Below are 47,107 nucleotides of genomic sequence, written 5' to 3' on the forward strand. Positions count from 1 at the left end.
GCTTTGATAGTGGGGTTCCTTGCTGCCACAGTTGCTTGCCTTCTGCTATAAGTTGTTGTCCCTGCTTATATGCAGTGCTATTGTTACTTTGGGCAATAGGTGATAAGAGTAGCGGTTTGGCATTCTTAGGGTTAGCCACTACTAACGATTCCGACAATAGCAAAATACCAAAGGTTGCAGCTAAGGCGCGACGAGCAAAATTAGGGAGCGTCATTATTTGGCTAATCTAGACAATTCTGCCTCAGAATATCATCATTATTACGCAGATTAGCTAATGGAAATGCGATCGCTTTATTCAATTATTTAGTGGTTTTATCCGAATGCGATCTTTTTCAACTACTGTAAAGTTTCCTGCAAAATCATCGCGGGAAGCTAAGACTGCAACTACTACCTCGGCTATACGTTCCGGCGACGATGGAGTAATGCGAAATAAAATAATGCCACTAAGAGCAGGTAAACCAAAACGGAAAGCTAGTTCGCCAAAATCTTTATCAAAAGTGACAATAATACGATTTTCGACTTGTGCGCGTGCTAATATTACGCGATCGCTACTACCAGGTGCATCAGTTCTTATCCAAATTACATCATGACCTTGTTGCTGCAAAGCCTCTACAGCAACAAGGGGAAAATTCTCATCTGCTAAAATTCGCATTATTATTTAAACATTTAGCGGATATACTTTTTCTGTCTTTAAAGCATTACTCGCGTAGCTAAGACAAGCTTTTATATCTTCTTGTGTTATTCCTGGATAATTTTTTAAAATATCTGCTTCTAACCATCCTTGAGCTAAAAGATCGATAATAAGTTCTACAGACAAACGAGTATTTTTAATTACTGGCTTTCCCGCCAATACTTCTGAATTAATAGTAATTCGGTTTTGCCAATCCATGTTGCTTACCTTATAATTTTTGTTTATTGATATTATCTGATAAAGACGATCGCTTGTTTTGAGGTAAAAGAGCGATCGCACTGCCGTTTTTATCCTAAAGTATTGTCAGAATCACTTACTTATTCTAAAAAATCAGTAAATTCAATAACAGTTGTTTTCAAAGTCATATTTTGGCAATTCAGTTTCAAATTCTGATATTTGTTCTTGCTGTATAGATAACCATTCAAGTGCTAGATCAGTTTTGACTTGCAATTCTATAGTAGCACCCTCAAAAGAGTTTTTTACTATTTTCATTCGCTCCTGTATATTTTTTAGATCGTATGATTCTTGTTCTGGTAATGTTAAATCACCTTTCTTCTTTATAGGATAGCGAAATGTTATACTTTCAGGATCTAACTTATGAATATCTAGTATGGTTTCGCATATACTTTCTTCAAAGCCAACTTCACCTATTAAGAGTAATCTTTCAGTTAAGTGATTTAATAGTGGTTTCAAATGGTGGTTAAGATTATTTTTAAATCTGCTCTTAAGACTTCCGTAGTTTGAACCTGTTTGTTCAAGTGCATCGTAACAATCTTCTGACTTTTCTATTAAATTCTTCAAACTTAACTCTATATAATGTCTATAATTAAAAACTATTGGGAAAAACAGCATATCTCTATCTCTGTTTATATGGCTATCTAAAGCCGAATTAACTAAGATATCAGCAGCTTTGTAATAACCATGAATGTGATTGTTTGAGTCTAGCAAGTATTTCCCACCTGCCATTGCTTCATTTTGCCAGTTTCTCTGTTTTGATGAACTGAAAGTTTTGTTTATCATAAAGTTGTAATAATGACAGAACTACCCTATTTTAGTTGATTTAAATATTTTGTATAAATTTACTTAGGCAATAAATCTTTGAAGTTTGCTTAAATTATCTTCTATGATTATTCTAAAAGGCTTGTATTTTCTTCATCTGTAAAACCAAATTGTCTAAAAACCCTTAATACGTATGCAAGAGACATTTCTCCTGCACCTATGTCTATAGGAACAACTTTTCGCACTGCATTAATTTCACGAGTATATAAGGAGTGGTCTCCTTTTCCTTCTCTATAAAATCTACAGCCTGCTTTTTCCAATAGCTTAATCAACTCCCTGGGTTTAAGAGAAGGTATATTTTTAGGCATAAACCTTTCTCAGTTCATATACTTCTGAATTGTTTTGCCGCTCTTCTATCCTTAAAAACTCATGCAGTTCTTCTATAGAAATAGGAGCAGTATAAATGTTACTTTCATTTGCCTGAACTAATTGAAAAGATTCAATTACTTCTTTTAATTTGTTAACTGATTCTTGTTGAGTCTTCCCTTGTCATACAATTCCGTTTTCTAGACATAAGCTAATTCAATAGCCTGCACTTTTCCTGATTACTACTGTATAAAAGTCCATGAATATTACTTATTTTTGTAGAAAGTAGTAGAGCAATTTACTAAAATACTCTACTACCTATTATCAACTAGCTCAACGTACCTGCGGGAATCCCCAAAATGTCCTCAATCCGAGGCATTTCTTCTAGCGGAATTACTCGCCCTTCGTCTTCAAAATTAGCAATTTGATCGAAGTTGAGATAGCGGTACAAATTGCCAGCAAAAGGATTAATCTTGTTCGCCACAATCTCCATATACTCCTGTACTGTGGGAATCCGCCCTAACATTGCACAAACAGCCGCTAATTCCGCCGAACCTAGATAAACTTGCGCTCCTTTGCCCATGCGATTATTGAAGTTGCGCGTTGAGGTGGAAAATACTGTCGTACCATCTTCTACCCGCGCCTGATTGCCCATACACAAGCTGCATCCAGGCATTTCTGTCCTCGCACCCGCCGCGCCAAAAGTGCTGTAAACTCCTTCTTCCTTTAACTGATGTTCGTCCATCCGCGTTGGGGGACAAATCCACAGCCGAGTTTTGACGGGTGGTTCGCCTTCTAATACTTTAGCTGTAGCGCGGTAATGACCGATATTTGTCATGCAAGAACCAATAAATACTTCTTGCACCGCATCGCCTGCTACTTCTGATAGTAGTTTGACATTATCTGGATCGTTGGGTGCAGCAACAATAGGTTCAGTAATTTCGTTCAAGTCAATCTCAATAATCTCTGCATACTCAGCGTCAGCATCAGCTTCCATTAGTACCGGATTTGCTAACCATTGTTCCATCTTGGCGACGCGCCGCATAATAGTACGGGCATCTTGATAGCCCCGCGCTACCATGTTTTTCATTAACGCAATATTAGAACGCAGATACTCCGATACTGTCTCTACACCCAACTTAATCGTACATCCAGAACACGATCGCTCGGCTGTAGCATCAGTTAGTTCAAAGGCTTGTTCTACCTTCAAATCGGGCAATCCTTCTATCTCCATAATCCGCCCAGAGAAGATATTTTTCTTGTTCTCTTTAGCGACGGTTAATAAGCCTTTTTGGATTGCTACATAGGGAATTGCATTGACAATATCCCGCAGCGTTACTCCAGGCTGCAACTTACCTTTAAACCGGACTAAAACCGATTCTGGCATATCTAAAGGCATCAACCCCAACGCCCCAGCAAAGGCTACTAAACCCGAACCTGCAGGGAAAGAAATCCCCAAGGGGAAACGAGTATGCGAGTCGCCGCCAGTACCTACGGTATCGGGTAATAACATCCGATTTAGCCAAGAGTGAATAATCCCATCACCAGGGCGCAAAGCCACGCCGCCACGTTGGGCAATAAAGTCAGGTAATTCGTGGTGCGTCTTGATATCTACAGGCTTGGGATAAGCTGCGGTATGACAAAAACTTTGCATAACTAAGTCTGCACTAAAACCCAAACAAGCAAGTTCTTTGAGTTCGTCGCGGGTCATAGGTCCTGTGGTATCTTGAGAACCTACAGTCGTCATAATTGGTTCGCACGATGTACCAGGGCGCACTCCTGTTAAGCCGCAAGCTTTACCTACCATTTTCTGGGCTAGCGTGTAGCCTTTGCCTGTATCTATAGGTGGGCGAGGGCGAATGAATATAGGGCTTGGTTCGATGCCTAATGCTGTCCTAATTTTGTCTGTTAGGCTACGCCCAATTAATAGCGGAATGCGTCCGCCTGCACGCACTTCATCAGCAATTGTATCTGGTTGGAGGTTGAAAGTGGAAATTACTTCGCCTGCTTCGTTAGTTACTTCGCCTTTGTAGGGATGAATAGTAATAATCATCCCAGTTTCCATTTTGCTAACGTCGCACTGGATAGGTAAAGCGCCTGAATCTTCTGCCGTATTGAAGAAAATAGGAGCGATCGCACTTCCCAATATATACCCACCCGATCGCTTATTCGGCACGTAGGGGATATCTTGCCCGATATGCCACAATACTGAATTTATTGCCGATTTGCGCGACGAACCCGTACCAACTACATCGCCTACATACGCTACTGGATGCCCTTTTTGCTTCAATTGCTCTATAGTTTCTAACGCCCCTGGCATTTTCGATTCCAGCATTACCAAGGCGTGCATCGGAATATCTGGGCGGGTGGTAGCGTGAGGTGCTGGAGAAAGATCGTCTGTATTCGTCTCTCCTGGTACTTTAAATACAGTTACAGTAATTGCTTGCGGTAATGGGGGGCGATTAGTAAACCACTTAGCTTCTGCCCAAGCATCTACTACTTGTTTGGCATAAGAATTATTTTCTGCTAATTCAACGACATCGTGAAAGGCATCATATACCAATACCGTATGACTAAGCGCATCAACCGCAGCTTGGGCTATTTCATCGTTAGCAGATGATAGAAATTCTACTAAACTGCGGACGTTATAACCGCCAATCATTGTCCCCAACAACTCTACAGCGTAGGTAGGGGAAATTAACGGGTTAGTAATTTCACCTTTAGCAATGCCTGTGAGAAATCCAGCTTTGACATAAGCTGCTGGATCTACACCAGGCGAAACGCGATCGCGCAATAAATGTAATAATGTCTCTTCTTCCTCTAATAGTGGGGCTTTTAATAGTTCGCATAGTTTAGATGTCTGCTGGGCATCTAATGGCAGTGGGGGAATTCCTAATGCTGCCCTTTCGGCGGCGTGTTGGCGATATTCTTCAAGCATTCTTGTTTGACTCTCTTTTAAAGATTTTGTGTTCTACTGCCAGATTAGCGTTGCTGCGAGCATTATTACGGTTTGTAATGATACGCCTTTTAGGTTGCTTCAAGATTAGGTTGTTTCTAGATCGAGATAGCGATCGCGGTACAATTACTTTTTAATAGTGACCAATTACTATGTTTTGGATGGGGATCGAAAGTAGCACTGTTTACTAAAATAGTTTAGCGATCTGTTCGGTACTGTCAGACAATTAAGTCCTTTATGGAATATTTACTTGTCACTGTTTAACTGGTCACTGGTCACTGGTTACTGGTCACTGTCTACTCTATGCCGCAAACTTACACTGTTCAAATTCACCACGAAGGCAAAACTCACACTCTCCAAGTTCCTGAAGACCAAATCGTTCTCAAAGCTGCTGATGCTGCGGGTTTAGATTTACCCAGTTCTTGTAATGCTGGCGTTTGTACTACTTGCGCCGCCCAAATTTTAGAAGGTAATGTCGAACAAGGCGATGGTATGGGTATTAGTCCCGAACTGCAAAAACAAGGATACGCTTTACTTTGCGTTTCTTATCCGCGTTCGGACTTAAAGATTGAAACTAATAAAGAAGACGAAGTTTACCATTTACAATTTGGTCAGTTCCAACAATAACTAAAATAATGACTACTCACTTTATCACCGCCGAAATCGAATTAGAATCAACACCCGCTCAATTGCACAAAGCAATTGAGGAGAAATTGCAACAGCATGGCGAACCTTTGCGCTGGGCAGTTACATCTGTAGATGTAGAACAACAAAAAGCTACTGTGGAAGCTGTTGTTACTGTAGAATCAACCGCCTTAGCGTGAACCATCACCCCTACACTGCTGTCTTAATTATACCAACTGGAGTCGGCGCAGCGATTGGCGGCTATGCTGGGGATGCCTTGCCTGTTGCCCGCGCGATCGCTTCTGTTTGCGATCGCCTCATCACCCACCCCAATGTCCTCAATGGCGCTCAATTATACTGGTCTATACCTAATTCTTACTACGTGGAGGGCTATGGACTTGACAAATTTGCTTCTTCATGCTGGGGCTTGCGTCCGGTACGGCAAAATCGCATCGGCTTAATTATTGACGCTGGTATCGAACCAGATTTAAGAATCAGGCAACTGCAAGCAGCAGATGCCGCTAGGGCAACATTAGGCTTAACTCTAACTGACTACGTAATTACCGATGCGCCCTTGTCAGTAGAATTACGTAGTTCGGCATCGGGGGCGAGTTGGGGAACTATTGAAAACCCAGACAGTTTATTACGGGCAGCAGAGGTATTAATAGATAAAGCAGAAGCAGAAGCGATCGCTGTTATTGCCAGATTTCCCGACGATATAGATAGCATTGCCTTACAACAGTACCGTTACGGGCAAGGAGTAGACCCTTTAGCGGGTGCAGAAGCTGTAATTAGTCATTTAATAGTTAGAACCTTTAAAGTCCCTTGCGCCCACTCTCCGGCACTGCTACCGCTACCAATAGACCCTAATATATCTCCCCGCTCGGCAGCCGAAGAAATAGGATATACATTCTTACCTAGCGTGCTTGTTGGTTTAAGCCGCGCCCCCCATTTTGCCCTTGAAGCGCGTAATGGAGATATTTGGGCAAATGAAGTTGATGCGGCAATTGTCCCTGCAACAGCTTGTGGCAGTAGTGCTATTTTGAGTTTGAGCCATAGTACACAAATTATCGCCGTAGGAGAAAATCAAACTAGAATGCAAGTTCCCCCAGAACCATTAGGAATTAAAGCCATCCAAGTAAACTCATATTTAGAGGCTATAGGCGTGTTGGTAACTCACAAAGCAGGTATTAATCTTGCTAGTTTTCATCCACACATTTCAGCCTTACACTGCTTGCAAGCAAATTAAAAAATTTACCCTAAGTTGTACCTTTCCCGCCCTCAATCTTCGATACTAAAGCTTAAGCCCAGTTTGCCAAACATAACGGCAATTTAAAAAATGTCCTCTATCACCTTCGAGATTCTACTCATTCTCCTTTTGATCTTCGCCAACGGCGTATTTGCTATGTCTGAAATGGCAATTGTCTCTTCACGCAAAGTCCGCCTGCAAAACATGGCAAATCAAGGAGACAAAAAAGCACGAGTAGCCTTGGAATTGGCAGATGCACCCAATCGCTTTTTATCTACCGTCCAAGTTGGCATTACCCTGATTGGTATTTTAGCTGGTGCTTTTGGCGGAGCAACTATTTCTGCAAGATTGGCAAACAATTTAGATCGAGTCTCCTGGCTAGCACCTTACAGTCAAGCACTATCCTTTGGAGTTGTCGTCGCCACCATCACCTACTTATCGTTAATTGTCGGTGAATTAGTCCCCAAACGCCTCGCTTTAAATAGCCCCGAAACCATTGCTGCTAACGTAGCAAAGCCCATGCGAACGATCGCCGCGATCGCTTCTCCAGTAGTACACTTATTAAGCGCCTCTACAGACTTAGTATTGCGAATTTTAGGTATCAGTGCTTCTACTGAACCGCAAGTAACTGAAGAAGAAATCAAGGTCTTGATCGAACAAGGTACGGAAGCTGGAATGTTCGAGGAAGCCGAACAAGACATGGTAGAGAGGGTTTTTCGTTTAGGCGATCGCCCAGTTAGTGCTTTAATGACACCACGCCCAGATATTGTCTGGCTAGATTTGGAAGACTCGGCAGAAGAAAATCGCAAAAAAATGATCGATAGCGCTAATTCGCGCTTTCCTGTCTGTCAAGCTGGATTAGATAACGTGTTGGGAATTATGCCCGTTACTGACTTACTCGCCCGTAGTTTATCTGGCGAAGCTTTGGACTTAACAGTTTCTTTACGTCAGCCTGTATTTGTACCAGAAAGCACGCGCGGTTTGAAGGTGTTGGAATTATTCAAACAAACCGGAACTCACATGGCGCTAGTAGTCGATGAATACGGCGTAATTCAAGGTTTGGTGACATTAAACGATATTTTAGTAGAAATTGTTGGCGATGTGCCTTCTGCTGATGAATTAGAAGATCCGCAAGCAGTGCAAAGAGATGATGGTTCTTGGCTGCTAGATGGAATGTTAGCTGTAGATGAATTTTTTGAACTATTTGGAGTTCACGAACCCCAAGGCGAACATCGCGGTAGCTATCAAACTTTGGGTGGTTTTGTGATTACCCATTTGGGACGCATACCCAACGCCGCCGATAGCTTTGAATGGGATGGAATGCGCTTTGAAGTGATGGATATGGATGGCAATCGCGTTGACAAAGTCTTAGTAGTACCAGCGCAACAAATTACTGACGAGCGATCGCCACAAGACTAAAGATATATAAAGATAACTTTATATTTTTTTCAGTAAAGTTACTGTTTTGCTGCAATTGTTTACGCTGTTATAAATTGTATATAAGCAATCGAGTCCTACTTGAGCGAAATCAGAACGGTAAACATCAAGTTCTTATCTCACTTTAAGCGTGCAACTCCAGTAAAAGCTTACTCAGTTTAAATCAGTTATCTAGCTAGTAATTGGCGCTCGTCAATTGCAGCCAACTTTACACTTGTCCATTTTTGAAAGTTAATTACAGTTACCTAGCCATGATCGATACAGCAGTTTCTAACATCACCACCACTGAATCTGAGAATGTTTGGTTTGCAAAAGGTAATGAATTAGCTAATATCGGTAACTACACCGAAGCGCTAGAGCAACTTAACCAAGCTGTAGCTTTTCAACCAGATAATAATGCTGCTTGGGTAATGCGCTCAGTTGTGTTAATTCACCTCCAACGTTATGCTGAAGCTCTATCGTGCTGCGATCGCGCTCTAGAAATTGACAATAGCGATCGTCAAGCATGGCTGTTCCGAGGTGCTGCGTTAAATCACTTAGGTCGTTACAAAGATTGTTACGCTAGCTATGACAGAGTGTTAGGAGTAGAGCGCCGTACAATTGGGCAAAGAATCGGTCAATTTGTCACTAGCTTTTTTAAAGCCGATAATTCTGCTTGCCAGACCAATAATGCTGTGTCGGTTTCTTCCCAGGCTTAGAGTTGAAATACTCCGTAGATGCACTGATGCTTTACATTTTTTAATATTTTTTGATTCAAACCAAATTTAAATTTTCCCATAATAATTATCCCTCTCCTTTTCAGGGGAGGGATTTTACCTATTTAGAAAAAAATCTGCTCAATAAATGTTCTTAAGTTGTATCTTTTCGTTTCAAATTGGGAACACTATGAGCAACCTCTTGAAAAATACCTAAAGTGCAGTGTCAGAGAGCCAAAGCAAACAACTTGACCATCTACTGGTAATTGAAGACAAGCAAGGCAAACGTATCATTACCCTAGAAGCGGCTACTTGTTCAATTGGGCGCGATTCTAGCAACTCAATTGTACTTTACTCTCACTTAGTTTCCAGACAGCACGCGATCTTACTGCGGGTGACTATGCCAGGATGCGATCGGCACTTATTTCGGATTGTTGATGGCAACTTACAAGGTAAACGCAGTACCAATGGTTTAATTATCAACGGAGAACGCTGCTTTGCCCACGATCTCAAACATGGCGATGAAATTGCTTTTAGCAGCGATGTGCAAGCAAAGTATTATGTCGCTAGCGATCTTGATGCGCCAACAGAATCGCCCAATGCTCAAACCATAATTGGAGTAGATCGAGAAGATGCTAGCGAAGCTATGCTAGTAAGATTAGCTTCTTTTCCCGAACTAAACTCCAATCCAATTATTGAAATCGATTTAGCTGGCAATATTACTTATTTAAATCCTGCTGCCCTAGCACAATTTCCAGATATTCGCGAAAACCCTTGCCCATTACTGGTAGGAGTATTAGAGAGCGTTAAGCGGGAGGGAGCAAGATTTTCTATCCGCGAGGTAGAAATAGATACTACAGTCTACGAACAATCTATTCATTACATCGCCGAGAGCGATTTAATTAGAAGTTACTTTGTCGATATTACCCAACGCAAGCAAACAGAAATAGCATTACGCGAAAGTGAAGCTAGAAATCGAGCTTTACTTAGTGCTGTCCCAGATTTAATGCTACGCATCAACTCTGACGGCACTTATCTCGACTACATACCTGCCAAAATAGACAATCAGCAACCTACAGACAGCCATTTATTAGGCAAAAACGAGTACGAAGTATTGCCAAAAGAAGTAGCAAGCCAGCGGATGCATTACGTAGAAAAAGCGCTAGCAACAGGCGAGGCGCAAATTTTTGAATATCAACTACCAGTAGACGGTAGCCTTCGCAGCCAAGAAGCGCGGATTGTCGCTAGTGGTGAAGATGAGGTATTAGCTATTGTCCGCGATATTAGCGATCGCAAGCTGGTAGAAGCAGAAATAAAACAAGCCCGCGACGAATTAGAACAAAAAGTTCGAGAACGCACAGCAGAACTAATTAAGGCTAATGAATTATTGCGGAACGAGATCGCTACGCGTCAAAGAGTAGAAGAGGAAGTTCGTTTTCTGCAAACTATGACTCAAGCAATTACTGAATCTGCCAATTTTCACTCAGCATTAGAAGTGACTTTGCAACAGGTATGCGACTTTACAGGTTGGAAATTTGGCGAAGCGTGGATTCCCAATAGCGATCGCACAATGCTGGAGTGTAGCCCTGCATGGTATGGTGCTAGCCCAAATTTAGAGAAATTTAGGCAATTGAGCCATAGCTATACCTTTGCCCCTGGCGCGGGCTTACCAGGGCGCGTATGGTTGTCCAAAAATCCTGAGTGGATTCAAGATGTTTCTTGCGAACCGGAAACATTTTTCCTGAGAAAAGGTTTGGCGATTGACGTAGGCTTTAAAGGCGGGCTAGGTATTCCGATTATTGATGGCGATCGCGTTTTAGCCGTTCTCGTATTTTTCATGTTTGAAGCATCAAGCGAAAATAAACGCCTGGTAGAAATTGTTGTGACTGCAGCGACTCAATTAGGCTCCTTAATCCAGCGCAAGCGGGCGGAAGAAGCGCTTAAAGATAGCGAGGAGCGTTTTCGCCTCTTAGTAGAAGGTGGGAAGGACTTTGCTACATTTATGCTCGACCCTAATGGGTATATTGTAAGTTGGAATAGTGGCGCAGAGAGAATTAAGGGCTATGAAACTTCAGAAATTATCGGCAAGCATTTTTCTTGTTTCTACATCAAAGAAGACAACTATATAAATGTTCCCGCGCAAATATTGCAGGTAGCTAAAGTAGACGGACAAATTGAAACTGAAGGTTGGCGCATCGGCAAAGATGGGGCGCGGATTTGGGTCAATGAGATAGTTACAGCATTGCGCGATCGCAATGGCAAACTACGCGGTTTTTCTTTAGTAGTGCGCGATATCACTGAACGCAGGCAATCTCAAGAAGCTTTGCGCGAGAGCGAACAGCGTTTGCAGGCAATTTTGGATAACTCTACAGCCTTGATTTATGTCAAAGACCTCCAAGGCAGATATCTGATGATCAATGCTTGGGCGGGAATTTTATTGAATATCGATCGCGAATATATCAAAGGTAAAACTGACTACGAGTTATTTCCCAAGGAAATAGCAGATAGCTATCGCACTAACGATCTTAAGGTGCTAGAAGCTAGAAGCCCTTTAGATTGGGAAGAGACTGTTTTGCAAAGTGATGGATCTCATACTTATGTTGCAATCAAGTTTCCCCTGTTTGATGCTGCAGGAGAGCCTTATGCTGTCTGCGGCATTTCTACAGATATTAGCGATCGCAAACGCGCTGAAGATGCATTGCGATCGAGTGTAGCTACTAATAGAGCGCTGCTCAATGCTATTCCTGACTGTATGTTCCGTATTAATCATGAAGGCGTTTTTGTCAACTCCAAAGCAGCCAAAGATAATTATCTACCCCTTCCTACTGCTGAATTTTTAGGCAAAAATTTGTCTGATGTATTTCCGCAAGATGTTGCTATGCCTCTAATGGACTGCGTGCAACTAGCTCTAGCTACTGGCAACGTGCAAATTTTTGAGTATCAATTGCTATTAAACGGCAATTTACTCGACTTTGAAGCGCGGATTGCTGTTAGTGCTGAAAATGAAGTCATGGCAATTATCCGCGATATTACAGAACGCAAGCGAGTAGAAACAGACATCCGCACTGCTTTGGAAAAGGAGAAAGAATTGAGCGAACTTAAATCGCGGTTTGTAACTATGGCATCTCACGAGTTTCGCACTCCTTTAGCCACAATTTTATCTTCAACTGAATTACTCGAATACTATAGCCATAAATGGAGTGAAGAAAAAAAAGCGACTCACCTGCAACGCATTCAATCTAGCGTCAAACACATGACTCACTTGTTGGATGATGTGCTGCTAATTGGCAAAGCTGAAGCTGGAAAATTAGATTTCAAACCAATGCTCTTAAATGTAGAAGAGTTTTGTCGGGATTTAGTAGAGGAAGTCCAACTTACTACTAGCTCTCATACGATTAATTTTCAGCTTTCTGCACAATGTACTAATGTTTGCATGGATGAAAAGTTGTTGCGTCATATTCTCAGCAATTTACTTACAAATGCGATCAAATATTCGCCTCAAGGTGGTGATATCTGCTTTGATTTTGATTGCAATTATACTAATGCAATCTTTCGCATTCAAGATGATGGAATTGGTATTCCTACAACAGATTTAGATAATTTATTCAATTCTTTCCATAGGGCAAGTAATGTAGGTACTATCTCCGGTACTGGCTTAGGTTTAGCAATTGTTAAAAAATCTGTAGATTTACACGGCGGCACAATTGCAGTTCAAAGCGAACTGGGTTTTGGTACTGCTTTCACTGTATCTATTCCAATTAGTAGCAGTACAAATTCAGCAATAAACTAATAATTTTATATTTTGCTTTGTGTACGTAATATCTATGCTCTAAGCTATAAATATGCTGTTAAATTCAGAGCGAAAGTTACCCGGTACTATGCAATTTTTGCAATACTATGTTATGAATTAACAAGACAATTATAAATAGCAGACAAAGATTACTAAGAAACATTTACTTAATAAGAACTGCGAATTATATTGAATGCAATAAAAAACGATCGCAGGCAAAATTTTTCTGAATAAATTAAGGATGAAAACATGAAAAAGATTCTTGTAATTGAAGACGAACCACCCGTAAGAGCCAACATATTAGAACTACTTGAAGCTGAAGAGTTCGAGGCTGTGGGCGCAGAAAATGGCTTTATCGGTGCAATATGGGCGCAGGAGCATCTACCAGACTTAATTATCTGCGATGTGATGATGCCAGAAGTTGATGGCTATGAAGTGCTAAGTGCCTTACGCCAAGTACCAACAACTGCAACTATACCCTTTATTTTCCTGACAGCAATGGCTGATAAAGCAGATATCCGTCAGGGAATGGATTTAGGAGCAGATGATTATCTTACCAAACCATTTACCAGGGCAGAATTATTAGGAGCAATTTATTCTCGGTTTTCCAAACAAGCAGTTATTTTACAGCAATTTAAAACAGAACGCGATCGCGTAGAGACATTGCAGCAAAAAGTGCAAGAACTACAACAATCTGTAAATAGTCAAGGAGAAGTTTTACAGCAGTTGCAGCAAGAAGTACGCGACGCGATGCCCAAACTAAACATGGCAATTGGCTTGCTTAAAGGTATAGGACCAGGAATGCAGCGCGAGCGCTGTGTAGAAATTTTACAACAATCTTGTCAAGTAGAAATAGCCTTGCTCAACCAAATGCCTTACTTACGAAGTTTCTTGGAGCCAGAAAATTTGCTGTTGTTGCAACAACTAAATGTAATTAAAGATAATAGTCCATCACCTGCGGGTGCGGATAACTAACTGATAGGTGTTGTAGATACCTGACTAGATAATTCGTAATTCGTAATTTATGGTTTTATTGGTCAGGTTTCTGCTGAGGATAAATGCGATCGCCTGCTAGTACATTTAGACTTTAGTTAGGATTGCTGCTCTAGCTTGTTCGACTAGCTGGTGCAAATTACCTGTATTGAGACGATAACTCAAAGGATGGGCAATTAACCGCGCCGTACTGGTAAACAGCGTCTCGATTTCAATTAAGCCATTTTCTTGCAAAGTCCGCCCTGTAGAAACCAAATCGACAATTGCTTCAGACATCCCAGTAATTGGTCCTAACTCTACCGAACCGTACAGAGGCACAATTTCCACAGGCAAATCTAAGCTATCAAAATAATCTTTAGCGCAGTTGACAAACTTAGATGCAACTCTACCATGTGGTGGCAATTCCAAAGCCGAGCGATAGGGACTAGACTGCTTGACTGCAACTGATAGACGACAAAGCCCAAACCCTAAATCGATTAGATGAGCAACTTGAGGCTGTTTTTCGCGCAGTACATCGTAACCAACAATGCCTAATTGTGCTTGACCGTATTCTACATATACTGGAACATCGTGCGCCCGAACGAGTAAAGCTTTGGCTGTTCCGGTGGGATCTTGAATTTGCAATTGTCTGTTAGATGAATCTAAAAAAGCACTAAAATCAAGTCCTACAGATTGCAATAAGCGGATGCTATCTTTTAGGAGTGCGCCTTTGGGCAATGCAACAGTCAGCATAATTTGAGCAATAGTATATTCAAGCGTCGGGCATAATCATAGCGGAAATGCGGATACTTCTAGTTGATGATGAAGTTGAATTAACCGAACCGCTTAGTCGAGTGCTAAAGCGTGAAGGTTACAGTGTAGATGTAGCTTATGCTGGAGCTTCGGGAAGCGAACTTGCAGCAAATAGTGGGTATGACTTATTGATCCTAGATTGGATGCTACCAGATAAAACTGGATTAGAGATTTGTCAGGAAGTGCGCCAGAGCGGACAAACAACGCCTGTATTATTTCTTACTGCCAAAGATACAATAGACGATCGCGTGCAAGGATTGGATGCTGGTGCGGACGACTATTTAGTTAAGCCTTTTGAACTGAGAGAGTTATTAGCAAGAGTCCGCGCACTTTTGCGTCGTGCGGCATCTGACAGCGCCACTACTGGTTCTCAAAGGCTCAAGGTCGCAGATTTTGAGTTAGATTGTGAAAACCAGCTAGGATATCGCCTAGGACGCACAATTGAGCTATCCGAAAAAGAAACGCAACTGCTTGCCTATTTGATAGAAAATAACGGTCAATTGCTAACTCACGTACAGATTTACCAACACTTATGGTCTGACGGTGGCGAACAACCTAGTAGTAATGTGTTAGCCGCTTTGATTCGCTTACTACGGCGCAAAATTGAAGCTCCTGGAGAAAGTCAGCTAATTCACACTGTGTATGGTAAAGGCTACCGTTTTGGCACTCCTGAATAATTCGTAATTCGTAATTAGGATTTGCCGCCTTGCGGCTTGATACTGCTAGCGATCGCTCTGGCGAGATAAATTTTGAATATCGGCGCGTAAAGCAGCAATTTCGTCATGTAGGGCTTGAATAGATTTAGCCCCAGCAATCTCAGCATTATCATTTTCAGCGTCAGTACCGATAAAAAATGTAGCGATCGCACCTGTTAAGTAGCCAAATACAGCAAAAGCATACAGCGCCAAAATAAAACAAAGCACTCTTCCTTCGGCAGTTTGGGGCGAATAGTCTGAGCCTAATGTTGTCATTAACATCGCCGTCCACCACAACGCAGTGCCATAATCGTTTAAGCCTCTACCATTATCGATATTACTTTCAAAGGCATACATTCCCGCTGCTCCAACTAAGGTAATTACTAACGTTAGGGCTACTACATAGCCAAAGCCGCGTCTAGTTAGGCTTGCAGCAAGCGATCGCATCCCGCGATTGGTGCGGGTAATTACTCCCACAAGGCGCAAGCCACGAGTTGCTCTAGCTGTACGCAGCACGCGCAAAACGCGAGCAATTCTAAATACCCGCAATGCAGGTAAGATGAGGGAAATAACAGTTAGCCAGTTAGTTTTTAAATAAGTTATTTTGCGCGGAGCGAGGGTAAATTCGAGCGCAAAATCAAGAATAAATAGTATCCAGATAACTATCCCCACTACTTCCAAAAATGGGTTTAGCCCCCAAATCAACTCGATTAGAAATAGCACCAGCCAAATAAAGCCCAGCACCAGCATGGGCATATCTAGCCAATCTTCTAATTGCTGCAAAATTTCGCGGCGTTCGCGATCGAGTATTTGTTTTTCTGGGGTTTGGGGATTGTTCATATAGTGGTAGCAATACAGAAAGAGCAATAACCTCTTGTAGGATACTGCCCTTCTCTGTCAAAACTAATAGCTATCTTTCCTACCTAATTGCCTGCTATCTTTTCTTGTCTTGCTGCCCTTTGGCAGCATTCTGTTTTGTTTGCCGCAGATAACCTCTCTCAGTTAAGTTATTAGCTTGCTGGCGCTAGGAATAGTTATGCCAATAACTCAAGGATCGCGATATGATACTCGACACAACTTTTAGATATGCCCATGCCAATATTGACCGTAGAAACCCTATGTGCTGAAGCAGCAATTTTTTCTGCTGCCGAGTCTCGGCATCCAGAACCGCTCCTCTACGGTGTCACAGATGGTAAAGCTGTGGGAACATATATAAAGCAGAAGTTCAGGCTTTATCTAAAAGCAAAATATGAGTTTTTAGAGGGCAATTCAGCAAGTGGCATAGACTTTCCAGGTTTGCTTGTTGACGTAAAAGTAACTAGCGTTAGACAATCTCAATCGTCATGTCCCTTCAAATCGGCACGACAAAAGATTTTTGGTCTTGGGTATTCGCTAATTGTTTTTGTTTACGACAAGACAGACGATAGCACGAACCGAACAGCAACTCTAAGAGTTCTACACACCATTTATGTAACTGCTGAGAGAACAGCAGATTTTCAGATGACTCGTGGAATTCGTAATATTTTAGCCAATGAAGGCAATAAAGATGACTTGATTGCGTTTATGCTCGATCGCAATCTACCTGTTGATGAAATTGAGGCAGCAAATATTGCAGATGAAATACTTATGGCTCCTCCAGTTCAGGGATTTTTAACAATTTCTAACGCTTTGCAGTGGCGGCTGCAATATAGCAGAGTCATTGAGCGTGCTGGGCAAGAAGAAGGTATATTTGCTGTTTATAAGTCGGTGTTATGATTCAGGTTGTCCCTAAGCTAAAAGTGGAGTACGGAGACTTTCAAACTCCGCTAGAGCTAGCTGAGAAAATTTGCTATAAATTGCTAGAGCTTGGCGTAAGTCCTGACATTATTATTGAGCCAACTTGCGGCACAGGTAACTTTGTTGAGGCTTCTGCACGTTCGTTTCAATCAGCAAGTAAAATCATTGGAATTGAAGTAAATCATGATTACTTAGAACAGATAGGTAAAAATAATCAAATTTCACAAGATGGAAGAATTCAAGTTCAACAAGGAAATTTTTTTGAGTTTGATTGGTCTTCATTAATAGCCCAGTTTACTAATAAGAAAATCTTATTATTGGGAAACTTTCCTTGGGTTACTAATTCTCAGCAAGGCGCAATTGGTGGTAGAAACTTGCCACAAAAAACTAATTTTCAAAATCATAAGGGTTTAGATGCGATCGCAGGCAAGAGTAACTTTGATATTTCTGAATGGATGTTGATTAATTCTATTCAATGGTTACGCGATCGTGAAGCCTATCTAGCAATGTTATGCAAAACTTCTGTTTCCAGAAAACTCTTGAATTACATTTACTCTAAAGAGCTAAATCTTGCTTACTGTGCGACTTATAAAATAGATACAAAAAAATATTTTGCTGCAAGTGTTGATGCTTGTCTTCTTTTTTGCAAATTTGACTCGAATGTAAAAAAATATTTTTGTGATGTCTTCAGTAGTTTTGATGCTGATAACTATTACCGAATAGGGTATCGAAACAATACTCAAATTAGAGATATAACCTCTTTTGATAGACTAAAAGATTTACACAATCCAAGGATGGACGCAAAATGGCGCTCTGGGATCAAACATGATTGTTCAAATGTAATGGAATTTCGCAAAGTTGATAATATGTTTGTGAATGGGCTGGGAGAAGTTATTGATATTGAGGATACTTGTCTATTTCCTTTAGTTAAAGGTTCTGATGTTGCTCAAAATCGTACGCAAAGCATCGAGCGATATGTTTTAGTTACTCAAAGATATATTGGTGAATCAACTGAATATATACAAAGTATAGCTCCTAAAACTTGGAACTATTTGACAAATCATTCAGAATATTTAGATAAGAGAAAAAGTAAAGTTTATAAAAAAAATTCGCGTTTTTCTATATTTGGAGTTGGATCGTACACATTTGCACCTTGGAAAATTGCGATTTGCGGATTGTATAAAAAACTAGATTTTCGATTAGTTGGAGAAAATAATGGTAAATCTACTGTTTTTGATGATACTGTCTACTTTCTCAGCTTTGAAGACGAACAAGCTGCCCAGCAAACATTCAAACTATTGACTTCTCAAACAGCCCTAGATTACTATTGTTCCTTAATTTTCTGGGACGAAAAACGTCCGATAAAATCTAGCATATTAAATAGCTTAAATATGACTGCTCTAGCAGAAAGACTAGCTATAAATTTTTAATGATTAATACTCTAGCTATAGTCGCGTAAGTCCGCCTCTACCTGCTCTATACAACGGCAAACCCGCATCATACTTTCCTCTGTGGATCTCGATTGACTCTGTTCGATCTCCTGCTTCAAGCTATAGAGTATTGGAAGTTGACACCTTGCAAAACTTAGGTAGCTAGACATAGGATTTAACTCCCTAGCAGATTCCAAGTGTGCAACAGCATCCTGGTCGCCCCACATGATATTTACAAGTACAGAACCGCGATCCTGAGCATCTGCGAAAACTCCCTCCGAATCCAAGCGTTTAAGCACTTGAATAAATGTATCCCATCGGCGTTGGCGCTTAGGTGCTTCGTACCCTTGACTTTGAGCTATTGAAATGAGAATTTCATTTACGGACTCGAAAAACTCCTGCCCCTGCCAATTGTACTTCCATTCTTCTGGCGACCATCGCCAATAATCAATGGATTTATTCTCCTTTATGACTTGGGCGAGGGCTTCTTCAGTATTGAAACATGGAGCAGCGTACCCAAGCAAAGGGGACGTATAGAGGATGAAAGCGTAGATGCGTTCGCCCATGCAAACGCGCCTCGCTAGCACAACAGCTTTGCGAAAGGCAAGTTCTAAAGCTTCATCTAGCTGCACGAGCAGCGTTTGTTCGTTTTCGTCCATAGGCATTGATGCTAAATCTAAATCTGCCTATTAATAAAATTCAGGCGGTAAATAGCGCAGACGAGATACTTATGGCTACTGGTATTGTAACAACCCTGATTCAAGATAGTATTATTACTCAAGCTACACCGTATTGCGTGTACTGACGTTTGTAGGGAACTTGTAAACCCAACACAATATCTTCTCTAGTCACACCCATTTCTACTAACTCTTCTGCAATCTGAATATCTGTCATGTTCCGTTGAATCCAAATCTTCTCATCCTTGATATCCAAGTGCATCACACAGTTATAAATGCGATCGCACTCAATCCAACCAATATCTAAAATCTGATAATGGTCTCGAATAGGATCGAAAATTAATTGAACTTCAACCCCCTCTACAAAAGGCTCATAGCTTCCATATTGTATCAACAGCTTTTGAATGTACTGACGATACTTTTCTAGTTTTGCCATTTTACAATAGACTATAAGCTTTCCTGGCTCCTATTATTTAGCTGTCATAACACTTGAGAACCATGCACGATCGCTAAAATGTCAACCTCACCTTCTTCAATCCGATAAATAATCCTGTATGGTCGTTCAATTATTTCACGAATATTCTCTTCACGAAATTCTGGAACTATCCGCCCTGAGTTGGGAAACTCTGCAATTTGCTCTGAGCGTCGAGTAATTCTATCTACAACTTGATGTGCGTAAACTACCGAATTTTGGGCTATGTAACCGTAAATGGCTTGCAATTGGTTGATTGCAGTTTCCGTCCACACCACTTTCATGGCTGAAGTCCAAACCTAGCGCGAACCTGACTTACATCAAGTTTCCGTCCAGCCTCACTATCTTTTAATCCTGCTTCAATAGCTTGTCTAACATAAATTTTATACATTAAATCGTCCCAGGTGGCATTTTCATCAAGCTCCTCAACGAGTCGCTGCGCCTCTTGTTTAATTGATGCTGCGTTCATTTTTAGCCTCCTATGTAGGAAAAGTGCGATCGCCTGCAATATTTGTTTCGGCATGAAACAGTTTCTCTTGCTTCTATGCTACTTCTAGAATCCGAGCCATAGATTGAATCAATGCTGAAGATGTAGAGACGTAGCACTGCTACGTCTCTACATATATCAATTACCTGCAATTCCTTCTTGTCTGGCTGCTCTTTGGACTGCACCTGCAACTGCAACTGATACTCGCTCGTCAAATACTGAAGGAACGATATGTTGGCGGTTGAGGTCAGAGGGTTTAACTAAAGAGGCGATCGCATAAGCTGCCTCTAGATACATTGTTGTCGTAATTGTCTTAGCGCGACAATCTAAAGCGCCGCGAAATACGCCAGGAAAGGCTAACACGTTATTAATTTGATTGGGGTAGTCGCTTCTACCTGTTGCCATTACCGCCACATCGTTAGTAACTAATTCTGGTTGAATCTCAGGAATTGGGTTTGCCATTGCAAATACAATCGGATCTTTAGCCATCGAGCGCACCATTTCCGGCGTAACTACACCAGGAGCGCTGACACCAATAAATACATCCGAACCAGACATCGCCGCAGCTAAACCGCCCATTTTGTCGATCGCAAATTCTAGCTTTTCCGGTGTCATATCTGGGCGCTGAGTCGATAAAATCCCTTTGGAATCGCACATCCAAATAGTTTCCGCTCCGGCTTTTTTGAGCAAACGAGCGATCGCAACTCCGGCTGCACCTGCACCATTAATGACGATTTTAATTTCGGCTATAGACTTATTAACCAATTTCAGCGCATTTACTAACGCTGCTAAAGTCACAATTGCCGTACCATGTTGATCGTCATGGAAAATCGGGATGTCTAATTGCTCTCTAAGCAACTTTTCAATTTCAAAGCAACGTGGCGCAGCAATATCTTCCAAATTTACACCGCCAAATACTGGAGCAATACGTTTTACCGTCTCCACAATTTCTTGCGTATCCTGGGTTGCAAGGCAAATGGGAAAAGCGTCAATTCCCGCAAATTCCTTAAATAACATCGCTTTACCTTCCATCACAGGTAAAGCCGCCTCTGGACCGAGATTGCCTAATCCTAATACTGCGCTACCATCAGTAACGATCGCCACAGTGTTTTGCTTGATCGTTAAATTATAAGTTTGTTCCGGATCTTGAGCGATCGCCGTACAAATTCTGCCAACTCCTGGCGTGTAAGCCATTGCTAAATCAGAGACACTTTTAATCGCAATGCGACTATTAATGCTAATTTTGCCGCCGCGATGCAAATTAAACGTGCGATCGTACACTTCCATCACTTTAATTTCTGGCAAAGCCTTAACAGCTTCCACAATCGTCTCAGCGTGTTCGGTACTAGCAGCATCGACAGTAATATCTCGAATCGAAAAATCGCGGGTTTGCTCGATAAGGTCAATTTGACCGAGATTACCACCAGAAGATGCGATCGCACCTGTAACGCTAGCCAACATTCCCACCCGATTAGGAATTTCCAAGCGTAAAGTCAAACTAAAGCTAGAATTAGGAGTCAAACTTACCATGCCCAGTACCGCGACTTTTCCTTGTAAATAAAGCAATTGATTGTATCAATACATTACAATGTGGCACAAATTCCTGCCGGAAAATGACAGAAATTTGACCAAAAGATCCCCCTTCCGCCGCAAGGCGGCAATCCGTAATCCATAATTGAAGTTTGTAATTACGAATTACGAATTACGAATTACGAATTATTTTGTCTTCCCCTGTTGCATAGCTCGAACAAATTGCTCGAATAAGTAGTCAGCATCATGAGGACCAGGGCTGGCTTCTGGGTGATACTGGACTGAGAACATGGGCAAAGTTTTGTGCTTTAATCCGGCAACTGTGCGATCGTTTAAGTTGAGATGAGTAATTTCTACATCTGCACTCGGCAACGAATCGGGGTCGATCGCGAAACTGTGGTTTTGGCTGGTAATTTCTACTTTTTGCTCTAAACCCGCAGGCTGATTTAAGCCGCGATGACCGAATTTGAGCTTGTAGGTTTGAGCGCCTAATGACAAACCTAATATTTGATGACCCATGCAAATCCCAAATACTGGCTTTTGACTGCTTAATAATGCTTTGGTTGTCTCAATTCCTTCGGTGTTTGCTGCTGGATCTCCAGGACCATTTGAAAGAAATATCCCATCAGGTTCGTATTTAAGAATTTCCTCTGCTGACGTGTTTGCTGGAACTACAATTACTCGACAACCATAACTTGCTAGTCGGCGTAAGATATTGCGTTTGACACCAAAATCGATCGCTACTACAGTAAGTTGCTTTTCCGCACCATCTATTGCTGCTGGTTTAAATTCCCATACTGATGTAGTTGGATCTGACCATTCATATACTGCTTGTGTCGTAACTTCGCGCACCAAGTTTAAGCCCATCATACTAGGCGCTGCCTGCACTTGTTCTAGCAATTCTGCTGGATCGAGTATTTCTGTAGAAATACCGCCATTCATGGCTCCGACAACGCGAATTTTGCGCGTTAAAGCGCGGGTATCGATACCGTAAATTCCAGGAATATTGTGTTCTTTAAGGTAGTCGGGCAAGCTAGTTGTCGATCGCCAATTGCTCGGACGATCGCATATATTCCGCGCGATCGCTCCTCTCACTTGCGGACTGTTTGATTCTTCATCGTCAGGATTGACACCTGTGTTGCCCAGTTCTGGATATGTAAAAACTATCATCTGACCGCGATAGCTAGGATCGGTCAATACTTCTTGATAGCCTGTCATTCCTGTATTAAAAACCACTTCGCCGATGGCTGTGCCTTTAGCACCAAAAGACCAACCGCGATAAGTAGTGCCATCAGCAAGGACGAGGATTGCAGGTTTAGCGTCAGAAAACGGTGTAGGCATTTTAGTATGTAGGCATCGTAGGCTCGATGGTAATTATGCCATGTGTTAATAAATATTCCTGTAGTCAGGCGTGCATTTTTGGGACAAGGGGGATTCAATTTTTGTTCTCTAGGTTGTCTTCTTGCTTTGCAGCTTGAAATCTTTGGTAAAAAAGCTTTACAGTAAAAATTAATATACCTTAATAGTTTTTTTAATAAATTTGTGCAAGAAGATTTTAGGCTAATTGTCGATCTAGTGTCAGTATTAGCTGCTGCTGCCGCAGGTGGATTGCTGGCGGCACTATGTCGCCAACCTGTTTTGTTAGGTTATCTAGTTGGTGGCATGGTTGTAGGACCAGCAGGCTTAGGATTAATTAAAGAATTGATCCAAGTCGAGACGCTAGCCCAATTTGGCGTTGCTTTTTTACTATTTGCTCTAGGAGTCGAATTTTCTCTAGCCGAACTAAAGAAAGTTCAGTTAATTAGTCTGGGTGGTGGCGGACTGCAAATTGCCTTGACTATTTTGGGAACTGCTTTGGTATCTGTAGGTTTTGGCTGGGTAAGTTCTCCACCGCAAGGCGTATTTTTAGGGGCAATTTTATCTTTATCATCTACAGCAGTTGTGCTGAAATGCTTGATGGAACGCGGCGAGACAGAAACGCCTCACGGTCAAGTTATGCTGGGCATTTTGGTCGTGCAAGATTTGGCTTTGGGGCTAATGCTTGCCGTTTTGCCAGCTTTGGAACAACCCGCCGAAACAATTGGCGTAGCTGTAATTACAGCACTAATTAGAATTGGTTTATTTGCTGCTGGCGCAGTAGCGGCGGGGATTTGGCTGATTCCACCATTGTTAAGGTTGCTAGCTCGCACTGAAAGCAAAGAGTTATTTTTATTAGGGGTAATAGCGCTGTGTTTGGGTATTGCATTGCTTACCGAACATTTGGGGCTATCAATTGAGATGGGGGCTTTTGTCGCCGGATTGATGATTTCGGAAGTAGAGTATGCAGATCAGACTTTAACTTATGTAGAGCCGCTTAGGGATATTTTTGCGACTTTATTTTTTGCCTCAATTGGGATGTTAATCGATCCTTTCTTTTTGTGGCAAAACTTAGAGTTGATTCTGCAACTGGTATTGCTAGTATTTGTGGGCAAGTTTGCGATCGTTACGCCTTTAGTGAAAATCTTTCGCTATCCCTGGAAAACAGCTTTAATTGCTGGTTTGGGACTTGCTCAAATTGGAGAATTTTCCTTTGTCTTAGCTAGCGAAGGGCAAGCTATGGGGCTAGTTTCTCGCCGCGTGTATTTATTAATTTTGGGTACAACGGCGGTAACTTTGGTACTGACTCCGTTTGTGATGCGGCTAGTACCTAAATTATTAGAATTATCTTGGGTAAGAGCGATATTAGAAGATCGAGATGTAGCGATCGCTGTTGCGGAAAAACTACCCCAGGAAAATCATATTGTCATTTGCGGTTACGGCAGAGTAGGGCGCAATTTAGTTAGGTTAGTTCAAGAACACGGCTATCCTTTGGTAGTGATCGAACAATCAGAAAGCCGCATTCAGCAATTAAGAGAGGCGGGAGTAGCTTATGTATATGGCAATGCTGCTAGCTTGCACGTCTTAGAAACTGCTGGCGTAGATCGGGCGCAATCGTTAGCGATTACCTTGCCCGATCCGATGAGTACCCGCCTATGCTTGAAACGCGCTTTAGAATTGTCTCCAGAGTTAGATTTGGTAGTCAGAGCAGATCGCGATAAAGATATAGAAATTCTCTATCAATTAGGAGCACGGGAAGTCGTACAACCAGAATTTGAGGCAAGTTTGGAACTAGCAACGCATTTACTTATAGGTATGGGTTTATCGCCTAATAATATGCAGAAAGAAATGCAAGAAATTCGCGATCGCCATTATCTCGATTTGCGCCCTGAGCGATCGCCTGACGATGTTACGCGTGAGTTGCAGCTAGCTACTCAAGATATGAATAGTCGTTGGTATGCAATGCCTGTAGAGTCTCCATTAATAGGTATGACGCTAGAAGAAGCAGATATGCGCTATTTGACAGGAGTAAGTTTGATGGCAATCCGCCGTGCTGATGGCACAGAAGTTGATTATCCCGATGCCCAAACGATTTTAGCAAAAGGCGATCGCTTATTAATTGTCGGCGAAGCTGAAGAGATGGCAGCTTTTGACGAATTAGCCAAGGGTGATACAACAATACCCGCAGATAATAATCCTTGTCATTGGCTAATTGTATCTGATGATAGTCCAGCGATCGATCGCTCTCTTGCCGAACTTGATATTCGCCGCCTTTACTCGGTGCAAATTCAAGCAATTAGGCGCGATGGTAAATTTATGCGCTTTCCTGATGGGAGTATGCAATTGCAACCAGGCGATCGCTTATTATTGTGCGGTAGTTCTTCAGCTTTAAATCAACTGCAACCATTAATTAGTCCAGGAAATACCTGTAAATTTATCCCCGCAGTGTCAATCATCAAAGCTATTGAATCAGAGGTATTAAAAGAATATGTACCAATAGATAGTTTGCGAGAATAGTAGCAATTTAGAGACGTAGCAGCGCTACGTCTCGTCCTCAGTTAACCGCATAGCTAAAGATTTTTGAAGTATCTAGCGACTGGAAACAGCTTGAAACCTACCTTTTCATAAGTATAACGTGCTGGTGCATGACCCAGATCGCCTCCAGTTTCAACCATAGCAATTGACATTCCCACATCTTTCATCCAATCGCAAGTGAATTTTATCAGAGCGCTGCCAATACCGCGACCTTGAAAGTCTGGATCGACAGCAACCATATAAATTTCACCCATGCTGTCTTCTGGGTGTAATTTCACGGCGACAAAGCCTATAGGAGAACCTGCATCGATAGCAACCCATACATTTGTGTCTTCTGCATTACAGACATCCTCCACAGCTTTTTGCTGGCTAACACGCCAACCATCAGGATAGAATGCTTGGTACACGTCAGCATCCAGCGCGTTCTCAAGTGAATCAAACACAGGAGTCCACGCCCGCAGCGAAAGACGAATGACTGCATCAAGTTGATGAGTGTCGTAAGGTTCAATCTGCATTTACATCAAATATATTTTGAAACGCTGAATACGATCGGGGTAACTGAAAAAATGACCCATACTATTAATGGAAATGCCTACGCATCACTGCTAGCAGAATTTCAACCCAAGGTAATAGTAACAGAAGAAGAAAATGAAAGGGTGCTAGAAGCTGTTGAAAAATTGCTAGGTTGCAAAGACAGAACACCAGAACAAAATGCTTTACTGGATTTATTAGTGTTCTTGATTGAAAAGTTTGAACAAGAACACTATCAGCTTCACGGTGCAACTCCTCAGTCTATTTTGCAACACTTAATGGAGGCGCGAGGTATCAAGCAGAAGGATTTAGTTAGGGTGATTGGTTCTAGGGAAGTTGTTTCTGAGGTCGTTAATAGTAAGCGTAGCATCAGTAAGGCACAAGCTAAAGCTCTCGCAGACTTCTTTAGCGTATCGCCAGAGTTATTTATTTAACTAACGACCGACATCCTGAAAAAATTTCAGTAAGTTAGACTATTGGTTGTAAACTTTGAGTCTAGCTATGTCTCCAATTACTGTTACAGGTAAGGTTTTAGGACGTTCTAAACCCCTGTTTACCAATTGGCGCGTACCAATACCACCAAGTATAGGTGCAGGTGGAGATCGCCTAATTGAGACACAACTGGGCTTATGCCTAACCAATATCTATAGGCAAGTTTTAAACCTTAACGAGCGATCGCCAAATTATGCGGACCACGCACAACCTCTAGATTGAAACGAGTACGTTCTAATTTGGGTTCAGGTTGTTGCACGACATTCCAAAACTCAACTTTGCCCGTTTTAGGACTAGAAATTCGCTCGTTGTAAATTACGACTGCTAATGATTTGCCATCCGCATCAAAGATAGCATCTTCAGGCAGCAAGCCTTCAAATCCGTATTCGGCGATCGCGCTAAGTTGTCCCGATTGTGGCTCGATCTGAACCAGCGATAGGGAATTGCGATCGCGTCCTCGCCACGCGGGTAGCCAGTTTGGGAGATAAGTTCGGCGCATATTTACTGTAGCCGCAAGCGTTCCATCTGGGCTAATTGCCAATCCTTCAGGACTAAGACCTACTTTTAGTCGAGATACTACCTGCGGCTGACGAGTCTGCTCATCTAGTTGAATAGCAAGCAATTCACCCTGCGGATTCATCAGAAAGTTTAGCTGTCTTTGTCCGTAGACGCGCCATTTGAGATCGGGTACGAGCAAGAATTTGCCGTCTGGGGTAAATTTGCCCATTGTGAAATGATTTCCAACTCCAATAGGATTGCCATAGGGTTGGATCTCAATATCGCGCTTTCGCTGTACTTGATAAAAGGCGATGAACGCGCCTCCAGCGTCGCGATCGTAGGCAGTCGTAAACGCTAGAAATTTGCCCGATGGATGCCAGGTTACTGCACTATTGGCACTACCAGGAAAATTAAGAGCAAAGTAAGTTGGCGCTGCTAATTTGCCGTCGGGTTGGATGGGTGCGATCGCCAGTTCTTTACCTTTTTCGGCGAGATTGATAGCGAGAAATTGACCGTCAGGGCTAAGGCTGATATGCGCTGGATTTTTACCTACTTTTAGTGTTTGCATTACCTTTGGTTGAGTGGGATTAGCGATGTCTACCACTGAAATAATTTTTCCCTCTGGCATTTGGTCGATCGTGTTAAATTGCTCAATCGAATCTACTGGACGACTTCTAACTTCAGCAACATAGGCTTTACTGCCATTGGGTGAAACTGCCAGAATATGAGGAAAGGACATCACGGAGTTCGAGACTCGAACTTTAGAAAGTTGCGGGTTTTGCACATTGAGAGGTAACGGCACAATCGACAGTGTATCTTCAATCCCAGCCACGCGATCGAGCTTTGCATCTGCGTAAGCTGTCGCTACCATATCGGCATCTGAGGCAATTAGCAACGTGCGACCTGAAAATTGAGTTAAAGTTGCTTGGGCGGGTGCAATGGCAATAGGCTCAATCAATTGCAGCAACCCAAAACCAAGTATGGCAAACACAAATCCGCCAATCATCCCCAAAAATCGGCGCACACCTTTCGATTTCAACAATTTCACTCGCTTTTTCTCCTGTAACGAAGATGGACGATTCGGATACCGAATGGCTGAGAAAGCGAACAAGTAATCCTAATTCCCTAAATATCCGCTACAGATTAATTAACCCAAAGGTTTAGGAGTTCTAGTTTGCTGTAATTACGTACGCCTTACAAATTGGTATCAAGTCCGAAATTTTGGCTTGCCATTAGAGTCAAGTTTGTAAAGTCAGCGCTAGTTATCAAATCGGCTGAAATTTTAGGCAGTCTGGCAAGTTCACTCCCTGAAAACAGGATCGCTGTCTCGGACCCTTGTTGAACAATATTAAGGTCTGAAAACTCAAGCGTCCCTGCTAACTCCAACCAATCTTGCCCATCTTGAAAGTCTTGAATCGTAGTAGAGCCATTGCGATTGAGAATGAAGGTGTCTTGCCCGCTATTACCTACCAATTGATTGATTCCCGCGCCTCCATTGAGAAGATCGTCCCCAAATCCTCCAATTAAAGCATCGTCTCCTACTTCACCTAAAAGAAAGTCATTGCCAGTATTGCCGTTGAGGATGTCGTCTCCCTCACCGCCCAAGAGGATGTCTGCTTTGCCTCCCCCGCTGATGCGATCGCTTCCGGCTAATCCAAGCAAGCGATCGCGCTTAAAAGCGCCCAAAATTGAATCGCTTTGCACTGTACCAAATTGTTCTGTTACTTGGGGGCTGGAAGAATTAGTTAACGCCGAGAGAGCGGCTTCTGCAATTAGTCGATGCGTTGCAGTGCTGGGATGATATCGACCGAAAAATGCAAAGTCATCGGGAGCTCCTGTAGCAAATGCGATCGCATTTGCTGACTCTGTAAAGTAAGGATCTGTAGTGTTTGTAAAGCCCGATCTCTCTGGGTTGGTGATGGTTTCCTCAAACAGAGTTGCCGCATCCAGAGTAACCAAATTCACTTGTGGATCTAGCGTCCGATCGAGTTGCTTTAAGGCTTGCTCCAGATATGTGTTGTGAGCTTGAGTCAATTCCCGAAGAGCGCCCGAAAATGGATTTCTTAGCACGTCAGGAAGTTGGCTGAGATCGGGTAGGTTGGGTACTAAAATATTCCTAGCTCCCGCATCGGCAAGCGCTTGAACGGCTGTGACAATATTGTTAACTGGGACAGTCGGATCGCTCTCGCCTGCCAAGTAATCATCAGCACCGATCCAGACTGTGTAAAGTCCATTGGCATCTAGATGAGGGTTAGCGCTCGTAAAACGATCTACTTGAGCAAGAACTCCAGGTAATCCCAATTGTTCGCCTACATCGCCCGTTATGCGCGGATCTCCTACATTGTTTAGTCCTGATGTTGCTCCAGCAATAGCAAAATTATTACTGGGGTTGTATTCTATTCCTAGTTCAGAGGCAAGATACTCAACCCAAATCGGACCATTAGAAAATCGCCCATTTACAAAGGGCTGGCGGGGAAATGCGCCAGAAGTTGCGCTAGCTAAATTACCAGTATCGGAGAGAGCATCGCCAAAGATATACAGATCGCTAATTTGAGCTAGCGATCGCAGGTTTCCTTGAGAAGAATTTGCGTTGAATAAACTGCTGTGACTCAGTGTAGTTTTTGCGTCTGCATTTGCCAGTAGCGGCATATCGTCGATTGCAAAGATAAAACTAGAATTGATTGATGGATCGACACTCAAACGAGCCGAATGCCTGCTCGTATTTGATTGCATTGGATTCAATGACATTAGTGTTTATTCCTTCAAAACTCGGCACTCGTTGCAGGATGATTTTATAAATCTATTTCTACTGCCAACAACGGAACCCGTATTCCTATTTCAGAGTAAAGTAGCAGTAACAAGCTTGTCCAAGTCATTTTTGGCGCTGTATTAATAACTTTGAGTTATGGAACTGCGACATTTGCGTTACTTTGCGATCGTGGCTGAAGAACTGCATTTTGGTAGAGCCGCAGAACGGTTATTCATGACTCAACCTGCTTTGAGCAAACAAATTCACAGCCTAGAGTCAGAACTGGGTGTATTGCTATTTGCACGCACGAAGCGAACTGTGCAACTCACACCCGCAGGACAAGTCTTTTTAGAACAAGCCCAACAAATTCTGCAACATACCGATCGCGCCGTGCAACTGACAAGACGAGCAGCACGCGGAGAAATTGGTAAATTAAGAATTGGATTTACCACCACTGCAACCCAAACGGTACTCCCTGCCTTCTTACGCGAATTTCGCGATCGCTATCCCCATGTTGAACTGACTATGCAGGAGCTTTGTACAGAGGCACAAGTCCAAGCACTGCATCAACGTCAAATCGATCTTGCCTTTCTGCATCCACCTATAGATCGACGAGAATTAAAGCTTTACTCGATTTGGGCGGAACCTTTTGTAGTAGTCTTACCGAAATATCATCATTTGGCTTGCCAAGATCGCGTTCGCCTCAAAGATTTGGCTCAAGAACTATTTATTTTGCATCCTCGGCAAGAAGGTCCAACGCTTTATCGTCAGTTTCACGAGCTATGCTAACAGTTAGGATTTGAGCCAGCGATCGCTGAAGAAACAGCGTCTCACACGACTCGCATCTGCTTGGTTGCGGCAGGACAGGGCATTACATTTATCCCAAAAAGCTTGCAAGCTTTGATTGGTACAGAAGTTGTGTGTAGACCAGTAGAGCCTTGTTCGATCCAAATGGAATTTGCCGCCGCTTGGCGACAAAATGATAACTCTCCAGTCCTAGAGGCATTTTTAGCGATCGTAGATAGCAATTAAGCAATTACTTCACCTAGGCAGCTTAACCATTTATTTTCTGCTGTAATCACAGTTATAGCTGTTTGTGCAAAAGTTCTTTAAATTCATCACTCATAAAAACAAGTAACTTTACTTAATACACTGCCAAAATAGCCACAAATAAAATTTGCGTAAGTTAGACTAAATAATCGCAAATTTCTGAGTCTAGCTATGTCTACAATTACTGTCACAGGTAAGGTTTTAGGACGTTCCAAACCCCTATTTACCAATTGGCGCGTACCAATACCACCAATTATAGGCGCAGGAGGCGAAGTCTTAACTCTGCGAATCCTCCTTACGCAGATTGTTCTAGCTGAAGTTGCAGCTTTCCAAACCCGTCAAGAACAGCGACGGCTAATTCAGGTATTGAGTAGGGCAGAAATCGAGCAAAAAGTTTTACTCGGTAAGGTAGATATGGGCGGCGAGGAGCTAAACCAAGAAGTAGATCCGCAAGCTGCTGTAGCTAATGCATTGCAGGCTTTTGAAGACGGAATATATTTCGTTTTTATTGATGATGTCCAACAACATAAACTAGATAGTGAAGTTGTAGTCAATCCTGATAGTCAATTGATGTTTCTGCGTTTAGTTCCTTTGGTGGGAGGCTAAAATGCTAAATCCAGAATATGCTAAGGAACAATTACAAGCTTTTCGCATTCCCAATTGGAAAGCAACCAAAGCTGCTTTAGTTGCTAATTTGCCAGAAGCATTAAGAGAAATAGTTTTTGCTATTTTAGAGTGCGATCGCTCAGGTCAGCCTTATACTGAATATCATGCCAAGTATGACGCGCAAAATAAAGCAGTAGGTCAACTCGATGATTTGAGTATTGAAGAACGGATAAAAATCTTTGCTCTGCTATTCCCCAAAATTTATTTACACGTAGAAGCAGCATGGCAGCTATTTTCACGTTTACCTTATCAGCTTGGTTGGCAACGTAAAGCATTTCGCGCTCCTCATAATTCAGACATTACTAAACCCGCCCGTTGCAACTGGTTAAAAGAACTACTTTATAGAGTTGAAGGTTACGACCAAGATATAACTTGGTTTGCTGCTTGGACTCCTTATTTAAATTATGCTAACGATACACTAGGAATTTTATTTGCGGCGGCAATAAATAGCAATTCTGAATAAGGAAATAAGGTTTTTGATATTCTTCTATATTCGGCGCGAGGCGAACATGAAATAGGCGCGATGGGTCGTCATGTTACTCGCGCTTTATTAATAGCAAATCGTCCTGATGGTTGGACTTTTATTGAAAATTTACTTCTAGCAGCACAGCGTCAAGAAGGTTTACGTCAAACTATTTTAGAAACTATTGACGAGGCTCATCCTGATGCTTTTCGGCGGATGATACGCTTGCTTGTAGATAACGATTTAACTCGTTTTAGCGCTACAATTAGAGCGGTAGATGTATGGTTTGGTTTTGGTTGGGAATCTCTTAATAATCGATTAATTAAGGAAATATTAGAGCAAGTTTTACTACTTTTAGATGATCCAGAAAAGCAAACAGCCGCATTAAATAGCGATAGCGCTCAAACTGTATATTTAGCATTATGGACTATTGGTTTTAACGATGCAATATTAGCAATTTCATCTGCCAATCAACTCCTCAAAGATTCTATTGTAGAACGCCGCTTTGTTACCGCACATTTACTATCTCAGCTAGGATTAACCGAGGCACAAAATGCGTTAATACCAGCTTTAGAAGATGAAGATTTGCGATTAGTAGCGCTCGCTCTTAATGTCCTAAAAAATAGTAATATCAAAGAAACAGATTTATTTGAGCGATTAGAAAAAATTGTTTACAAGTTTCCCAGCCAAACTAAAACCTTAGAACCGTTAGTATGGTCTTGGATGACACGGGAAGTAAATAGAGAAACAATAGCATCAGCTTTAGTTAATAACTTAGGTAGTCGCTCGCCTAAAAGATTGATACCATACATATCAATTTGTGCTGCTTACGCACGTAGCACCATTGCCGAACGTTTAGCTAAATTTCAACCTTGGGATGCAGAAATTCGTCAGACTTTGTTTTCGCTCATTGGCGATAATACTAGCTGGGTGCGATCGCGCGTATTAGGATATTTATCTGACTGTTCAATTACGCCAGCAGAAGCTATTGAATTGGAAGGCTTACTTACTCGCAAATCAGCCGATTTACGGCGCGGTTTGTTGCAATTATTACTCAATCAAGCAGATATAGATGCGATCGCTTCTGCCAAAAGATTGCTCGATGCAACTATACTCCAACGTCAAGCTGGACTAGAACTTTTGTGCCAGTTGGTAGCTAAAAACCGTTCAGTCACGGAATGCCGCACTCTAGCACAAGCATATCAGAAACAGCGCCAGAAGCAAACAGCTACAGAAAAACAATTGTTAGATACAGTCTTGGCTGATAGTCAAGAAGTTTTAACTTTCGATAATGCTTTGGGGTTATTAGATCCAACCCAATGCACTGCGCCAAAATTAGGAGAAGTAAGCCAAGCAAGATTATTTGTAACTCCTAAAGCCCAGGCTTTATTAGCAGCGTTAGATGAGCTAGTTCATAGTCACCGCCAAACAGCAATTGTTATTCCATCAGGACAGGGAACGCAAGAACAATTACTTGGTAATATGCGTTGGGGCTTTCCTCATCCCAATATTACTCAACCATTAGAAGACGATATTAAAAGATTGCCGTCAAGGGAAGTATGGGAAACGTGGTGGCATGAAAACTCTTCGCAATTGCGCGATGACGATGGTTTTGAATTACTCCGCGCCTTAGCTGCGTTAACCAATAGCAACTATTCTCACTTTAAAGATGCATCTTGGTGGCAAAATGCCCAGCAGAATTTGTTTGCTAACACCGATAACCTGCGATATCCACATATAGTTTTAGGTATATGTCGTTGGTTAATCCGGTTATACCCTGTGCCAATGGCAGCAGTAGATTTTCTCCTTGATGCCGTCACAGCTAGTTGTGAGTTTGTTCCTCAAGAAGTATTAGTGCTGGAAACTAAGTCTTATTGGGATGACTGGCGTTATCGCGATTCAGTTCTTAGCTGGCTTTCCTTGACTCGCTATTATCGCTCTTTATTTGCATCTGCTTGGAATAACGCGCAGCAAAAGCGGTTTTGGCAATTACTGCGTTGGTTAGATAAACCTTTACCGCAAGCAAGACGCTATCGCCCACCGTTAGAAGATGTTTTACTTGCTTTTGATGCTGGTGTAGCGACAGAAGCAGATTTAATAGATCAAATTTTAGGTTCGGGAATTGACTCTTATGGCGATTTAGGACGAATAACAGGGCGTAAATTGCCACCTAACTTAGCAGCTTATCCGATTTTACAAGCAATAGGCGATCGCATTCGCCAGCGTATTATCGAAATAGAACTCAAACGCGGCGATTTACCAACAGTTGCATCAACAGCAGCTTTGGCTTTGCGAAGTCTTCCTGGTATATATAATTTAATCGCTTTACTCCAAGCTTTTAGTAAAAGTAAGTTAGTACGCGGTTGGAGTTATGACACCAACGGTAAAGCTAGAGTTTTCAGCCATCTAATTCGCGTATCTTTCCCTCAAGATGGAGAAACACCTCAAGATTTTGCTATTCAAGTAAAAGCCGCTAATATCGAGCAGCAACAACTGATAGAATTAGCTATTTATGCGCCACAATGGGCAAATTACGTCGAAACAGCCTTAAAATGGCGTTCTTTTGCTCAAGCTGTATGGTGGATTCATGCCCATACTAAAGATAGTAACTGGCAAGTAGAGCAAGAAATTCGCGCAGCCTGGAATGCTCAAATTAGCGAATACACTCCCCTAACCGGACAAGATTTATTAAATGGTGCAGTAGATATAGACTGGTTTGCACGAGTTTATCAAGGATTAAAAGCAGAACGCTGGCAAGAATTAGATAAAGCCGCACAATACGCATCTGGTGGTGGAGGACATAAACGGGCGCAACTATTCGCTGATGCAATGTTAGGGAAGGTTGAAAAGGCAGAATTAGTAAATCGAGTAACGCAAAAACGCAATCAAGATGCGCTGAGATCGTTAGGACTATTACCACTAGCAAAAGGTAAAAAACGCGATCGCGACTTACTAGAACGTTACCAAATTATCCAAGAATTTTTGCGTACTAGCCGCCAATTTGGTTCGCAAAGACAAGCCAGTGAGAAATTAGCGGTAAATATTGCTTTAGAAAATTTAGCTAGAAATGCAGGTTATGCAGATCCCATGCGCCTACAATGGGCGATGGAAGCGCAAGCAGTAGCCGATTTAGTCAAGCAACCCCAAACAGTAGCAATTGACGATGTAGTTGTAAGTTTAGCGATCGCATCTGGAGAACCAAAAATAACAGTAACAAAAAACTCTAAACCATTAAAAGCGATTCCAGCTAAATATAAAAAAGAGCGTCGCCTCGTGGAATTGCAAGAACGCAAACAAGATATTACTCGTCAAGCGTCGAGAATGCGAATATCGCTAGAACAAGCAATGTGTCGCGGCGATAGTTTTACAAGCGATGAATTGCAGCAACTATGCAATCATCCGGTGTTAGCACCGATGCTAGAGCAATTAGTATTTATTGGTGAAGGTGCAATTGGCTATCCTGTAGAACAAGGGCGATCGCTGCAACTGCATGATGGTACTATTATTCCAGTTAAGGATGTTATGCGCCTTGCTCACCCTTACGACTTATTAGGCACAAATCAATGGCATTTATGGCAGCAAGAGTGTTTTCAAACTCAACGCCAGCAGCCATTTAAGCAGGTATTTCGGGAATTATACGTTCTAACTACAACCGAAAGAAGCGATCGCACTGTTTCGCATCGTTACGCCGGACATCAAGTTAATCCCAGACAAGCATTAGCACTATTAGGTCAAAGAGGGTGGGTAAGTCATCCCGAAGAAGGCGTAAGACGCACTTTTCACGAAGCAGATATTTCTGTTTGGCTGACTTTTGTCAACGGCTATTTTTCCCCGACAGAAGTTGAGGGATTAACGCTAGAAGGCTTAGTATTTACCAGACGCGGGGAGTGGAAGCACATCGAACTATTCCAAGTTCCGCCGCTAATTTTTAGCGAAGTAATGCGCGATCTCGATTTAGTCGTCAGCGTAGCGCATCAAGGCGGCGTAGATCCAGAAGCCACTGCTTCTACAGTAGAAATGCGATCGTCTTTAATTCGGGAAACTTGCCGTTTGTTGCAAATTACTAATGTAAAAATAGAAAGTTCCCATGCATTGATAGAAGGTCATTTAGGCACTTACTCCGTCCATCTTGGTAGCGCCGTAGTTCACCGCCAACCTGGGGGCTCTTTATGTATCGTCCCCATCCATTCTCAGCATCGCGGACGCATATTTTTACCATTTGCAGACAATGACCCCAAAACAGCAGAAGTCGTCTCTAAGGTGCTGTTATTAGCCCGCGATCGCGATATTAAAGACCCGACCATTTTGGAACAAATTTTGCCTAAACGTTAGGGAACGGGCTATGTAGAGACGTAGCACTGCTACGTCTCTACACATATCGCGGGGTGATAAATTAATTTTTCGATTTAATATATGCCAACGCCTGTCGCCAAACAGTTGTAGATTGATTATTTGCATCCATCACGCACAAGCAGTTTTTATCTTGCCACACTAGCTTGCCATTAAGTAAATCGCCACTTAGCAGTTTTACTTCTACCTGCTTTCCCTCTTTGATTAACGTTTGTAGTTGTTTTATGCTGGGTAAAGCTACATCAAAATCGCTTTTCATAAAATTAATTCCTATCTGTCTTTAGTCTTATACTGCCCAAGGGAGAATAAAAAGTGTCTATCGAGTTTGCTAAGTATCACGGATTGGGGAATGATTTTATCCTAATTGACAACCGCTCGTCATCAGAACCGCAAGTAACGCCAGAACAAGCTATAAAATTATGCGATCGCCATTTTGGTATCGGTGCTGATGGTGTTATTTTTGCACTACCAGGGCAAGATGGTACTGACTACACGATGCGGATTTTTAACTCTGATGGTTCAGAACCAGAAATGTGCGGTAATGGTATTCGCTGTTTGGCAGGATTTATCGCTCAATTAGAAGGAAATAGCGGAAAGTTGGGGGGGACGGTTTCCTCCCCCCAAGCTTTTCAAGAGAGCAATAAATCATTTGAATATCGTATTCATACTTTAGCTGGCGTTATCTCACCGCAAATTCTGGCAGATGGGCAAGTTAAAGTAGATATGGGCGAACCAAAGTTGTTAGCTAGTGAAATTCCTACTACTTTAGGTTCTCCCGATCGCAAAGTTATTAATGAACCGATAGAAGTTGCTGGAAAATCTTGGTTAGTAACTTGCGTGAGTATGGGTAATCCGCATTGCATTACTTTTGTTGAAGATGCAAGCGCGATCGCTTTAGAATCAATTGGTCCTCAGTTTGAACATCATAAGGCATTCCCGCAAAGGACAAATACAGAATTTATTCAAGTTGTCAGCCGCGATCGCTTAAAAATGCGCGTTTGGGAACGAGGTGCAGGTATTACTCTAGCCTGTGGAACTGGTGCTTGTGCGGCTTTGGTTGCAGGCGTACTTACAGATAAATGCGATCGCACTGCTACTGTAGAACTTCCTGGGGGAAACTTGCAAATAGAATGGGGATTAGACCAAAAACTATACATGACAGGACCCGCAGAAAGAGTATTTGCTGGCAAAATTAGTTAAGAGCGAAGTTGAGTAACTAAATGCCGCAATTCGGGCAATATTAACTTATCCATTGCTAGTTTAACGGCATTGCTGGAACCTGGAACGCAGAATATAACTTTATTTTGATGTACACCAGCAACTGCTCGTGATGCGATCGCTCGCGAACCAATTTCTGCAAAACTTAAATAGCGAAACAACTCCCCAAATCCAGGCAAAGTTTTTTCTAACAGAGTCTCAATTGCATCGTATGTTGTATCTCTAGGTGCGATACCAGTTCCGCCATTAAAAATTACTGCTTGGATATTGGCACTTAGCGATCCTAGTTGAGCTTGAATCTGCGTCGGTTCGTCTTTAATAATGGTGTAAGCACCCACCAGATGACCTGCTTCTACAAGCAACTGTTGCACTAGCTTACCGCTTTTATCTGTTTCTATAGAGCGCGTATCGCTAACAGTAATTGCCGCACAGTTGACTGCAATTTTGCCTAAATCTGGGTGGGGCTGTTGTACCATTACAGTGACCAGTGACCAGTGACCAGTGACCAGTTTAGGAGGATACTTAGGGAGGCTTTATGTCTACTGTTAGTCACTACTTGAAAATCTCAACTGTCTGTATCTACATCTACTGGTCACTGGGAAATGATACCTAATAACTTAGGATTTGTTAAATCCTAGATCGTGTTCTTCAGCATAGCGTTCCATAAACCGCATAAACCTGTCCCATTCCAAGTCCGAGTTCATGATATAAAATATTTCTAAGGCTTCTGGCTTGCCATTAATAAATTTGGCTTTGACTTCGCGGGTAACAATTTCCCCTTCTTCATCAATCATATACATTCCAGTAATGTCATCAGCATCGTTTCCGCTTAAGACTGAGGGCTTTTGGAAGTAAAACGTTGCAGTGCTTTGTTTGCCATCCCGCGAACGAGTTAAACGCACATCTGGAACTGTATCTTCGTCAATGCCTTTAGAAAACTGAATCTTAGCCATAATTTACTGCTACTAACTTTTTGCTGTTAATTTAATATCTTCTCATTATTAGAACAAACGCGCGAACAGCAAAAGCTCAAATCAGCAGTATAAAATAAGATAGCCCCATTAGGCGGGGCTGTTTTAGATATATTGTTTAACTTTATGTCTTTATTATTCAGCAAATTTGGGTGATGCAAATCAGGGCGATCGCTGAATCTGCTATGTTCATTTCGTAGTTCACAGTTAAGTAGTTTCACAGATTTATCTACCAAAAGTAGGATTTTTATACTCCTTGCATAGATTCTCGCTCTAAAATTAGGGTGACAGGACCATCATTTTCAATTGATACTTGCATTTTTGCTCCAAATCGTCCAGTTACGACCTTCAAACCGCTTGCCTGCAACTTGCTAACAAAATAGTCATACAAATTCTCTGCTAGTTCTGGTGCAGCAGAAGCATCAAAACTAGGACGGCGACCTTTGCGACAATCACCGTATAAAGTAAATTGACTAATAACTAATATTTCGCCGCCGATTTCTACTACAGATTTTTGCCAGCGACTCGTTCCTGCTTCGCTATCAAATAGTCTCAATTCCAAACATTTACGTGCTAGCCAATCAATTTCTGCTGCTGTATCAGTGCTAGCAATACCCACAAGCAAGTTTAAGCCTTTGCCAATTTTGCCGATAGTTTCACCATCAACGGTAACTTGAGAGCAAGTAACTCTTTGAATAACAACACGCATATAACAGTAACCAGTTAAGAAACAGTGACTAGCCAGTTTTAACTGTACTAACTCTTTAACTAATAAGTGGTAACTGGTGAATGTAAACAAAAAGGCAGGTATTAAACCTGCCTGTATAAAACTATCACATGGTAAATACTTGCACTTTACCTTACACTTAGTTCTGGAGCGTTAAACGACAGGGTAGGAAGCTGTTTTTCTGCCAATGTCGGTACAGAATCGCGCAATCTCTGAGTTAGTTGGATAGTTGTGGCATCGTACACCTGAGTTAGCAACTTAGGATAAAAACCGATACCGATAATCGGCACTAACAAGCAAGCAATGATAAACACTTCTCTCGGTTCGGCATCAATTAATGCCTCATGAGATACCAATTCTTGATTCTCTTGCCCGTAGAAAATTTCTCGCAGCATCGATAGCAAGTAAATTGGCGTGAGAATTACACCTACTGCCATCAAAAAGACGACGATGACTTTGAAAGTAGAACTATAGGCATCGCTGTTAGAAAAACCCACAAATACCATCAATTCTGCCACAAAACCGCTCATTCCAGGGAGTGCCAAAGATGCCATCGAACAAGTAGTAAACATGGCAAAGATTTTCCGCATCTTTTGCCCTACGCCACCCATTTCATCTAGCATCAGCGTATGAGTGCGATCGTAGGTAGCGCCCACGAGGAAGAATAAACTTGCGCCTATCAATCCGTGAGATACCATCTGCAACACTGCACCGCTTAAACCCAAGTCAGTAAACGAAGCAATCCCAATTAGCACAAATCCCATGTGAGAAATTGAGGAATAAGCAATTTTGCGCTTCAAATTACGTTGAGCAAAAGATGTCAAAGCTGCATAGATGATATTGACTACGCCTAAAATAACTAACACTGGGGCAAAATAAGCATGAGCATCAGGTAACATCTGAGCGTTCATGCGAATTAGCGCGTATCCGCCCATTTTTAGGAGGATGCCAGCTAGCAACATATGAACGGGTGCTGTAGCTTCACCGTGAGCGTCAGGGAGCCACGTATGCAGCGGAAAAATAGGTAGTTTGACTGCATACGCAATCAAAAAGCCAGCGTAGATCAAAAGTTGGAAATTGAGGGCATAATCTTTAACGGCAAGCGATCGCATATCAAAAGTGACAGTATCGCCATAAAACGCCATCGTCAAGCCAGCGACCAAAATAAATAGCGAACCGCCAGCAGTATAAAGAATAAACTTAGTTGCTGCATACTGCCGCTTCTTGCCGCCCCAAATCGCCAGCAATAAATAAACAGGAATAAGTTCTAATTCCCAAACCAAGAAAAACAGCAACATATCCTGGACGGCAAATACAGCAATTTGTCCGCCATACATTGCCAAAATCAAAAAGTAAAACAGCCTTGGTTTTAAGGTCACTGGCCACGCTGCTAAAATTGCCAGCGTAGTGATAAAACCAGTCAAAATTACCAAAGGCATTGACAAGCCATCAACGCCTACCGACCAATTCAAATCTAATGGCGGAACCCAAGGATAACTTTCTACCAGTTGTAAGCCTGGATTATTAAAGTCATATTGAGCGCCAAAAGCGTAAACAATCAACGCAAAGTCAATTAGTCCAATAATCAGAGCATACCAACGAATCGTTTTACCATCTTTGTCAGGTATCACGGGGATTAGTAGCGAGGCGACTATAGGAAACAGAATTATTGTCGTCAACCAAGGGAAATTGGATAAGTTCATATTAATTTATGGACACAAGGGCAGTTTAATTCGTAATTCGTAATTCGTAATTCGAGCCTTAGAAAAGGGAAGATGGGGCGCAGGGGAATTATAAGCCAGAGGAGAGAAGATTCTTCCGCTCCCCCAATCCCCCTTGTCTCTTAACTAAGTCACTCCGAAAACAACTACTAAGCCCAAGACAGCCGCAAATACAATCAGGGCGTAAAATTGAGCGCGACCGTTTTCTAAATACTTCAACCCTTCACCGCTAATTAGAGTAAAGAAGCCTGTAAGGTTAACAGCGCCATCAACAACGCGAAAATCAACTTCCATTACTTGACGCGCTACTCTACGCAAACCTTGAACAAAAACGCTATCGTAAATTTCGTCAAAGTACCACTTATTTAAAGATAGTTCGTAGAAAGGTCTAATTTTTTGCGCGATCGCCTCTGGGTCAATTTTGCCCCACAAGTACATAAAAGAAGCCAAGGTAATCCCAATTAAGGAAATACCCACAGAACTACCTGCCATAATCAAAAACTCGTTCTGGTCGAACTCCGCAGCTTTTTCGGCTATGGCAATTGCTGTTTCGCTGGCAGGATGGATAAATTCTTCAAAGTAGTTAGCGTAAGGCGTACCTACCAAGCCAATCAACATCGAAGGAATCGCTAAAATAGCTAGCGGTAAAGCCATCGTCCAAGGCGATTCATGGGGATGTTCGCTGTGGTGGTGATGTGTATCGTGGCTTGTAGTAGCCGCGAGTTCTCTTGTATCCATTGCCCCAGGTCCAAAGTTAGGGGTTAAGGTAGCTTCTGACTTTATTTGCTGCTTAATTTCGGCATCGTTACCGCGAAACTTGCCTTCAAAGGTGCTGAAGTACATCCGGAACATATAAAAAGCCGTGATTCCAGCCGTTATGTAACCAATTCCCCACAACAACGGGTTAGCAGCAAAGGCATTGCCCAAAATTTCATCTTTCGACCAAAAACCAGCAAAAGGCGGAATCCCAGAAATTGCCAAACAGCCAATTAAGAAGGTAATCGCTGTAACTGGCATATACTTACGCAGTCCGCCCATCGTCCGCATATTCTGCGCCAAAGCTGGATCGTGACCGACAACTGCTTCCATGCCGTGAATTACCGAACCCGAACCCAAAAACAGCATCGCTTTGAAGTAGGCGTGAGTCATGAGATGAAACAGTCCAGCGCTGTATGCACCAATACCCATTGCCATCACCATATAGCCGAGTTGGGAGACTGTAGAGTAAGCTAAACCCTTTTTGATATCGTTTTGGGTAATGGCAATTGTTGCGCCCAAAAACGCTGTAAATGCTCCTGTAAAGGCAATTACATTCATTGCTGCGGGTACGCCTTCAAATACTGGGTACATCCGCGCAATTAGAAATACTCCAGCGGCAACCATTGTCGCCGCGTGAATCAGGGCGGAAATGGGGGTAGGACCTTCCATCGCATCGGGTAGCCAGACGTGCAACGGAAATTGCGCCGATTTAGCTACTGGACCTAAAAATACCAAAATGGCAAACAATACAGCCAAGAAATTGCTCAAAGAACCAGAGGCGACTAATTCTTGCAAGCGATCGCCCATGACTTCAAATTCAAAGCTGCCTGTCGCCCAAAATAAGCCCAAAATGCCTAGTAGCAAACCAAAGTCACCGACTCTATTAACTACAAATGCTTTTTGCGCTGCATCTGCTGCGGGCTTGCGATCGTACCAAAAACCAACTAGCAGGTACGAACACATACCTACTAATTCCCAAAAAATATAAATTTGCACTAAGTTCGGGCTGACTACTAGCCCCAACATTGAGGAGCTAAATAAGCTCAAATATGCATAAAATCTCACATATCCAGGATCGTGAGCCATGTAGCCATCGGTATAGATCATAACTAACAGAGCTACTGTAGTCACGATTACTAACATTAGGGCAGTTAGATGATCGATGGTGTAGCCCATGTTCAAGTGAAAATTTCCTGCTGCCGCCCATTCCAGCGTGCGAGTATAAGTTGGATGTCCTTCGATCTGACTCCACAGCAAGGCAATCGATAGCGCCATCGCTCCGCCTAACAGGGATATAATAAATGTTGCGTTTAGCTTCCGCAAGCGGCTTGTTACTTCGCCAACTGAAATTAACCCCAGACCGACTAGCATTGCCCCAACTAGAGGTAATACTGGAATTAGCCAGGCATATTGGTAGATTTTTTCCATCACTGCCTACTTTGAGAATTTTTCACTACATCGAACAAACTGTTAACAGTTGTAACATATAGGTTTTCCTATAAAATATCCCACCCGAAGGAATCTGGGCGGGAAAAATTTAAGATTGCTTAACTTTATTAGTAAATGCGATCGCTCTATGCCGAACGCCGCTGCCAGTTGTTAATAGGGGCGTAATTAACGGAGATCGCTTCTAATGCTTGGCGCAAATCTTCTTTGTCGTCAAAACCCTCTAGGCGCTGGCTAATCTTGCCATTTTCAATCAATATTAACGTCGGTAAGCTAGTCAGGCGATAAGTATTAGCCAGTTTAAAATTGTCGTCCGCGTTGACGGCAACAAGTTTGATGCGATCGCAACAATTACTCTGAAATTGCAACAATATTGGTTGTATCAGCCGACACAAGCCACACCAAGGCGCTCCAAAATTTACCAAAACTGGCACTGGAGACTCTAATACTTCTTGTTTAAATGTCCGTTCGCTAACCGACAACACCATGATTCCTCTAACTAAATGGGTTTGACAGAACAAGGGAGCAGAGAATAGTTTTGAGCCAGTGAGTCGAATGGTTAAGTTGTTAATTCAACTACCCTTGTTTTCTTACTCTTTAACCTTCTTTATTAGGCAATTAGCTATCAGCCTGAAATTCGATGTTTTTGTTTTTTAGCAAAAAATACGAATAAATTATAGTCTCTATTCAAAGTAACTATTAAAACGACTGCTAAGTAATCTGGGCTTGTAGCTATTGTGGATCATGCTACATCTATTCGGGATCGATTTCAGTAACCTAGACGAACAATTTTGCCTAAATTACCAAAACATTGGGTAAAATTCCCTATGCATACAATTCAAATTACCAATTAACACGGCTAGTAGCGCTAATTAATAGCGGGTGCGCCTGCCATAACAAATAAACAAAAATAGCTACGCCTAAATAGGCAGGGCGGAGAAACTCAAGCAAATTAAGCGTTTGACGACCTTGAATAATTGCTAGAAACGGCACGATAGAAGTGCGAGATTTCACGCTTGCAAAAGCAGGTCCATAGCGATAGCTCAAACGGCGATCGCCATGCCATACTCCAAACAAATGATGCAATATCAAACCAATAGAAGTAACTAAGGTAAAAGAAGTCCCCAGCCATAAAGTATGAGCAATACACCAAATTACTTGTCCGACCATTTGCGGGTGGCGAGTAATGCGGATAATACCAGTTTCGTATAAATGCACTTGGGGTTTGGTAATTGCCGCAATTTCTAGCAAGTTAAACGTTGCAGGGTAGAGAAACAAAAAAGAAATCGCCGATAGCACCCAAACAACGCTAGCTACGCCTGGAACTCCCTGCACTTGCCATAACTGCAAGCCATCGTAACGATGATTGAAAAAATAGATAATTAAAGCGGTAGCTAGAGGCAGGCTGACAAGGGCAAAAACCACGCGGTACAGCCGAGGACCGATAATTTTTTCTACGCGCGATCGCAAACTCGCTAGACCACTATGAGCGAGCGCAAAGGCAAATAAAAGACCTAGCATGACAAAATGACTAGGTGTTAACCAAACAGGTAGCTGCATATATTAATCAAATTAGTTGCAAATAAACATATCTTCGTAAGTAAAAGTGTTAACAGCAGACTAAAGGCAATAGTCTTGTGTTAGTGTCAATTTTTAGGGAACCCTCCTTGCCTTAGCAGTCAATGTCGATCTAAGTCCGGCTTGGCGGCAGTGGTTTTTGCCTTAACTGCTCTTTTGGAAAACTCTGTGGAAGGAAACCTTCCCCACAGATTCTCCGCTGTTTTATTTTTGGTGGTAGCCGTATGTCTGACCTTCCTTTCACTTTAGATCAGTTACGCATCCTCAAAGCGATCGCTGCCGAAGGAAGCTTCAAGCGTGCCGCTGATAGTTTATACGTTTCTCAGCCTGCTGTCAGCTTGCAAGTGCAAAACTTGGAAAGGCAGTTAGATGTACCTTTATTCGATCGCGGTGGGCGACGCGCCCAACTAACTGAGGCTGGATATCTTTTGCTTAGTTATGGCGAGAAAATTCTTACTCTTTGCCAAGAAACTTGTCGCGCCATTGAAGACTTGCAAAATCTCCAAGGCGGAACGCTGATTGTCGGCGCATCGCAAACAACTGGAACCTACCTACTACCGAGAATGATCGGGATGTTTAGGCAGCATTATCCTGATGTCGGGGTACAGTTGCACGTCCATTCGACGCGCCGTACTGCTTGGAGTGTAGCTAACGGACAAGTAGATTTAGCAATTATTGGCGGTGAAGTGCCAACAGAACTGCAAGAGTCACTAGAAATTATTCCTTATGCCGAAGATGAACTAGCGCTGATTTTGCCTGTATTTCATCCATTTACGAAATTGCATACGATCCAAAAAGACGACCTTTATAAACTCCAATTTATTGCCCTCGATTCGCAGTCGACAATTCGTAAAGTCATCGATCAAGTGCTGACGCGCTGCGATATCGACACGCGCCGCTTGAGAGTAGAAATGGAACTCAACTCAATAGAAGCAATCAAAAACGCCGTACAGTCAGGACTGGGGGCTGCCTTTGTCTCAATTAGCGCGATCGCTAAAGAACTGCAAATGGGAGTGCTGCACTGTACGCCCATTGAAGGAGTGGTTGTCAAGCGGACGCTGTGGGTAATTGTCAACCCCAACCGCTACCGTTCCAAAGCTGCAGAAGCTTTTAGTCAAGAAATATTACCTCAATTTGCTACCCCAGGCTGGAATAAGGATATTTTAAACTCAAATCCATCTATTGCTGATGCTTTAGAAGCTGTGCGTCATACAACAATTACTGAAGTATGAAAAAATAGCCAAAAAGTAGAGCGTTAAGTTTTCCGGCAGCTAAATTTATGTACGATGGCGACTTAATAGTTCAGCTTAAAATAAATTTATTTATTGGTTGACTTTATAATCCCTACTTCAGCCTTCAAAATTTTATTGCATGGAAGTCTATTGCACTCGTTCAGCTTGTCCTCGCCCGCAAAATCATTTCGCGGATTTAGATGACACGGCAATTCTTAAATCAGTGCAGCAAAAATATTGCACTAGCTGCGGTATGCCGCTGATTCTGGTAGGACGCTACTTGCCGCAAAAGTTGCTGGGCAAGGGAGGTTTCGGCGCAGCGTTTCTTGCCCGCGATCGCTATACGCCAGGAATTAGGAAATGTGTAGTCAAGCAATTTAAACCCGCAGGTGACTTGACACCCAGCCAAATAGATACAGCCCAAAAGTTATTTGAGCGCGAAGCTGAAGTATTAGAGCAAATTGGCAACCAAAGTAACCAAATTCCCGATTTGTTCGCCTTTTTTGAGATAACAGTCCCTAGTTTGCAAGCTGGGAAGCAGGACAGATTTTTTTATTTAGTTCAAGAATTTATTGATGGTAGAAACTTAGAGGAAGAATTACAAGAAAAAGGTCAATTTTCTGAAGCTGAAGTTTTAGAGGTACTAACAGAAGTCCTCAAAGTCTTAAAATTTGTCCACGATGGCGGTTCTATTCATCGCGACATCAAACCGTCCAATATTATGCGCCACCGTAACGGCAGACTGTATCTGCTAGATTTTGGCGCAGTCAAGCAGGTAGCAAGTACCGCATCAACTAGCGGTAGTTCGACAGGGATTTATTCAATGGGGTTTGCACCCCCAGAACAAATGTCAGGCGGACAAGTGTATCCATCTACCGATCTTTACGCTTTGGCAGTAACTTGTTTGATGTTGCTGACAGGGAAAGAAGCGATCGAATTGTTTGATGGCTTTAGCAATCAGTGGGATTGGCGATCGCACGCAAATACGAGCAATACTCTAGCAAACGTACTAGATAAAATGCTGCAAAGCGCCCCCAATCAGCGCTTTGGTTCTGCCCAAGAAGTTTTAACTGCCCTCAATACCCCCCCTGCTTCCCCTGCTTCCC

General features: G+C 42.3%; 44 protein-coding genes and 2 pseudogenes (1 of these 46 running past the window's edge). 20 read left to right on the plus strand and 26 right to left on the minus strand.

What is annotated here, in order from left to right; all coding sequences use genetic code 11:
* From UH38_RS16210 to acnB, 7 genes and pseudogenes are all read right to left on the minus strand, one after another.
* Positions 1-214, minus strand: the 5' end (the start) of a protein-coding gene (locus UH38_RS16210) for a CHAT domain-containing tetratricopeptide repeat protein (protein ID WP_052672420.1). Its footprint begins 3,689 nt before the window's first position; the window shows 214 of its 3,903 coding nt (coding positions 1-214); the start codon lies at positions 212-214; the stop codon falls past the left edge of the window.
* A gap of 81 nt (positions 215-295) precedes the next feature.
* Entirely contained in the window at positions 296-652 is a 357-nt protein-coding gene (locus UH38_RS16215; protein ID WP_045055715.1) for a DUF5615 family PIN-like protein, read from the minus strand.
* 6 nt (positions 653-658) lie between these two features.
* Positions 659-889: a DUF433 domain-containing protein gene (locus tag UH38_RS16220; protein WP_045055716.1), complete on the minus strand. Its 231-nt coding sequence runs from the start codon at positions 887-889 to the stop codon at positions 659-661.
* Positions 890-1,030: 141 nt separating this feature from the next.
* Positions 1,031-1,711: a hypothetical protein gene (locus UH38_RS16225; protein ID WP_045055717.1), complete on the minus strand. Its 681-nt coding sequence runs from the start codon at positions 1,709-1,711 to the stop codon at positions 1,031-1,033.
* Between the two features lie 107 nt (positions 1,712-1,818).
* Positions 1,819-2,058, minus strand: a complete 240-nt coding sequence (locus tag UH38_RS16230) for a type II toxin-antitoxin system HicA family toxin (RefSeq protein WP_045055718.1) — start codon at positions 2,056-2,058, stop codon at positions 1,819-1,821.
* A pseudogene (locus UH38_RS28220) lies at positions 2,051-2,272 on the minus strand (type II toxin-antitoxin system HicB family antitoxin). The gene UH38_RS16230 and the pseudogene UH38_RS28220 overlap by 8 nt, the downstream one beginning before the upstream one ends.
* A 112-nt stretch (positions 2,273-2,384) precedes the next feature.
* Positions 2,385-4,994, minus strand: coding sequence for a bifunctional aconitate hydratase 2/2-methylisocitrate dehydratase (acnB, locus tag UH38_RS16235; protein ID WP_045055719.1), 2,610 nt, complete (start codon positions 4,992-4,994; stop codon positions 2,385-2,387).
* 321 nt (positions 4,995-5,315) lie between these two features.
* Here acnB and UH38_RS16240 point away from each other — a divergent pair, with 321 nt between their 5' ends.
* The 7 genes from UH38_RS16240 to UH38_RS16275 all read left to right on the plus strand — a co-directional run bounded on the left by UH38_RS16240 (position 5,316) and on the right by UH38_RS16275 (position 13,782).
* Positions 5,316-5,639 (plus strand): 2Fe-2S iron-sulfur cluster-binding protein, encoded by a 324-nt coding sequence (locus tag UH38_RS16240; RefSeq protein ID WP_045055720.1) that lies wholly within the window; start codon positions 5,316-5,318, stop codon positions 5,637-5,639.
* 8 nt (positions 5,640-5,647) lie between these two features.
* Positions 5,648-5,836: a hypothetical protein gene (locus UH38_RS16245; protein WP_045055721.1), complete on the plus strand. Its 189-nt coding sequence runs from the start codon at positions 5,648-5,650 to the stop codon at positions 5,834-5,836.
* A complete protein-coding gene (locus tag UH38_RS16250; protein ID WP_045055722.1) occupies positions 5,833-6,885 on the plus strand; it encodes a DUF3326 domain-containing protein in 1,053 nt (350 codons plus the stop codon). Before UH38_RS16245 ends, UH38_RS16250 begins: the two co-directional genes overlap by 4 nt.
* Positions 6,886-6,975: 90 nt before the next feature.
* The gene (locus UH38_RS16255) at positions 6,976-8,304 is read left to right on the plus strand and encodes a hemolysin family protein (protein ID WP_045055723.1); all 1,329 of its coding nucleotides are present in this window, start codon (positions 6,976-6,978) and stop codon (positions 8,302-8,304) included.
* A gap of 269 nt (positions 8,305-8,573) precedes the next feature.
* Positions 8,574-9,020, plus strand: coding sequence for a tetratricopeptide repeat protein (locus UH38_RS16260; protein ID WP_052672421.1), 447 nt, complete (start codon positions 8,574-8,576; stop codon positions 9,018-9,020).
* A gap of 220 nt (positions 9,021-9,240) precedes the next feature.
* On the plus strand, positions 9,241-12,807 hold the full coding sequence (locus UH38_RS27270; protein WP_052672422.1) for a PAS domain S-box protein: 3,567 nt from the start codon (positions 9,241-9,243) through the stop codon (positions 12,805-12,807).
* A 249-nt stretch (positions 12,808-13,056) separates the two neighbouring features.
* Positions 13,057-13,782, plus strand: a complete 726-nt coding sequence (locus tag UH38_RS16275) for a response regulator (protein ID WP_045055724.1) — start codon at positions 13,057-13,059, stop codon at positions 13,780-13,782.
* 105 nt (positions 13,783-13,887) lie between these two features.
* Here UH38_RS16275 and hisG read toward each other — a convergent pair whose 3' ends face one another.
* Positions 13,888-14,532, minus strand: coding sequence for an ATP phosphoribosyltransferase (hisG, locus tag UH38_RS16280; RefSeq protein WP_045055725.1), 645 nt, complete (start codon positions 14,530-14,532; stop codon positions 13,888-13,890).
* 47 nt (positions 14,533-14,579) lie between these two features.
* On the opposite strand from hisG, the gene UH38_RS16285 reads away from it, so the two are divergent.
* Positions 14,580-15,269: a response regulator transcription factor gene (locus UH38_RS16285; protein WP_045055726.1), complete on the plus strand. Its 690-nt coding sequence runs from the start codon at positions 14,580-14,582 to the stop codon at positions 15,267-15,269.
* Positions 15,270-15,314: 45 nt separating this feature from the next.
* On the opposite strand, the gene UH38_RS16290 is transcribed toward UH38_RS16285, so the two are convergent.
* Complete coding sequence (locus UH38_RS16290; protein WP_045055727.1) at positions 15,315-16,127, minus strand: potassium channel family protein; 813 nt, start codon at positions 16,125-16,127, stop codon at positions 15,315-15,317.
* Between the two features lie 252 nt (positions 16,128-16,379).
* Here UH38_RS16290 and UH38_RS16295 point away from each other — a divergent pair, with 252 nt between their 5' ends.
* Entirely contained in the window at positions 16,380-17,042 is a 663-nt protein-coding gene (locus tag UH38_RS16295) for a type II restriction-modification system restriction endonuclease (RefSeq protein WP_045055761.1), read from the plus strand.
* Positions 17,039-18,493 carry a class I SAM-dependent methyltransferase gene (locus tag UH38_RS16300; protein ID WP_045055728.1) on the plus strand — a complete coding sequence of 485 codons (1,455 nt, stop codon included), beginning with the start codon at positions 17,039-17,041 and terminating at the stop codon, positions 18,491-18,493. The genes UH38_RS16295 and UH38_RS16300 overlap by 4 nt, the downstream gene beginning before the upstream one ends.
* A gap of 11 nt (positions 18,494-18,504) precedes the next feature.
* On the opposite strand, the gene UH38_RS16305 is transcribed toward UH38_RS16300, so the two are convergent.
* From UH38_RS16305 to carA, 6 genes are all read right to left on the minus strand, one after another.
* A complete protein-coding gene (locus UH38_RS16305) occupies positions 18,505-19,152 on the minus strand; it encodes a DUF4303 domain-containing protein (protein ID WP_160295979.1) in 648 nt (215 codons plus the stop codon).
* Positions 19,153-19,270: 118 nt separating this feature from the next.
* Positions 19,271-19,606: a XisI protein gene (locus UH38_RS16310; RefSeq protein WP_045055730.1), complete on the minus strand. Its 336-nt coding sequence runs from the start codon at positions 19,604-19,606 to the stop codon at positions 19,271-19,273.
* A gap of 44 nt (positions 19,607-19,650) precedes the next feature.
* Entirely contained in the window at positions 19,651-19,926 is a 276-nt protein-coding gene (locus tag UH38_RS16315; protein WP_045055731.1) for a type II toxin-antitoxin system RelE/ParE family toxin, read from the minus strand.
* On the minus strand, positions 19,923-20,111 hold the full coding sequence (locus UH38_RS16320) for a hypothetical protein (RefSeq protein ID WP_045055762.1): 189 nt from the start codon (positions 20,109-20,111) through the stop codon (positions 19,923-19,925). The genes UH38_RS16315 and UH38_RS16320 overlap by 4 nt, the downstream gene beginning before the upstream one ends.
* A gap of 156 nt (positions 20,112-20,267) precedes the next feature.
* Positions 20,268-21,659 carry a malic enzyme-like NAD(P)-binding protein gene (locus tag UH38_RS16325; RefSeq protein ID WP_045055732.1) on the minus strand — a complete coding sequence of 464 codons (1,392 nt, stop codon included), beginning with the start codon at positions 21,657-21,659 and terminating at the stop codon, positions 20,268-20,270.
* 186 nt (positions 21,660-21,845) lie between these two features.
* Positions 21,846-23,000 carry a glutamine-hydrolyzing carbamoyl-phosphate synthase small subunit gene (gene carA, locus UH38_RS16330; RefSeq protein WP_045055733.1) on the minus strand — a complete coding sequence of 385 codons (1,155 nt, stop codon included), beginning with the start codon at positions 22,998-23,000 and terminating at the stop codon, positions 21,846-21,848.
* Between the two features lie 201 nt (positions 23,001-23,201).
* Here carA and UH38_RS16335 point away from each other — a divergent pair, with 201 nt between their 5' ends.
* Positions 23,202-25,532 (plus strand): cation:proton antiporter, encoded by a 2,331-nt coding sequence (locus UH38_RS16335; protein WP_045055734.1) that lies wholly within the window; start codon positions 23,202-23,204, stop codon positions 25,530-25,532.
* Between the two features lie 53 nt (positions 25,533-25,585).
* Here UH38_RS16335 and UH38_RS16340 read toward each other — a convergent pair whose 3' ends face one another.
* Positions 25,586-26,065: a GNAT family N-acetyltransferase gene (locus tag UH38_RS16340; RefSeq protein ID WP_045055735.1), complete on the minus strand. Its 480-nt coding sequence runs from the start codon at positions 26,063-26,065 to the stop codon at positions 25,586-25,588.
* 51 nt (positions 26,066-26,116) lie between these two features.
* Here UH38_RS16340 and UH38_RS16345 point away from each other — a divergent pair, with 51 nt between their 5' ends.
* Both UH38_RS16345 and UH38_RS26345 read left to right on the plus strand, forming a co-directional pair.
* Positions 26,117-26,515, plus strand: coding sequence for a helix-turn-helix domain-containing protein (locus UH38_RS16345; protein ID WP_045055736.1), 399 nt, complete (start codon positions 26,117-26,119; stop codon positions 26,513-26,515).
* Positions 26,516-26,582: 67 nt separating this feature from the next.
* Complete coding sequence (locus tag UH38_RS26345; protein ID WP_144405702.1) at positions 26,583-26,795, plus strand: hypothetical protein; 213 nt, start codon at positions 26,583-26,585, stop codon at positions 26,793-26,795.
* On the opposite strand, the gene UH38_RS16350 is transcribed toward UH38_RS26345, so the two are convergent.
* Positions 26,746-28,119, minus strand: coding sequence for a lactonase family protein (locus UH38_RS16350; RefSeq protein ID WP_235355305.1), 1,374 nt, complete (start codon positions 28,117-28,119; stop codon positions 26,746-26,748). The genes UH38_RS26345 and UH38_RS16350 overlap by 50 nt on opposite strands.
* A 146-nt stretch (positions 28,120-28,265) precedes the next feature.
* Positions 28,266-29,819 (minus strand): SGNH/GDSL hydrolase family protein, encoded by a 1,554-nt coding sequence (locus UH38_RS24915; protein WP_052672423.1) that lies wholly within the window; start codon positions 29,817-29,819, stop codon positions 28,266-28,268.
* Positions 29,820-29,976: 157 nt separating this feature from the next.
* Between UH38_RS24915 and UH38_RS16360 the strand changes: the two are divergent.
* The 4 genes and pseudogenes from UH38_RS16360 to UH38_RS16370 all read left to right on the plus strand — a co-directional run bounded on the left by UH38_RS16360 (position 29,977) and on the right by UH38_RS16370 (position 36,331).
* Positions 29,977-30,852, plus strand: a pseudogene (locus tag UH38_RS16360) (LysR family transcriptional regulator).
* 189 nt (positions 30,853-31,041) lie between these two features.
* Positions 31,042-31,476 (plus strand): hypothetical protein, encoded by a 435-nt coding sequence (locus UH38_RS16365; protein ID WP_045055737.1) that lies wholly within the window; start codon positions 31,042-31,044, stop codon positions 31,474-31,476.
* Between the two features lies 1 nt (position 31,477).
* On the plus strand, positions 31,478-31,999 hold the full coding sequence (locus UH38_RS27280) for a hypothetical protein (RefSeq protein WP_200892472.1): 522 nt from the start codon (positions 31,478-31,480) through the stop codon (positions 31,997-31,999).
* An 18-nt stretch (positions 32,000-32,017) separates the two neighbouring features.
* Entirely contained in the window at positions 32,018-36,331 is a 4,314-nt protein-coding gene (locus tag UH38_RS16370) for a DUF5724 domain-containing protein (protein ID WP_456151167.1), read from the plus strand.
* 61 nt (positions 36,332-36,392) lie between these two features.
* On the opposite strand, the gene UH38_RS16375 is transcribed toward UH38_RS16370, so the two are convergent.
* Positions 36,393-36,608, minus strand: coding sequence for an Hfq-related RNA-binding protein (locus UH38_RS16375; protein WP_045055738.1), 216 nt, complete (start codon positions 36,606-36,608; stop codon positions 36,393-36,395).
* 53 nt (positions 36,609-36,661) lie between these two features.
* On the opposite strand from UH38_RS16375, the gene dapF reads away from it, so the two are divergent.
* Complete coding sequence (dapF, locus tag UH38_RS16380) at positions 36,662-37,549, plus strand: diaminopimelate epimerase (RefSeq protein WP_045055739.1); 888 nt, start codon at positions 36,662-36,664, stop codon at positions 37,547-37,549.
* On the opposite strand, the gene UH38_RS16385 is transcribed toward dapF, so the two are convergent.
* The 7 genes from UH38_RS16385 to UH38_RS16415 all read right to left on the minus strand — a co-directional run bounded on the left by UH38_RS16385 (position 37,546) and on the right by UH38_RS16415 (position 44,751).
* Entirely contained in the window at positions 37,546-38,043 is a 498-nt protein-coding gene (locus UH38_RS16385) for a MogA/MoaB family molybdenum cofactor biosynthesis protein (RefSeq protein ID WP_045055740.1), read from the minus strand. The genes dapF and UH38_RS16385 overlap by 4 nt on opposite strands.
* A gap of 141 nt (positions 38,044-38,184) precedes the next feature.
* On the minus strand, positions 38,185-38,520 hold the full coding sequence (gene psb28 / locus UH38_RS16390) for a photosystem II reaction center protein Psb28 (RefSeq protein WP_045055741.1): 336 nt from the start codon (positions 38,518-38,520) through the stop codon (positions 38,185-38,187).
* Positions 38,521-38,785: 265 nt separating this feature from the next.
* Positions 38,786-39,247, minus strand: coding sequence for a D-aminoacyl-tRNA deacylase (dtd, locus tag UH38_RS16395; RefSeq protein WP_045055742.1), 462 nt, complete (start codon positions 39,245-39,247; stop codon positions 38,786-38,788).
* Between the two features lie 146 nt (positions 39,248-39,393).
* The gene (gene ndhD1 / locus UH38_RS16400; protein ID WP_045055743.1) at positions 39,394-40,968 is read right to left on the minus strand and encodes a photosynthetic/respiratory NAD(P)H-quinone oxidoreductase subunit D1; all 1,575 of its coding nucleotides are present in this window, start codon (positions 40,966-40,968) and stop codon (positions 39,394-39,396) included.
* A 144-nt stretch (positions 40,969-41,112) separates the two neighbouring features.
* Positions 41,113-43,173: an NAD(P)H-quinone oxidoreductase subunit 5 gene (locus tag UH38_RS16405; protein WP_045055744.1), complete on the minus strand. Its 2,061-nt coding sequence runs from the start codon at positions 43,171-43,173 to the stop codon at positions 41,113-41,115.
* 146 nt (positions 43,174-43,319) lie between these two features.
* The gene (locus tag UH38_RS16410) at positions 43,320-43,679 is read right to left on the minus strand and encodes a thioredoxin family protein (RefSeq protein ID WP_045055745.1); all 360 of its coding nucleotides are present in this window, start codon (positions 43,677-43,679) and stop codon (positions 43,320-43,322) included.
* Between the two features lie 355 nt (positions 43,680-44,034).
* A complete protein-coding gene (locus UH38_RS16415) occupies positions 44,035-44,751 on the minus strand; it encodes an NnrU family protein (RefSeq protein ID WP_045055746.1) in 717 nt (238 codons plus the stop codon).
* A gap of 242 nt (positions 44,752-44,993) precedes the next feature.
* Here UH38_RS16415 and UH38_RS16420 point away from each other — a divergent pair, with 242 nt between their 5' ends.
* Together UH38_RS16420 and UH38_RS16425 are read left to right on the plus strand one after the other, a co-directional pair.
* Positions 44,994-46,001 carry a LysR family transcriptional regulator gene (locus UH38_RS16420; protein ID WP_045055747.1) on the plus strand — a complete coding sequence of 336 codons (1,008 nt, stop codon included), beginning with the start codon at positions 44,994-44,996 and terminating at the stop codon, positions 45,999-46,001.
* A gap of 139 nt (positions 46,002-46,140) precedes the next feature.
* The coding region (locus tag UH38_RS16425; protein WP_045055765.1) for a serine/threonine-protein kinase at positions 46,141-47,107 on the plus strand (967 nt) is incomplete at its 3' end.

This window comes from Aliterella atlantica CENA595, assembly GCF_000952155.1.
GTDB lineage: Bacteria > Cyanobacteriota > Cyanobacteriia > Cyanobacteriales > Chroococcidiopsidaceae > Aliterella > Aliterella atlantica.

What these genes read in the sequence shown, in the direction of transcription:
- UH38_RS16215 (WP_045055715.1), bottom strand. Translation starts at nt 652, where the DNA reads ATGCGAATTTTAGCAGATGAGAATTTTCCCCTTGTTGCTGTAGAGGCT.
- UH38_RS16220 (WP_045055716.1), bottom strand. Translation starts at nt 889, where the DNA reads ATGGATTGGCAAAACCGAATTACTATTAATTCAGAAGTATTGGCGGGA.
- UH38_RS16225 (WP_045055717.1), bottom strand. Translation starts at nt 1,711, where the DNA reads ATGATAAACAAAACTTTCAGTTCATCAAAACAGAGAAACTGGCAAAAT.
- UH38_RS16230 (WP_045055718.1), bottom strand. Translation starts at nt 2,058, where the DNA reads ATGCCTAAAAATATACCTTCTCTTAAACCCAGGGAGTTGATTAAGCTA.
- acnB (WP_045055719.1), bottom strand. Translation starts at nt 4,994, where the DNA reads ATGCTTGAAGAATATCGCCAACACGCCGCCGAAAGGGCAGCATTAGGA.
- UH38_RS16240 (WP_045055720.1), top strand. Translation starts at nt 5,316, where the DNA reads ATGCCGCAAACTTACACTGTTCAAATTCACCACGAAGGCAAAACTCAC.
- UH38_RS16245 (WP_045055721.1), top strand. Translation starts at nt 5,648, where the DNA reads ATGACTACTCACTTTATCACCGCCGAAATCGAATTAGAATCAACACCC.
- UH38_RS16255 (WP_045055723.1), top strand. Translation starts at nt 6,976, where the DNA reads ATGTCCTCTATCACCTTCGAGATTCTACTCATTCTCCTTTTGATCTTC.
- UH38_RS16260 (WP_052672421.1), top strand. Translation starts at nt 8,574, where the DNA reads ATGATCGATACAGCAGTTTCTAACATCACCACCACTGAATCTGAGAAT.
- UH38_RS16275 (WP_045055724.1), top strand. Translation starts at nt 13,057, where the DNA reads ATGAAAAAGATTCTTGTAATTGAAGACGAACCACCCGTAAGAGCCAAC.
- hisG (WP_045055725.1), bottom strand. Translation starts at nt 14,532, where the DNA reads ATGCTGACTGTTGCATTGCCCAAAGGCGCACTCCTAAAAGATAGCATC.
- UH38_RS16285 (WP_045055726.1), top strand. Translation starts at nt 14,580, where the DNA reads ATGCGGATACTTCTAGTTGATGATGAAGTTGAATTAACCGAACCGCTT.
- UH38_RS16290 (WP_045055727.1), bottom strand. Translation starts at nt 16,127, where the DNA reads ATGAACAATCCCCAAACCCCAGAAAAACAAATACTCGATCGCGAACGC.
- UH38_RS16295 (WP_045055761.1), top strand. Translation starts at nt 16,380, where the DNA reads ATGCCAATATTGACCGTAGAAACCCTATGTGCTGAAGCAGCAATTTTT.
- UH38_RS16300 (WP_045055728.1), top strand. Translation starts at nt 17,039, where the DNA reads ATGATTCAGGTTGTCCCTAAGCTAAAAGTGGAGTACGGAGACTTTCAA.
- UH38_RS16305 (WP_160295979.1), bottom strand. Translation starts at nt 19,152, where the DNA reads ATGGACGAAAACGAACAAACGCTGCTCGTGCAGCTAGATGAAGCTTTA.
- UH38_RS16310 (WP_045055730.1), bottom strand. Translation starts at nt 19,606, where the DNA reads ATGGCAAAACTAGAAAAGTATCGTCAGTACATTCAAAAGCTGTTGATA.
- UH38_RS16315 (WP_045055731.1), bottom strand. Translation starts at nt 19,926, where the DNA reads ATGAAAGTGGTGTGGACGGAAACTGCAATCAACCAATTGCAAGCCATT.
- UH38_RS16320 (WP_045055762.1), bottom strand. Translation starts at nt 20,111, where the DNA reads ATGAACGCAGCATCAATTAAACAAGAGGCGCAGCGACTCGTTGAGGAG.
- UH38_RS16325 (WP_045055732.1), bottom strand. Translation starts at nt 21,659, where the DNA reads ATGGTAAGTTTGACTCCTAATTCTAGCTTTAGTTTGACTTTACGCTTG.
- carA (WP_045055733.1), bottom strand. Translation starts at nt 23,000, where the DNA reads ATGCCTACACCGTTTTCTGACGCTAAACCTGCAATCCTCGTCCTTGCT.
- UH38_RS16340 (WP_045055735.1), bottom strand. Translation starts at nt 26,065, where the DNA reads ATGCAGATTGAACCTTACGACACTCATCAACTTGATGCAGTCATTCGT.
- UH38_RS16345 (WP_045055736.1), top strand. Translation starts at nt 26,117, where the DNA reads ATGACCCATACTATTAATGGAAATGCCTACGCATCACTGCTAGCAGAA.
- UH38_RS26345 (WP_144405702.1), top strand. Translation starts at nt 26,583, where the DNA reads ATGTCTCCAATTACTGTTACAGGTAAGGTTTTAGGACGTTCTAAACCC.
- UH38_RS24915 (WP_052672423.1), bottom strand. Translation starts at nt 29,819, where the DNA reads ATGTCATTGAATCCAATGCAATCAAATACGAGCAGGCATTCGGCTCGT.
- UH38_RS16365 (WP_045055737.1), top strand. Translation starts at nt 31,042, where the DNA reads ATGTCTACAATTACTGTCACAGGTAAGGTTTTAGGACGTTCCAAACCC.
- UH38_RS27280 (WP_200892472.1), top strand. Translation starts at nt 31,478, where the DNA reads ATGCTAAATCCAGAATATGCTAAGGAACAATTACAAGCTTTTCGCATT.
- UH38_RS16375 (WP_045055738.1), bottom strand. Translation starts at nt 36,608, where the DNA reads ATGAAAAGCGATTTTGATGTAGCTTTACCCAGCATAAAACAACTACAA.
- UH38_RS16385 (WP_045055740.1), bottom strand. Translation starts at nt 38,043, where the DNA reads ATGGTACAACAGCCCCACCCAGATTTAGGCAAAATTGCAGTCAACTGT.
- psb28 (WP_045055741.1), bottom strand. Translation starts at nt 38,520, where the DNA reads ATGGCTAAGATTCAGTTTTCTAAAGGCATTGACGAAGATACAGTTCCA.
- dtd (WP_045055742.1), bottom strand. Translation starts at nt 39,247, where the DNA reads ATGCGTGTTGTTATTCAAAGAGTTACTTGCTCTCAAGTTACCGTTGAT.
- ndhD1 (WP_045055743.1), bottom strand. Translation starts at nt 40,968, where the DNA reads ATGAACTTATCCAATTTCCCTTGGTTGACGACAATAATTCTGTTTCCT.
- UH38_RS16405 (WP_045055744.1), bottom strand. Translation starts at nt 43,173, where the DNA reads ATGGAAAAAATCTACCAATATGCCTGGCTAATTCCAGTATTACCTCTA.
- UH38_RS16410 (WP_045055745.1), bottom strand. Translation starts at nt 43,679, where the DNA reads ATGGTGTTGTCGGTTAGCGAACGGACATTTAAACAAGAAGTATTAGAG.
- UH38_RS16415 (WP_045055746.1), bottom strand. Translation starts at nt 44,751, where the DNA reads ATGCAGCTACCTGTTTGGTTAACACCTAGTCATTTTGTCATGCTAGGT.
- UH38_RS16420 (WP_045055747.1), top strand. Translation starts at nt 44,994, where the DNA reads ATGTCTGACCTTCCTTTCACTTTAGATCAGTTACGCATCCTCAAAGCG.